The organism is Sodalis sp. RH16, from assembly GCF_047324245.1.
Lineage (GTDB): Bacteria > Pseudomonadota > Gammaproteobacteria > Enterobacterales > Enterobacteriaceae > Acerihabitans > Acerihabitans ligni.
This window is the reverse complement of record NZ_CP178737.1, coordinates 57,672-115,342: the sequence shown is the minus strand read 5'-3', so window position 1 is coordinate 115,342 and position 57,671 is coordinate 57,672. Positions and strand designations below refer to the sequence as shown.

Annotated in this window: 53 protein-coding genes (2 of these 53 cut by a window edge); 25 read left to right on the top strand and 28 right to left on the bottom strand. The window is 56.5% G+C overall.

The features are described from left to right. From ACL2XJ_RS00540 to ACL2XJ_RS00525, 4 genes are all read right to left on the bottom strand, one after another. On the bottom strand, positions 1-748 hold the 5' portion of the coding sequence (locus ACL2XJ_RS00540; protein ID WP_413725330.1) for a metallophosphoesterase. The gene continues 416 nt to the left of window position 1, outside the view; 748 of the gene's 1,164 nt are visible here — the first part of the coding sequence; it begins with the start codon at positions 746-748; the stop codon falls past the left edge of the window. A gap of 128 nt (positions 749-876) precedes the next feature. Beyond that, a complete protein-coding gene (locus ACL2XJ_RS00535; RefSeq protein ID WP_413725329.1) occupies positions 877-1,419 on the bottom strand; it encodes a chorismate mutase in 543 nt (180 codons plus the stop codon). A gap of 110 nt (positions 1,420-1,529) precedes the next feature. Further along, a complete protein-coding gene (locus ACL2XJ_RS00530; protein WP_413725328.1) occupies positions 1,530-3,140 on the bottom strand; it encodes a SulP family inorganic anion transporter in 1,611 nt (536 codons plus the stop codon). A gap of 221 nt (positions 3,141-3,361) precedes the next feature. Continuing rightward, the gene (locus ACL2XJ_RS00525; protein WP_132926386.1) at positions 3,362-3,652 is read right to left on the bottom strand and encodes a CsbD family protein; all 291 of its coding nucleotides are present in this window, start codon (positions 3,650-3,652) and stop codon (positions 3,362-3,364) included. Between the two features lie 128 nt (positions 3,653-3,780). Here ACL2XJ_RS00525 and def point away from each other — a divergent pair, with 128 nt between their 5' ends. After that, a complete protein-coding gene (gene def / locus ACL2XJ_RS00520; protein WP_132926388.1) occupies positions 3,781-4,287 on the top strand; it encodes a peptide deformylase in 507 nt (168 codons plus the stop codon). A 40-nt stretch (positions 4,288-4,327) separates the two neighbouring features. Here def and ACL2XJ_RS00515 read toward each other — a convergent pair whose 3' ends face one another. Beyond that, positions 4,328-4,453, bottom strand: coding sequence for a YmiA family putative membrane protein (locus tag ACL2XJ_RS00515; RefSeq protein WP_413725327.1), 126 nt, complete (start codon positions 4,451-4,453; stop codon positions 4,328-4,330). 740 nt (positions 4,454-5,193) lie between these two features. On the opposite strand from ACL2XJ_RS00515, the gene ACL2XJ_RS00510 reads away from it, so the two are divergent. Further along, positions 5,194-6,216 (top strand): hypothetical protein, encoded by a 1,023-nt coding sequence (locus ACL2XJ_RS00510; protein WP_413725326.1) that lies wholly within the window; start codon positions 5,194-5,196, stop codon positions 6,214-6,216. A 236-nt stretch (positions 6,217-6,452) separates the two neighbouring features. Here the strand turns inward: ACL2XJ_RS00510 and ACL2XJ_RS00505 are convergent, their stop codons facing one another. Both ACL2XJ_RS00505 and ACL2XJ_RS00500 read right to left on the bottom strand, forming a co-directional pair. Beyond that, positions 6,453-7,058, bottom strand: a complete 606-nt coding sequence (locus ACL2XJ_RS00505; RefSeq protein WP_413725325.1) for an NIPSNAP family protein — start codon at positions 7,056-7,058, stop codon at positions 6,453-6,455. 99 nt (positions 7,059-7,157) lie between these two features. Continuing rightward, a complete protein-coding gene (locus tag ACL2XJ_RS00500; protein ID WP_413725324.1) occupies positions 7,158-8,189 on the bottom strand; it encodes a LacI family DNA-binding transcriptional regulator in 1,032 nt (343 codons plus the stop codon). Between the two features lie 362 nt (positions 8,190-8,551). On the opposite strand from ACL2XJ_RS00500, the gene ascF reads away from it, so the two are divergent. The 3 genes from ascF (at position 8,552) to ACL2XJ_RS00485 (ending at position 12,991) form a co-directional block, all read left to right on the top strand. Continuing rightward, entirely contained in the window at positions 8,552-10,018 is a 1,467-nt protein-coding gene (gene ascF / locus ACL2XJ_RS00495; protein WP_413725323.1) for a PTS cellobiose/arbutin/salicin transporter subunit IIBC, read from the top strand. A gap of 45 nt (positions 10,019-10,063) precedes the next feature. Continuing rightward, positions 10,064-11,497 carry a 6-phospho-beta-glucosidase gene (locus ACL2XJ_RS00490; RefSeq protein WP_413725322.1) on the top strand — a complete coding sequence of 478 codons (1,434 nt, stop codon included), beginning with the start codon at positions 10,064-10,066 and terminating at the stop codon, positions 11,495-11,497. Between the two features lie 417 nt (positions 11,498-11,914). Next, the gene (locus tag ACL2XJ_RS00485; protein ID WP_413725321.1) at positions 11,915-12,991 is read left to right on the top strand and encodes a hypothetical protein; all 1,077 of its coding nucleotides are present in this window, start codon (positions 11,915-11,917) and stop codon (positions 12,989-12,991) included. Positions 12,992-13,051: 60 nt separating this feature from the next. Here ACL2XJ_RS00485 and ACL2XJ_RS00480 read toward each other — a convergent pair whose 3' ends face one another. The 3 genes from ACL2XJ_RS00480 to ACL2XJ_RS00470 form a co-directional block, all read right to left on the bottom strand. After that, complete coding sequence (locus ACL2XJ_RS00480; RefSeq protein WP_275956905.1) at positions 13,052-13,177, bottom strand: hypothetical protein; 126 nt, start codon at positions 13,175-13,177, stop codon at positions 13,052-13,054. 129 nt (positions 13,178-13,306) lie between these two features. Next, positions 13,307-15,385 (bottom strand): polyphosphate kinase 1, encoded by a 2,079-nt coding sequence (gene ppk1, locus ACL2XJ_RS00475; protein ID WP_413726834.1) that lies wholly within the window; start codon positions 15,383-15,385, stop codon positions 13,307-13,309. Positions 15,386-15,559: 174 nt separating this feature from the next. Then, positions 15,560-15,745, bottom strand: a complete 186-nt coding sequence (locus tag ACL2XJ_RS00470) for a hypothetical protein (protein ID WP_413725320.1) — start codon at positions 15,743-15,745, stop codon at positions 15,560-15,562. Positions 15,746-15,917: 172 nt separating this feature from the next. Here ACL2XJ_RS00470 and ACL2XJ_RS00465 point away from each other — a divergent pair, with 172 nt between their 5' ends. Both ACL2XJ_RS00465 and ACL2XJ_RS00460 read left to right on the top strand, forming a co-directional pair. Next, complete coding sequence (locus ACL2XJ_RS00465; protein ID WP_413725319.1) at positions 15,918-17,744, top strand: methyl-accepting chemotaxis protein; 1,827 nt, start codon at positions 15,918-15,920, stop codon at positions 17,742-17,744. Positions 17,745-17,947: 203 nt separating this feature from the next. After that, positions 17,948-18,853: an Rpn family recombination-promoting nuclease/putative transposase gene (locus ACL2XJ_RS00460; protein ID WP_413725318.1), complete on the top strand. Its 906-nt coding sequence runs from the start codon at positions 17,948-17,950 to the stop codon at positions 18,851-18,853. Between the two features lie 12 nt (positions 18,854-18,865). On the opposite strand, the gene ACL2XJ_RS00455 is transcribed toward ACL2XJ_RS00460, so the two are convergent. The 6 genes from ACL2XJ_RS00455 to ACL2XJ_RS00430 all read right to left on the bottom strand — a co-directional run bounded on the left by ACL2XJ_RS00455 (position 18,866) and on the right by ACL2XJ_RS00430 (position 25,429). Beyond that, the gene (locus ACL2XJ_RS00455) at positions 18,866-19,828 is read right to left on the bottom strand and encodes an isoaspartyl peptidase/L-asparaginase family protein (RefSeq protein ID WP_413725317.1); all 963 of its coding nucleotides are present in this window, start codon (positions 19,826-19,828) and stop codon (positions 18,866-18,868) included. A 62-nt stretch (positions 19,829-19,890) separates the two neighbouring features. Next, positions 19,891-20,883 (bottom strand): ABC transporter ATP-binding protein, encoded by a 993-nt coding sequence (locus ACL2XJ_RS00450; RefSeq protein ID WP_413725316.1) that lies wholly within the window; start codon positions 20,881-20,883, stop codon positions 19,891-19,893. 1 nt (position 20,884) lies between these two features. Beyond that, positions 20,885-21,907: an ABC transporter ATP-binding protein gene (locus ACL2XJ_RS00445; RefSeq protein WP_413725315.1), complete on the bottom strand. Its 1,023-nt coding sequence runs from the start codon at positions 21,905-21,907 to the stop codon at positions 20,885-20,887. Between the two features lie 21 nt (positions 21,908-21,928). Beyond that, complete coding sequence (locus ACL2XJ_RS00440) at positions 21,929-22,780, bottom strand: ABC transporter permease (RefSeq protein ID WP_413725314.1); 852 nt, start codon at positions 22,778-22,780, stop codon at positions 21,929-21,931. Beyond that, positions 22,777-23,715: an ABC transporter permease gene (locus ACL2XJ_RS00435; protein WP_413725313.1), complete on the bottom strand. Its 939-nt coding sequence runs from the start codon at positions 23,713-23,715 to the stop codon at positions 22,777-22,779. Before ACL2XJ_RS00435 ends, ACL2XJ_RS00440 begins: the two co-directional genes overlap by 4 nt. Positions 23,716-23,833: 118 nt before the next feature. Beyond that, a complete protein-coding gene (locus tag ACL2XJ_RS00430) occupies positions 23,834-25,429 on the bottom strand; it encodes an ABC transporter substrate-binding protein (RefSeq protein WP_413725312.1) in 1,596 nt (531 codons plus the stop codon). A gap of 271 nt (positions 25,430-25,700) precedes the next feature. Between ACL2XJ_RS00430 and ACL2XJ_RS00425 the strand changes: the two genes are divergently transcribed. The 10 genes from ACL2XJ_RS00425 (at position 25,701) to ACL2XJ_RS00380 (ending at position 36,258) form a co-directional block, all read left to right on the top strand. Then, positions 25,701-26,693, top strand: a complete 993-nt coding sequence (locus ACL2XJ_RS00425) for a GntR family transcriptional regulator (RefSeq protein WP_413725311.1) — start codon at positions 25,701-25,703, stop codon at positions 26,691-26,693. After that, a complete protein-coding gene (locus ACL2XJ_RS00420) occupies positions 26,683-27,378 on the top strand; it encodes a creatininase family protein (RefSeq protein WP_413725310.1) in 696 nt (231 codons plus the stop codon). Before ACL2XJ_RS00425 ends, ACL2XJ_RS00420 begins: the two co-directional genes overlap by 11 nt. A 40-nt stretch (positions 27,379-27,418) precedes the next feature. Next, complete coding sequence (locus ACL2XJ_RS00415; RefSeq protein WP_413725309.1) at positions 27,419-28,492, top strand: ketopantoate reductase family protein; 1,074 nt, start codon at positions 27,419-27,421, stop codon at positions 28,490-28,492. After that, on the top strand, positions 28,485-29,249 hold the full coding sequence (locus ACL2XJ_RS00410) for an SDR family NAD(P)-dependent oxidoreductase (protein WP_413725308.1): 765 nt from the start codon (positions 28,485-28,487) through the stop codon (positions 29,247-29,249). The genes ACL2XJ_RS00415 and ACL2XJ_RS00410 overlap by 8 nt, the downstream gene beginning before the upstream one ends. A 22-nt stretch (positions 29,250-29,271) precedes the next feature. Beyond that, a complete protein-coding gene (locus tag ACL2XJ_RS00405; protein ID WP_413725306.1) occupies positions 29,272-29,493 on the top strand; it encodes a hypothetical protein in 222 nt (73 codons plus the stop codon). 612 nt (positions 29,494-30,105) lie between these two features. After that, positions 30,106-31,620 carry a sodium:solute symporter family protein gene (locus ACL2XJ_RS00400; RefSeq protein ID WP_132926446.1) on the top strand — a complete coding sequence of 505 codons (1,515 nt, stop codon included), beginning with the start codon at positions 30,106-30,108 and terminating at the stop codon, positions 31,618-31,620. Between the two features lie 25 nt (positions 31,621-31,645). Further along, complete coding sequence (locus ACL2XJ_RS00395) at positions 31,646-32,422, top strand: 6-phosphogluconolactonase (protein ID WP_413725305.1); 777 nt, start codon at positions 31,646-31,648, stop codon at positions 32,420-32,422. Beyond that, a complete protein-coding gene (locus ACL2XJ_RS00390) occupies positions 32,415-33,572 on the top strand; it encodes an N-acetylglucosamine-6-phosphate deacetylase (RefSeq protein WP_203524697.1) in 1,158 nt (385 codons plus the stop codon). The genes ACL2XJ_RS00395 and ACL2XJ_RS00390 overlap by 8 nt, the downstream gene beginning before the upstream one ends. After that, positions 33,572-34,777: an ROK family protein gene (locus ACL2XJ_RS00385; protein ID WP_413725304.1), complete on the top strand. Its 1,206-nt coding sequence runs from the start codon at positions 33,572-33,574 to the stop codon at positions 34,775-34,777. The genes ACL2XJ_RS00390 and ACL2XJ_RS00385 overlap by 1 nt, the downstream gene beginning before the upstream one ends. 332 nt (positions 34,778-35,109) lie before the next feature. After that, a complete protein-coding gene (locus tag ACL2XJ_RS00380) occupies positions 35,110-36,258 on the top strand; it encodes an epoxide hydrolase family protein (RefSeq protein ID WP_413725303.1) in 1,149 nt (382 codons plus the stop codon). A gap of 2 nt (positions 36,259-36,260) precedes the next feature. On the opposite strand, the gene ACL2XJ_RS00375 is transcribed toward ACL2XJ_RS00380, so the two are convergent. After that, entirely contained in the window at positions 36,261-37,310 is a 1,050-nt protein-coding gene (locus ACL2XJ_RS00375) for a LacI family DNA-binding transcriptional regulator (protein WP_413725302.1), read from the bottom strand. 217 nt (positions 37,311-37,527) lie between these two features. On the opposite strand from ACL2XJ_RS00375, the gene ACL2XJ_RS00370 reads away from it, so the two are divergent. From ACL2XJ_RS00370 to ACL2XJ_RS00355, 4 genes are read left to right on the top strand one after another with little or no spacing between them, the layout of a single operon-like run. Next, entirely contained in the window at positions 37,528-38,427 is a 900-nt protein-coding gene (locus ACL2XJ_RS00370; protein ID WP_413725301.1) for a CoA transferase subunit A, read from the top strand. Next, positions 38,424-39,281, top strand: coding sequence for a hypothetical protein (locus ACL2XJ_RS00365; protein ID WP_413725300.1), 858 nt, complete (start codon positions 38,424-38,426; stop codon positions 39,279-39,281). Before ACL2XJ_RS00370 ends, ACL2XJ_RS00365 begins: the two co-directional genes overlap by 4 nt. Next, the gene (locus ACL2XJ_RS00360; RefSeq protein WP_413725299.1) at positions 39,278-40,186 is read left to right on the top strand and encodes a CoA transferase subunit A; all 909 of its coding nucleotides are present in this window, start codon (positions 39,278-39,280) and stop codon (positions 40,184-40,186) included. The genes ACL2XJ_RS00365 and ACL2XJ_RS00360 overlap by 4 nt, the downstream gene beginning before the upstream one ends. After that, complete coding sequence (locus ACL2XJ_RS00355) at positions 40,176-41,081, top strand: CoA-transferase subunit beta (protein WP_413725298.1); 906 nt, start codon at positions 40,176-40,178, stop codon at positions 41,079-41,081. The genes ACL2XJ_RS00360 and ACL2XJ_RS00355 overlap by 11 nt, the downstream gene beginning before the upstream one ends. A 115-nt stretch (positions 41,082-41,196) precedes the next feature. Here the strand turns inward: ACL2XJ_RS00355 and ACL2XJ_RS00350 are convergent, their stop codons facing one another. From ACL2XJ_RS00350 to ACL2XJ_RS00315, 8 genes are all read right to left on the bottom strand, one after another. Then, on the bottom strand, positions 41,197-42,252 hold the full coding sequence (locus tag ACL2XJ_RS00350; protein ID WP_413725297.1) for a LacI family DNA-binding transcriptional regulator: 1,056 nt from the start codon (positions 42,250-42,252) through the stop codon (positions 41,197-41,199). 138 nt (positions 42,253-42,390) lie between these two features. Further along, the gene (locus ACL2XJ_RS00345) at positions 42,391-43,773 is read right to left on the bottom strand and encodes an MFS transporter (protein ID WP_132926466.1); all 1,383 of its coding nucleotides are present in this window, start codon (positions 43,771-43,773) and stop codon (positions 42,391-42,393) included. 49 nt (positions 43,774-43,822) lie between these two features. Beyond that, positions 43,823-44,746: a MaoC family dehydratase gene (locus ACL2XJ_RS00340; RefSeq protein WP_165934247.1), complete on the bottom strand. Its 924-nt coding sequence runs from the start codon at positions 44,744-44,746 to the stop codon at positions 43,823-43,825. Positions 44,747-44,769: 23 nt separating this feature from the next. Next, a complete protein-coding gene (locus ACL2XJ_RS00335) occupies positions 44,770-45,936 on the bottom strand; it encodes a CaiB/BaiF CoA transferase family protein (protein WP_413725296.1) in 1,167 nt (388 codons plus the stop codon). Positions 45,937-45,938: 2 nt separating this feature from the next. Continuing rightward, the gene (locus ACL2XJ_RS00330; protein ID WP_132926472.1) at positions 45,939-46,568 is read right to left on the bottom strand and encodes a DAK2 domain-containing protein; all 630 of its coding nucleotides are present in this window, start codon (positions 46,566-46,568) and stop codon (positions 45,939-45,941) included. Continuing rightward, positions 46,568-47,569: a dihydroxyacetone kinase subunit DhaK gene (locus ACL2XJ_RS00325; protein ID WP_413725295.1), complete on the bottom strand. Its 1,002-nt coding sequence runs from the start codon at positions 47,567-47,569 to the stop codon at positions 46,568-46,570. The genes ACL2XJ_RS00330 and ACL2XJ_RS00325 overlap by 1 nt, the downstream gene beginning before the upstream one ends. Before the next feature lie 17 nt (positions 47,570-47,586). Next, positions 47,587-49,326: an acetolactate synthase catalytic subunit gene (locus ACL2XJ_RS00320; protein WP_413725294.1), complete on the bottom strand. Its 1,740-nt coding sequence runs from the start codon at positions 49,324-49,326 to the stop codon at positions 47,587-47,589. A 225-nt stretch (positions 49,327-49,551) separates the two neighbouring features. Continuing rightward, entirely contained in the window at positions 49,552-50,466 is a 915-nt protein-coding gene (locus ACL2XJ_RS00315; RefSeq protein WP_413725293.1) for a LysR family transcriptional regulator, read from the bottom strand. 105 nt (positions 50,467-50,571) lie between these two features. On the opposite strand from ACL2XJ_RS00315, the gene ACL2XJ_RS00310 reads away from it, so the two are divergent. Beyond that, positions 50,572-51,354 (top strand): NAD(P)H-dependent oxidoreductase, encoded by a 783-nt coding sequence (locus ACL2XJ_RS00310; RefSeq protein WP_413725292.1) that lies wholly within the window; start codon positions 50,572-50,574, stop codon positions 51,352-51,354. Here ACL2XJ_RS00310 and ACL2XJ_RS00305 read toward each other — a convergent pair. Continuing rightward, positions 51,344-51,568 carry a hypothetical protein gene (locus tag ACL2XJ_RS00305; protein WP_413725291.1) on the bottom strand — a complete coding sequence of 75 codons (225 nt, stop codon included), beginning with the start codon at positions 51,566-51,568 and terminating at the stop codon, positions 51,344-51,346. The two genes, ACL2XJ_RS00310 and ACL2XJ_RS00305, sit on opposite strands and share 11 nt — an antisense overlap. 38 nt (positions 51,569-51,606) lie before the next feature. Here ACL2XJ_RS00305 and ACL2XJ_RS00300 point away from each other — a divergent pair, with 38 nt between their 5' ends. Together ACL2XJ_RS00300 and ACL2XJ_RS00295 are read left to right on the top strand one after the other, a co-directional pair. Continuing rightward, complete coding sequence (locus tag ACL2XJ_RS00300; RefSeq protein WP_413725290.1) at positions 51,607-52,188, top strand: MT-A70 family methyltransferase; 582 nt, start codon at positions 51,607-51,609, stop codon at positions 52,186-52,188. A 487-nt stretch (positions 52,189-52,675) separates the two neighbouring features. After that, the gene (locus ACL2XJ_RS00295; RefSeq protein WP_413725289.1) at positions 52,676-53,989 is read left to right on the top strand and encodes an NRAMP family divalent metal transporter; all 1,314 of its coding nucleotides are present in this window, start codon (positions 52,676-52,678) and stop codon (positions 53,987-53,989) included. Between the two features lie 44 nt (positions 53,990-54,033). Here ACL2XJ_RS00295 and ACL2XJ_RS00290 read toward each other — a convergent pair whose 3' ends face one another. Further along, positions 54,034-54,924 (bottom strand): LysR family transcriptional regulator, encoded by an 891-nt coding sequence (locus ACL2XJ_RS00290; protein ID WP_413725288.1) that lies wholly within the window; start codon positions 54,922-54,924, stop codon positions 54,034-54,036. Between the two features lie 117 nt (positions 54,925-55,041). Here ACL2XJ_RS00290 and ACL2XJ_RS00285 point away from each other — a divergent pair, with 117 nt between their 5' ends. Continuing rightward, positions 55,042-56,025: an NAD-dependent epimerase/dehydratase family protein gene (locus tag ACL2XJ_RS00285; RefSeq protein ID WP_413725287.1), complete on the top strand. Its 984-nt coding sequence runs from the start codon at positions 55,042-55,044 to the stop codon at positions 56,023-56,025. A 425-nt stretch (positions 56,026-56,450) separates the two neighbouring features. Here ACL2XJ_RS00285 and ACL2XJ_RS00280 read toward each other — a convergent pair whose 3' ends face one another. Further along, positions 56,451-57,671: the 3' portion of a gluconate:H+ symporter gene (locus ACL2XJ_RS00280; RefSeq protein WP_132926498.1), read on the bottom strand. The gene runs 114 nt beyond the window's last position; the window shows 1,221 of its 1,335 coding nt (coding positions 115-1,335); its start codon lies off the right edge, out of view — the gene reads right to left on this strand; the stop codon is at positions 56,451-56,453.

The window sequence follows — 57,671 nt, the reverse complement described above, 5'->3', positions numbered from 1 at the left end:
TCAACACCCGGAAACCCAGCCGGCGAAACTCAACGATCCATTCATCCGCGCCGGAATAATATTCATGATTTCCGGTGACGAAAAAGGTGCCGTGCCTGGCCGATAACGCGCCGAGGGGCTGCGCATCAGCCGCCAGCCGGGGCACCGTGCCGTCGACCACATCGCCGGTGACGGCAATCAGATCCGCCTTGAGCCCATTCACCGTGGCGACGATTTTCTCCACATAGCCGCGTTTGATGGTGGGGCCGATATGGATGTCGGTGATTTGCACAATCTTGAAGCCATGCAGCGCCGCCGCCAATCCCGGGATAGGGACATCGATAATCTTCACCGGCGCGTTTCGGCGCGCGTAATAGACGCCCAGCAACGTGAGCAGTACGGCCAACGCCGGCACGCAGAGCGCGCTCACGGAGATGAAATCGTAAGGGGTTGACGCTATGCCCCGCAGGCGGTTCACGACGTAAAGCAGCAGCAGGATATCGCGCAATACGGTCAGCACCAGCAGCGACGAGAACAAGCCTATGGCGAGATAGCCTATCCAAGCCAGCAGGTCCGACAGCGGCTGTTTTTTGATAGTGCGCGCGGCCATGCCCAGCGGGATCAGAAAAACGGACACAACCAGCAGCAGTCCTCCCAGCCATTTGTACGGGGCGCCCACCGGCAGGTCAGAAATGAGCCGCACGCCGATATACACATGCAAAAGAGTAATGATGCTGATAAGGCGAATGAAAAATGCGGAGCGAAGCATAGGTGATTTAACCTTAAAAGATATCCTGGTAAGAGTTTATGTGCCCTGACTGCCCCTGGAATCACGGACACTCCCTTGTTGTGGCCGCGCACCGGTGGGCACATTGCTGGATGGAAAGGCAGTGTTTTCTATGTTCTACGCTTGATCAGGGACAATGCGTTAACCAGGTGAGACTTGTCTGCATCGCTTAAATTAGGCGCATTCAATAAGCCAGAAATTTCCGACTTATCCTGTTCGCTAAAACGACCGACAAGTAATCGCTGGCCGATGGAATTCAGTATCACCTTGTCTTGGTCAGAAATCGCCTTCCTGACATCATCAAGGTTTTTAGGTCGCCAGTTCTGCTCAGGGCTGGATAACCAATCAGCAAGGTAACGGTATTGAATAGCCTTTGCAACATCCATCTGTGCCTGTATAAACGGCACCACAGACTGTGGATCCAGACCTGTGTCCCTCGCTTCTTCCTGTGCCAAAGCGACAACTTTTTGTTCCCTGACTAAATCTTCAACCGGTAAATGGTGTTCTGCCTTGTAACCTGCTACATCTTTCATTATGAGCATGCGCTCATTCAAGGCCGACGATAGAGGTAAAATTGGATTAGCCAAGACCGGGCCGGCAAAAACCGCGCCGGCTAGAAACAAAGATGACAATAACAATACGATACGACGCATCACTTCCTCAACGACGGTTCATAAAAAGAGAGAGTATAATCAGGATATTGCTGAATTGTTACATGACTTGCCGTTTTTGGACAACCCCAGATTAGTCAACACTTTCTGTACTACGGTCTCTTTAACGCCGCTTTAAACGCATCCGACACGCTCCAGAAACAGCAATCGTCGCTCGCCAGCCAATGGGGGCCGGCTACGCGAAACAGGTCGCGAAGATCATCCTTTACCCGCGCCAGCAGAAGCGTGCGCCCGGTTTTCGCCAAACGCACCTGGCATTCAAGCAAGGCATCCATTGCCGTGCTGTCAAAATCCGGACTTTCTTCAAGTGAAAGAATGACCACCCGGATGGCCGAATCCGCCTCGGCCCAATCGGCCACCACCGCCAGCACCCGTTCCGCGTTGGCAAAGAACAGCGGCTCCATGGGCCGCACCATCAAAATCCTCGGGTCTGTCTCGGTTTTCTGGTTTCTGGCCAAATCGACAAAATCATGGGTGCCGGGAATTCTCCCAAGGCGGGCAATCCGTGCGGCGGAGAACCGTTGCAGCAGGGCCAGTAAGGATAAGCCAACCGCAATCATCATGCCGTCGAGCACGCCAAACCCAATCACGGCCAGGGCGGCGGCCGTCGCCACGATTTCGTCGCGCCGAATGTGCCAAAGCCGCAGGACAGGCCCCGGATTGAGCGCGTGAAACAAGGATGCGATAACGACGGATGCCAGCACGGGCGCCGGCACCAGCGCCACCAGAGAGCGGCCCCACAGGCTGAGAATGATCAATACTATCATGGCTGCGAGGCCGGCATAGCGTGTCCGCGCCCCGGCGGATTCCGCCGCGGAAGATGCGGAAAAACCCGCCCCTACCGGCATGCCGTGCAGCAGCCCGGCGACAGCGTTGGCGAAGCCCAGTGCAACCAGCTCGCGGTTGGCGACGACTTTGTCGCCGTGCAGCAGCGCAAGGCCGCGGATTGACCCCCAGGACTCGGCGAAAAGAATCAAAAACAGCGGCACCGAGAGTTCAATAATTCGTGACCAGTCATCAAGGGAAAGCGCGGGCCAGGAGAGTCCGGGCATCGCGATGGCGATGGCCCCCACCAACCCCACATGGTATGCCGGCAGGTCCACCAGCGCCGATAGCAGCACGCCGGCGGCAAGCACCAGCGCCGAGGCCGGGAAGCCACGCCATCGCCGCAAAACCGCCAGACTGAGCAGCGCCGAAACCCCCAGCGCCACCGACGCGATATGGAATTGCGGCAAGGCTTCGGTTAAATGCCAGATCAACGGCAGGATGCCGCTGTCTCCGTTTGGTGGCAGCGTAACGCCGGCGATGGCGGGGATCTGCTTGATGGTAATGGTCAATGCAATCCCAAAAGAAAAGCCGCTCAGCACCGGGCGCGAGATAAAACTCGCCAAGGCGCCGGCACGCAAGGCGCCGGCAACCAGAAAGCATAATCCGGCCCCGAGGATTGCCGCATCGGCCACCAGAGCGCCCTGGGGCACCTGCCGTTGCATTGAAATGATCAGCGCTGCCAGAATGGCCGCCGATGATGAGGTGGGCGCGACCATGGCGAACCGGCTTCGTCCCAGCAGGGCATAGATGCCAAGACCGACAATGGTGGCGACGATCGCGTGGTCCGGCGACATGCCGGCAATAGCCGCATAAGCGATGGCCGAGGGCAGCAAGAGGCCGGCCACTGATATCCCCGCCAATACTTCTTGTTTCATTCTGAGACGGCCAAAAGTGAATTCGTTGTATATGCGTTTTTGATGCAGCACTCGCCAAAAACGATGGGATCCCGCATTGTCGTCTCCCTATCGCCATCGGAGCAGGCGGCAGGCTTGAGCTTTCAACAGTGTGTACCACATTGGGGTGAATGGCGCCATCCGACAATCGATGCGATAAGGAGGTAAAGAGGGGGAAAGGGGCGGGCAAACGCCCCGGGAAGTTATTTCCGGCCCAGTATAAAGCCCAGCAGGAGACCGATGGTACCGATTGCAGCAAGCCCTACGAGCGGATATTCACGGACCTGGTCACGGGCCCCTGTGACCGCATCGTTAAAGACTTCCGAGACCTTTGCCGTAGCCTGCCGTGCCGCACCTTTTGCTTGTTGGTCAGGAGAATCCACCGCTTCGCCGAATTTTTTCTGGGCGGCGCCGGCGAGACCTTCAGCTTTGTTCTTCGCAGAGTTAGCCAAATCATCGAATGCTTCATCATTTGGTTTTGTAATATCTGACATAACTATTCCTCTTTTTATTATTCACAAGAATAAGGATAGTTAATATTTGCCAATTGTACTAATTGACAATAAATCCAGGCCATGGAAGGATAAAAAAACGGGGCGGCCTATTGTAGAAGGAAAAATAAGTGACTGAATATACTTTGATTTATGTGCCGGACCCCGCGCTGCGGGCTAAATCACAGCCTGTCTCTACCTTCGGGGCGGAGCTGCGGGAGCTTGTGGATAATATGGCGCGGGTCATGCGAGAGGAAAAAGGCGTCGGATTGGCGGCGCCGCAGCTGGGCATATCGCAGCGCGTGATTGTGTTGGAAGTGGCGCAGGCTCTGGAACGCGACGGTGAGCTCATTGAGCCGGTCCCCTTGACGGCGCTGATTAATCCGCAGATCACTCCGGTAGGCAATGATAAAGCCGAAGGCTGGGAGGGTTGCCTGAGCATTCCAGGACAACGCGGCTACGTCGAGCGCTGGCGCCACATTACCTATACGGCGCAGGATATCAATGGGCGGGCAGTGCAAGGGCGGGCAAGCGACTTTCATGCACGAATTATTCAGCATGAAGTTGATCATCTGGACGGCATATTATATACCGATCGCACTGACCAGGTTGAGACCTTCGTTCGCCCCGCGTCCTGATCCCTAATAAAAAAATTTCCCACCCGGACGTCGCTATTCCTTACGCGTTATGCTTAGCCAGCAATCGAAAGAGGACAAGCCCGACGGCAAGCCAAAATGCGGCAGAAATCAAGAACACGGCAAGCCAAGCTTTGCGCTTGAGCTCATGGTCGGTTTTGTTGTCCATTCAATTACCCGGTAAGTCAGCAGGTCATACTGATTTATCGGTTGTTTTCCAACTATCCTTTAATGTAAAGACGATTGCGCCGAGTCAGGCAGAAAAAACCGCCCAAGGTAGGAGCTCGGACGGAGTTTGTAGAAATAGCGCCCTCAGAGCCAACCTCAAGCGCTATATAATTAGTATAGATATAATTTCGAATGTAACAAGTTATCCGGCAAATATAAAAATCCGCCGCAGCGGTTCGTCACGTTAACGAGATGATACAAAGGGTCACCGTATCAGGATATTTGCTCCTGACGGTTCTTTTAAGGCTAGATGAAAAGGCTAGATGAAAAAGCTAGCTTAATCGTATAAAAACTAAATATATAATTATTTAATACATTCGCGGCAGGCGAAAAAATCAACCCGGACCGCCGCGTTTCCCTGACCGGCGTGCCAACATGCCATGATCATCAGCAGGGCTAATATGAATAGAGTTATTACCTGAATGCCGAGGTGTTGGCGAGAGCCGCGGCGGATTCACTTTCTCATCAATGACAATGATTAATATTAGTTTTTATCCTCTTTTTTATCGCAATGATGCCCATTAAAGATTTTTTGGTACATTTTCCGTTCTATGACTAATATTAATATGGCTAATGTTATGGATTGATTAAATGCTGTCGTTAGCCATGAGTCGCAGAAATTTACCTTCACGCAACTGCGATCCGACAATAACAAGTCTGGCGATAAATGGAGATTTCAACATGATCGAAAATTCAACCACTGCACCTGGACATTACAACGATACATTGGTTGAGCCGGTAAATGGCGTTCCGCTCAAGCGTATTTCGTGGAGCGCCGTTTTCGCTGGTGTCATTATTTCAATGGTGGTCTATTTACTGTTGGCTATATTGGGTACCGCCGTCGGTGCCAGCACCATTGATCCGTTGAAAGAACAGAATCCCCTTGAGGGCTTAGGAACCGGCGCCGCCATTTGGACCGGCGCCAGTATGCTGATCGCCATAGCCGCGGGTGCTTACTTCAGCGGACGCCTGGCTCAGCGCGAAGGGGCGCTCCACGGGCTGTTAATGTTCGGCGTGAATACCTTGATTTGCGCCTGGTTCCTGATTGTGGTGGTCAATAGCGCCATGAGCGGCGCAATGAGTGTGGTGGGATCGGGGCTGCAAATCGTCGGCAAAGGTATTTCCGCCGCCGCGCCGCCGGTCACTCAAATGGTTAAAGATAAACTGGGAGAAAATAATATTAATCTCGACAGTTTACAGAATGAAATTGAAACCACTTTACGTCAGACGGGTAAACCGGAACTGCAACCGGAGAATCTGCAAAATAAAGCGCAGGGCGAAGCCAGCAATGCTCAAAATCAGGCATCTGATACTGCCAATCATCCCCAGACCGCGGATACCGATGTGGCTAATTTTATTCAAGGCCTGATCCAGCGTAATCAGGATACTTTCCAGGCCGCCGATCGCGATGCGTTGAAAAATATCATCAAGGCGCGCACCGGCAAGAGCGATCAGGAAGCCGACCAGACCGTCGATCAAATTGAAAAAAGCTATCAGCAGGCCCGTGCGCAATATGAACAGCTAAAACAGCAGGCGGAACAAAAGGCGCGGGAAGCCAGTGATAAAGCGGCTGCCGCGACGGCCAAGGCCAGCTGGTTCACCTTCTTCATGCTGCTGGTGGAAGCCGTTCTGGCCGGCGTGATGGGAATGGTGGGCCGTCGTACCCAGCCCCGCCCGGTGGTGGCTCAGCAGCGTCCGCTGTAAGTCTGCGGAGCTACGTCAAAGGGAGAGATGAATATTTCCCCCTCAGACTGCTGACAAAGTACTCGAAATTAATAGGGAGAGATAGGCTGCCAGAAGAGTAAACCGTCCGCGCCCTGGATGGCGCGGATCGAGCCTCCAGGGAGGGATTTACGGCGTGTTTACGATCTGGCAGCCTGTCCCGATCAGGCACTTTGTCGACAAACTCGGGGAGATAAATATATCTCCCCATAATGATTTTAGTTGTGAATGATAGGCAATAGGATGCTGTTTTTGGCGTGATCTATCTGTTCAGGCCCGCCGCGGGGAGGCCATAGTTTCAATGAGTAATACTTCTCACGGAGCCTGGCGCGTTCCTCCAGTGATTCAAATGCCCAAATATGTACGATGCGAGGTAGGCCGTCCAGGGCGTACATATTGATAATGAGGTGCGATGTATACTCCTCAGCGGGCCGCAGCGCTTTTTCCCAGGCGTCAATGGTGGGCTGAAGGCCGCCGGGTTTAAGGTAATAGGTGCGCAGTTCGAAATATTTTCCCATGGCGACCGGTTTGACTTCCGGCAAGAACGGAAATTTTTTAAAGCTTTCTCTCGATTCCGTGATGCCTTGCATGTCCCCGATAAATTCACCTGGTCCGGTCAATGCGCGTTCACGGGCTTCTACATGCCGATTCAGGTCGGGATAGGCCCGTAACAGGACAACCTGAAAAAGATCGCCTATTTCCGTTCTCCATGCCCCCAGTAACTGACTTTCCCTGCTATTGTCGCGGGCGGACTGGATGCATCGGTCCGCCGTTTGTTTCAAGCTAAGTGCCGTCGCGCTGATTCGGCAGAGTTCATAAATCATATGCGCCTCCCGTTTTACGTGGCTCTAGTTACCTGCATTGCGTGTAAGAGTGAACTTTCTTGCGCTGTATTGCACGTTAGTTCCATTACAAAGGTGATCTTATACGGTCATATCACTGTCCGCCCAGGGCCCTTTCGCCACGGAATCACGAATCATCAACTCCGCGATGAAGGTTTGGCGTTTGTTGATCTCCCCGCCATCCAGTATGTCGACAAGTTTATCAACGATGGCCGCGATCATTTCGGATACCGGAATCCGTACGCTTGAAAGCGACGGCCGGCAGTAGGGCGCCATGGGGATATCGTCAAAGCCCAGCAGGGAGACCTGGTGGGGTACGTCGATACCGGCATCGCTCAGCGCTTTTAGCGCACCGATGGCCATATCATCGTTGCTGGCCACCATTGCGCTGAAGGACACCCGTTTGTCGAGCAGGCTGTGCACCGCCGCGGCGCCGCTGGCGGGAGTCCATTTGCCCTGGTAGATGCGATCGTTGTTTAACGGGATCCGGCGCCCCTCGAGGGCCGCTTTATAACCGGCCAGGCGCTGCAGGCCGGTGGGGGAATCCAGCGAGCCGGTAATAAATGCGATCTCCCGGTGGCCCTGCTCAAACAGATAATTCACCGCGCGGAAGCTGGATTCCCGGTGATCGGTATATATGCAGTAGCTGTCATTTTTGAGCAGCTTGCGGTTGATAACCATAATGGGCTGTTTGTGCTGATGAATGATTTCATCAAGGGCATCAATACTGATAAACCGCGGATAGATAATAATGGCATCGCAGCGCAGATCCAATAAGAACTGGATCGCCGCCCGCTCCTCTTCGGCGCTGTGCTTGCCGTCCGCCAGAATAAGCTGGCGGCCGTGATCTTCCGTCATTCGCGCCACCTGGAACAGCAGTTCGCTGAAATAGGTGCCATGGTAAAGCGTGTTGGTCACCACCAGGCCGATGCTTTGCGATTTGCTGGTGGCAAGGTTGCGCGCCAGCAGGTTGGGGCGATAACCGCTCTCTTTGATGGCCTTGAAGACGCGCTCCTTGGTGGCAGGGCTGACATAACCGTTGCCTGACAATACCCGCGAAACCGTCGCTTTGGAGACGCCCGCCTTGTGCGCCACTTCGAGCATTGTCGTCATATCGTCTCTTTTACCACTTCACGTATTGTCGTCATATCGTCTCTTTTGCCAACAAAAAGCTCGCGGCTCAGTTTACGTGATTTATGCCGGCGTTTCAGCAATCCCGTCATGTCGGCCCTTGGCCAGAACTTAGCGCTATTTTTTTATAGTACTGTTTTTAAAAGTAAAAATACAATCCACTGTGTAGACGGTCAATTTAGTGACAATGTTCACAAATTTAACATTTTGTAAATTTTAGCTATTGCCAAATCTATCTAAATTAATCATTCTTTTATGAAACCGGTTTCTTATGTCAATCACTTCTTCTTGAATTTTTCATTGAGAAATCTCCGTATTTCCCGCTACTGCGAGATAAAAATTAAATGGCGAAGAACTACGCGGCAACCGCAAAATCCATTGTCGAAGCCATCGGCGGTTTCAGCAATATCGAGGCTTTAACCCACTGTATGACGCGCCTGCGTTTTGTGGTTAAACATACAAATCAGGTGGATACCGCGGCCCTGAAGGCCATTGATGGCGTGATGGGCGTGGTGCATAACGAAAGGCAGTGCCAGGTGATTATCGGCAATAACGTCGCGCTGGCCTACGCCGAAGTGCTCAAGCTCGGCCAGCCCGGGGGAACCGGGCCGGCGGCCGGACCGGAGAAAAAAAGCCGAATAACCCTCAGAGGCATCGGCGCCGGCATTCTTGACGCCCTGATCGGCACCATGTCGCCGTTGATTCCCGCGATTATCGGCGGCTCGATGGTGAAACTGCTGGCGATGATCCTGGATATGGCCGGGGTATTCGACAAGGGTTCGTATACGCTGGCCATTCTTAACGTCATGGGGGACGGCGCGTTTTTCTTCCTGCCCATCATGGTGGCCGCGTCCGCGGCGGTGAAATTTAAAACCAACCTGTCGCTGGCGATAGCCATTGCCGGCGTACTGGTTCATCCGGCGTTTATCGATCTGATGGCCAAGGCGGCGCAAGGGCAGCCGGTGGAATTCGCCTATATCCCGGTAACCGCGGTGAAATACACCTATACGGTGATCCCGGCCCTGTGCATGACCTGGATACTGTCTTATATCGAAAAAGGCATTGACCGAATTACGCCGGCGGTGACCAAGAATTTCCTCAAACCGATGCTGATTGTGCTGGTGGCCACCCCCATCGCCATTGTCATCATCGGACCGCTGGGTATTTGGATCGGCAGCGGTATCTCCGCGGTGGTGTATACCGTCCACAGCTATCTGGGCTGGCTGTCGGTGGCCATTATGGGGGGGCTGTGGCCGCTGCTGGTAATGACCGGCATGCACCGCGTTTTTACCCCGACCATCATCCAGACCATTGCGGAAACCGGCCGGGAAGGGATGGTGATGCCGTCGGAGATCGGCTCCAACCTCTCCTTGGGCGGTTCTTCCCTGGCGGTGGCCTTTCGCACCAAAAACCGGGAGCTGCGCCAGACCGCGCTGGCGGCGGCCGCGTCGGCGATTATCGCCGGCATTTCCGAACCGGCGCTGTACGGGGTGGCGGTGCGTCTGAAGCGGCCGCTGATCGCCTGTCTCATCAGCGGATTTATCTGCGGCGCGGTGGCCGGCATCGGCGGGCTGGCAAGCCATTCCATGGCGGCGCCGGGCCTGTTCACCAGCGTACAGTTTTTTGATCCGGCCCACCCCATGAGCATGGTCTGGGTGGTGGGTGTGATGATTCTGGCGGTGGTTGTCTCGTTTATCACCACGCTGATTCTGGGCTTTGACGATCTTCCGCAGAGCGAGCCGCCGGCGGTTTCCGACAATGCGCCACGGGCGGAGCCCGAAGTGAGCGCGCTGAAAGGCCAGACCTCCTGAACCGGCTTTTGCAAACCATGACAATTTAGAAAAAAGAGGTATTACATGTCCGACAGCAGGTTTCCGGCGGGTTTTTTATGGGGCGGCGCGCTTGCGGCGAACCAGTGCGAAGGCGCGTATCGCGAAGGAGGAAAAGGCCTGGCGACGGTGGATATGCTTCCCCACGGCCCCCACCGCATGCCGGTGAAGCTGGGTCTGGAAAAGCGTTATACATTGCGCGGGGATGAATTTTACCCAAGCCACGACGCCATCGATTTTTATCATCGTTACCGGGAAGACATTGCCCTGATGGCGGAGATGGGGTTCACCGTCTTTCGCACTTCTATCGCCTGGAGCCGCATTTACCCTAAAGGGGACGAGACGGCCCCAAATCAGGCGGGCATCGACTTCTATCGCGATTTGTTCCTGGAGTGCCGCAAATACGGCATCGAGCCGCTGGTGACCTTGAGTCACTTTGATGTGCCGATGCATCTGGTCATTGAATATGGATCCTGGCGCGACCGGCGCATGGTGACGTTTTTTACCCGTTATGCCCGCACCTGTTTTGAGGCGTTCAACGGGCTGGTGAAGTATTGGCTGACCTTTAATGAAATCAATATTCTGCTGCACAGTCCTTTCTCCGGGGCCGGGTTGGTGTTTGAAGCGGGTGAGAACCCCGAGCAGATAAAATACCAGGCGGCCCATCATGAGCTGGTGGCCAGCGCCCTGGCGACCAAAATCGCCCACGAAGTCAATCCTGGAAATCAGGTGGGGTGCATGCTGGCGGGGGGCAATTTCTATCCCTATACCTGTAAACCGGAAGACGTCTGGGCAGCGCTGGAAAAAGATCGTGAAAACCTGTTCTTTATTGACGTGCAGGCGCGGGGCGCCTATCCGGCTTATGCTGCGCGCGTGTTCCGGGAAAAAGGCGTCAGCATCGTTATGGAGGAAGGGGATGCGGCGATTTTACGCCGGCACAGCGTGGATTTTGTCTCTTTCAGCTATTACGCGTCCCGCTGCGCCGCCGCGGACATGGATGAACACAACACCAGCGCCGCCAACGTTGTAAAATCATTGAAAAATCCGCATATTGCCGCCAGCGAATGGGGGTGGGGAATTGATCCCCTGGGACTGCGTATCACCATGAACATGATGTACGACCGTTATCAGAAGCCGCTGTTCCTGGTTGAAAACGGCCTGGGCGCGCGGGATGAAATCAATGAAAACGGGGAAATCATCGACGACTACCGTATCGGCTATCTGCGTGAGCATATCGGCGCCCTGGCTGATGCCATCGAAGACGGCGTCCCGGTGATGGGTTATATCATGTGGGGATGCATTGACCTGGTATCCGCGTCTACCGGCGAGATGAGCAAGCGCTATGGCTTGGTGTATGTGGACCGGGACGATAACGGCAAAGGCACCCTGTCCCGCAGCCGGAAAAAATCCTTTTACTGGTATAAAAAAGTCATCGCGTCCAATGGCGGCGACCTGGCCTAATGCCGATCCGTGTTTACCCGGCGCATGGGTGCGCCGGTCCACGTTATGAAACTCTTAACTGAATGATGCATTAACTGTCCATGTGAAATGCTTTTTATTGACCTGCCTAATTTTTTTAATGCTTTGCTAATAACACTTGCAAGTTTATAAATCAGCCGACTTATCAAAATTATCGGGATAACTGGGAAAGTATATTTTAGAACTATACCCTATATTGTCTGGTTAATTATTATAGGCTTGTCTGTAAAGCGACGCGCTGGAATAAACTATTTGCCTATAACCAAGGTAGGCCTTATAGTGTTTCAAAATGCTTAAGACCCGATAAGAATGTTAGCTTAAAGGTTTGATGTTTATGCTATTGATATATTGATAGCAAGCATGACTTATTGTTTTAATCCATCTCAGAAAGGACTCACCATGAATGAAATCAATACGCCAAGGACTTGGAGTTGTTTTCCCTGTTGCTCATTATCAAACACAAGGGAACCCAATACTTCCCAAGATTGGGGTATTCACGTTCAGGGGGCAGCGAATACCGCCTTCCCCCCCGCCGCTTCCGCTGAAGGTCCTGTAACAACTCAGCCATGCGAACGTTTCTTGACGGCGGTTGGGACGATACCGAACCGGACCGTGGCCAGTACGACTGCCCAGCCGGCGGATCGCTTCCAGCCTTCGGCGGCCAGGGCGTTCGGATCATGTGAAGACATTATCGGTAGCCGAAGGGTGGGCAACGTCAATATTCTGGCTACCGGGGGTATTCAGCCAGACAGCTTTATAAAAGATTTTACCCAGCGCTGCCAGGACAGTATGTTTGACTTGGCGGGCAGCCATGCCAGCGCCGTCAAGCAGCGCTTTGAACAAAATTACGGCCGGGATATTTTGCATGATTTCAAAGATTATGCGGTAGTGAATTTCATTATAACTGAATATATCAAACGGCATGCTGATGTATCTCCAGAGGGAGTTCGTGGATTTGAGAAGATTAAAAAAACGTTTGGCATCCTATTAAAAACGGATCCTTTAAATAGAAAATCAATTTTTTCTAACTCCAGAAATACCGAAAATCGGGACAAATTGGAGAAAATATCTCTGTCCATAAAGCAATGCATTGAGCTTTTATTTAATAAAAATGATTTCGGCCCTGGTGATTTTATGCTGCAAGAGCTGGTTCTCGATTTTATTTTATTATTTCACTTTTCAAAAGAAAATGTGGATGTCAAACAGATTTTAAATCGCAAAGAAATGCTGAGGTTTTTGATATCACCGTATAGAGCCTCGTTAGCAAAGGGTCGGGACTCGCGTATAAACGGTTACTCTAGAGGTGATAATAGGGGATATATCAGCGTCATAGCATCAGATCTTGACTATATCCGTAATAGTGTGGCAGAGCTGGTCTTGACAACAACATCTTTTAGAGAAAAGTTAGCCAAAACATCCTTTCAGGATATTTTGGCTTTGGGCCAGTCTGTGAATGAGCAGTCGTCCGCGCCTTGATTGACCTGACTTCCCCCCTTTCACTGTTGCAATGCGGCCGGTAAGGGCGTCGGTTCAAAATTATTTAAGTACAGACACCATGGCATCGCCACGGCCGCCGTGGCCGCCGTGACCATGCCACCAAGGACAGCCATTTAGGGACACGGTGATTGCAATAATACCGATACACATCAGAAAACGTCGCATAGTTAACTCCTTTTAAAGGTAGTTCAAGTATTATCCATAAAGAGAATTAATCAATGCGGCCAGCCTGTTTATTAAAGAATTGCAATGTGCCCGCCGGCGAACGAATCGCTCGGACGCCCGGCATGTTCTTCATTCAACAGCGCATTTATCGAGGACAGCGGCCTGTGTGTCATCAGACTGCTCGGGGTTTTGCAGGTAATGATAGACCGCATACTGCCCGCGCACTTTGCGCCGCCGTCCGCGCTGGACATAGTGGTTACTCATCCCCTGATCGAGGATGCGCGCTTTTACCGTGTCGCTGAACAGCAGGTCAAGAATATCGTTTACCTGATTGCGCAATTCATCGCTGAGCAGTTCCACGCCCACTTCGATACGGTTATCAATATTGCGGGTCATCCAGTCGGCGGAAGAAAGAAACAGCCGGGGGACACCTTTATTATGGAACTGATAGACCCGGTCGTGTTCAAGGAACCGATCGAGGATGCTGATAACCTGGATATTCTCGCTGACGCCCGGCACACCCGGGGCTAGCGTGCACATGCCGCGTACCAGCAGGCGAACGGGCACGCCGGCGGCGGAGGCGGCATACAGCCGCTCTATCAATCCCGTATCCACCAGGTTATTGACCTTGAGCCTGATCCCCGACGGCAGACCGGCGGCGGCGGCGGCTATTTCGGCATCGATTAACCGGTACAGCCGGATGCGGGCATTCAGCGGGGACACAATAAGCCAGTTGAATTTTACCCGACGGTAGGGATTCTCGATAAAACTGAACACCTGCCGCACTTCGTTGGTGATGCGTTCATCTTTGGTCAACAGAGCGTAATCCGTGTACAGCCGGGCGGTGCTTTCGTTGAAATTGCCGGTGCCCAGATGGGCATAGCGCACCAGCTTACCGTCTTCGAGGCGGCTGATGAGAAACAGCTTGGAATGTATTTTGAGCCCCGGCACCGAAAAAACGACCTGCACGCCGGCGCTTTTCAGCCGGCGCGACCATTCCAGATTGGCTGCTTCATCAAAGCGGGCCTGGAGCTCCACCACTACCGTCACCTTTTTACCGTTGCTGGCGGCATGAATCATGGCGTCCATTACCCGGGAATGCCGCGCGACCCGATAAATATTGATCCTGATGGTGACCACGCTGGGATCGAAGGAGGCATGACGCAGGATTTCAAGCGTATGTTCAAAGGTATGGTAGGGGTAATAGAGCAGGATATCCCGTACGCTGATGGCGTCGAACATATTGCGGTAACCGGTGAAATGCGGGTGTTGCAGCGCGGGTAGGGGCTCGTTCACCAGCCGTCGCTTGCCCATATCGGGAAAGCGGATGAAGTCGCGGAAATTATGATAGCGTCCCCCGGCGATCACCGAGTCGTGATCTTCAATGCCCAGTTTGTCATACAGCATGGTCAGCATATCCGCCGGCATATCACGCTGATACGTCAGGCGCACCGGCTCCGCTTTCAGCCGCTGTCTGAGTCCGGAAGACATCATTTCGGGCAGGCTGGTATCGGTCTCCATGGTCAGGTCGAATTCCGCATCGCGGGTCATTTTCATCGAATAGGCCTGGATGGTATCGTAATCGAAGAACACGCCGAAAATGTCATCCAGGCAAAGACGCATCACGTTATCCAGCAGGATCAGCGGCCTGCGGCGCCGCGATCCGGCGTCGGCGGGCAGGGAAATAAAACGCGATGTCTTGTCGGAAGGAATCTCCAGCATGGCATAGCGCGCCGACGCGCCCTGGATCATTTCCACCACCAGATAGGTGTATTCATCACGCAGGAAGGTGACCAGGCTGGTATCGGGTTCAATCAATATCGGAAAAAGCAGCGTTCGCAGCGACTGGCGAAAATAATTTTTCAGCCATTGACGCTGCGCTTCGGAAATCTGGTTTTCATTCAGCAGAAATATCTGGTTGCGCGCCAGTTCACGGAGCAGGTCATTATATAAAGCGTCGAATTTATCGTTGCTTTGCCTGATGCGCTGTTGTACCTCGTTCAGTAGCCATATGTCGGTATCCGTTTCCAGGGCCTCGCTGATGAGTCGCCGCCGCCGCAAATCGGCAAAGCGGACCTTATAAAACTCATCGCGGTTGCTGGAGTAGATGCCCAGGAAGCGGATACGCTCCACCAGAGGGTTGCGGGGATCTTCCGCTTCCTGCAATACCCGTTCGTTGAAGGCGAGCCAACTCAATTCCTTGTCCATATGAATGTTATGGGGCACGGCAACTCCTTGTATAACAGACAATGATGAGAGTTATTATGGGAGTCGTTGATGACAATTATTCGTGTCTGGCCTCAGATTCATAAAAATATTTTAATCTCGTCATGTGCCGACCGGATACCCGGTCAGCGCACCCAAGCCGGGCGCAAAGCCGGTTCAGGCTGGGGCAATCAGCGCATTGAGTCGTTCAATGGCGCAGCGGACCGCCAGCCGGCGGCCCAGACGGTCGTACCACTGCACAACATGGGGATGGTTATCCTGGGCGATTCCGGCGGTTTTCCGCCGTGCCGGCGCGCTGTCTTGGAAATATCCGCTGGGTTTATTAAAAATAATCCCCTGCATTAACTCGAAAATAGCTAAAACGCCATTATTAGGCAATTGCCATAATAATCATAGGCGCATGTACAGTCGGCACAAAATATCCTAAAGAACGGGACGAAATGGCCGATAGCATGGTTGAACATTTTATTATGTATTAGTCGTCTGGATAGGTTAATTTATATGGAAAGCTATTATGATTAATTTAAAAAGTAAAATAAACAGCTTTAAAGTATCCCATAAGCTCTACTTGGGATTTGGCATTATTTTATTATTGGTGGTTATTTCCTCAGGATTGAGTGTCCAACGGTTTAAGTCCATACGCGATATTTATGAAAAAACCAATTTAATCTATAATATCAATATCGATGTCTTCCAGGTTAAAGTCAATCGCGTTAAATATCTGTATTCCCTTGATGACGGCGTACGCAAGGTGATGGCCGGGTTTATCGATCACGCCACCTTGCTGACGCAAGAAGCACAGGCGTTGCCCTGGGATAAAACCTCCCGCGATAATCTTGATGGTATTGCCCTGTATCTCGGCGATTTTAATAAATCGTTAGAGAATATGAGCGCTTACGCCAAGAAAATGGTTGAGATTAAATCGCAATTGCATGACCTGTATAGTGAGAATGCCCTCGACGCCTTCAAAACCGCCTTGCTTACCCAGACACTGGGTGCGGATTTGGAGAATAAACTCAATGGATTTGCCTTATCTTTTAGTGAAATCAAAGAAAACGCCTACAATCTGCAGTTGAAAGGCAACGATGATGCCCTGGCCCTGTTGCAAAAAAATTATGCGGATGATGAGAAAAAATACCAGGACTTGGCCGCCAGCCTGACTCCGGAACAAAAATTGCAGCTCGATACTTTGTGGGGTTATTTTGGCCGATATAAGAATCTCAGCGAGACCTATTATACAAACTACAAGAATTTAAACGCGGCCGAAAACAACGTCAAGGCCGCCGGGGATAAGAGCAGTGCCGCGGTTAAAGTCATTATCAATGCCGTGCAGAAAAAAAATGATGCATTGGCCTATAGGTCGGCAGGCATTACCATTATTATAGGCTTTATCGCAGTGATTTTCGGCGTTTTGGTTTCCTGGTATATCACCCGGCAAATTACCCGGCCGGTGCTGAACAACCTGGCGGTTGCCGAGCGTATCGCGGATGGCGATCTCAGCGGGTCGATAACCTCCGATCGTAATGATGAACTGGGGCAGCTTACCGCGTCCATGGCGCGCATGAATGCCAAGCTGCGTACGATTATTTCCGATGTGCGCGACTGCGTCGGCACCGTGGCGTCGTCGGCGGCTAAAATCGCCATGGGCAACACAGATCTTTCCTCACGCACCGAGCAGCAAACCACCGCCGTGGTGGAAACAGCCGCCAGCATGGAGCAGCTCACCTCGACGGTGAAAAACAATGCGGAAAACGCCAAACATGCCAGCCTGATCGCCGGCGAAGCCACTCAAAATGCCCATCAGGGCGGTGAAGTGATGAAAAATGTCGTCACGACCATGGACGCCATTTCATCCAGTTCAAAGAAAATTTCCGATATTACCGCCGTCATCAACAGCATTGCTTTCCAGACCAATATTCTGGCGCTTAACGCGGCGGTGGAAGCGGCGCGCGCCGGTGAACAGGGCCGCGGATTCGCGGTGGTAGCCAGCGAAGTGCGCAGTTTGTCGCAGCGCAGCTCACAGGCGGCGAAAGAAATCGCCATGCTTATCGGCGAGTCCGTTTCGCGCATTGACGCGGGTTCCGCATTGGTGGCGCAGGCCGGCGATACCATGCAACAAATAGTCGCCTCGGTCATGCGGGTGAATGATATTATGGGGGAAATTTCTTCCGCCTCGGAAGAGCAGAGCCAGGGAATAGAACAAATCGCCCGCGCCATCGGCGAACTGGACACCACAACCCAGCAGAATGCCGCCCTGGTGACCGAATCCTCAATTGCCGCAGGCACGCTCGAGGATCAATCGGCGGTACTGGAAAAACTGGTGGCCAGCTTTATTTTATAGCGGCTGCCTGTATGAACTTAGATTAACATTGGTCGGGCGAAACGATACACGCCTGGCTGATTTGGAAAATCCCGCGGATAAATCCCTGTCCGGACCTGAAGCCCTTCATTAAAATGCGAAATATCTCGAAAATTTATATTGCGCTTTAGCTTCTCGAAATGGTGTTTATATTCTGTAGATATTCACACCGCTACAGTGCGCCGATGAAAACTTTCCCCACACCCCATGATTCGTTATTCAGGAAATTTTTTGGCGATGTCGATGTTGTCACCGATTTCCTGCAAATACATCTGCCGACGGCGCTGCAAGACATGTGCGATTTTAGCACGCTGACTATGACCTCCGGCTCTTTTGTCGAAGATGACCTGTGTACCCAGTACTCCGATATGATTTACAGTATGCAAACGTCGGAGGGTGCCGCTTATCTTTATTGTCTCATTGAGCACCAGTCCAGCGCGGACGAGATGATGGCGTTTCGTCTGCTACGTTACAGTATTGCTGCCATGCATCGTCACCTTGAGCAGGGGAATAAAAAATTGCCGCTGGTCATACCCCTGCTGTTTTATCACGGAACCCAGAGTCCCTACCCCTACAGCACTCGTTGGCTGGATTGCTTTCACAACCCAGCCATAGCGCAAACGCTATATTGTCAGCCATTTCCCTTGGTGGATGTGACGGTTATTTCGGATGATGAAATCAAAACCCACCGAAAAGCGGCATTGCTGGAGTATGTGCAAAAACATATTAGGGAAAGGAACATTAACACTCGGCTAATGGATATTGTCTTTTTGCTGAAGCGGGCACAGCCCAGCAAAGAACAGATGAAATCGCTGCTACGCTATCTGGCGCAGGAGGGAAATGCCCTTGACTATAAAGTCTTTTTCAGTATTCTGGCAAAAAATACGCCACGTTACAGGAAGGAACTGATGACTATTGCGGATCAATTGGAACAGAAGGGATTACAGAAGGGATTACAAAAGGGACGCAGCGAGCAAGCGAGAGTAATCGCCCGTAATTTGCTGTTCATGGGCCTTGAACGTGCCGCAATTGCGCGTGCCACCGGATTGAGCCATGCTGAACTCGATGGGCTAATGGATTCTACGGTCTAGGTTAAAAACCTATCATAAATCCACCGGATAGAGTTCGGCATGGCTGGCGACATATGCTCGTCCGTCAGGCAATACCCAGCCCCTGAACATGCCCAGCGTGTTGAATGGGGCGGTGATATTGCCTTTTGCATCAATGGCCACGGCGCCGGCGCCAACGCCCTGCTGTTTAAACTCTCCAAGGATAAGGTGCGCAGTCGCCTCCTCGATGTTTTCTCCGGCGTAGACTATCCGGCTGGCGATATCGTGGGCCAGCACGTGGCGGATGAAATACTCCCCCTGGCCGGTGCCCGATATCGCACAGATGCCGTCCCGGGCGTAGGTGCCCGCGCCGATCAACGGGCTGTCGCCGATGCGCCCGGCGGGCTTGTTATTGTATCCCCCCGTGGAGGTGGCGGCGGCAAGATGTCCCTGGCCGTCAAGGGCCACCGCGCCAACGGTGCCGTGCTTTTCCGCTTCTTTCGCTGCTTTATAGGTGCCTGCCGTCTGATGGCGGCGCATGGCCGCGAGGGCTTCGACGCGGCGGGGAGTGGTAAAATAATCGGCATCAACGCAGGCCAGACCGTGGGCCAGGGCGTAATTGTCCGCGCCGGCGCCGCCCAATAACACGCTGTCGCCGGCATCGAGCAGATGGCGGGCCGCTAAAATGGGATTGCGGATATGCCTGGCCCCGCATATCGCCCCGGCGGCCAGCGTGGCGCCATACATAATGGCCGCGTCCAGTTCATGCTCCCCGTCGGCATTCAGGGCCGCGCCGTAGCCGGCGTTGAACCAGGGCGAGTCTTCCATCACCAGCACCGCGGCCTGTACGGCATCCAGCGCGGATCCCCGGGCGTGCAGCACGCGCCAGCCGGCCGCCAGCGCCTGTCTGAGCGCCTCGCGGGCGGCATGCCACTCGTCCGCTGTCATCTCGTGTTCCGCCATCACGCCGCAGCCGCCGTGGAGCGCCAATGCTATCGGGGAGACAGTCTCAATCATGCTGTTTACCTTATTATTGCTTCAATTGCATTATGCCCGGAAATGGGCGAATTCATCATGCTTTACGCCCAGTGGCAGGCGACCTTCAGTCCCGATGATTTCACCGCCAATATCGGGCGTTCGACCCGGCAGAGATCGGTGGCCTTGGGACAACGGGTATGGAACCGGCAGCCCGACGGCGGAGCCAGCGGGCTGGGCAGCTCGCCTGTGAGGCTGACGTTTTTTCCCCGGTCGGCGGGATCAAGGGTAGGGGCGGCGCGCAGCAGCGCCTGGGTGTAGGGATGAAGAGGCGTCTCATATAAAGTCTCGGTATCGCCTACCTCCACCACTTCTCCAAGGTACATTACCGCCACCCGGTGTGAAATATGGCGTACCAGCCGCAAATCGTGGGCGACAAACAGCACCGTCAACGACAGCTTTTGCTGTAAATCCAGCAGTAGGTTCACCACCTGCGCCTGGACGGAAACATCCAGCGCCGAGACCAGTTCATCCGCCACCAGCACTTCCGGTTCCACCGCCAGAGCCCGGCTGATGCCGATGCGCTGGCGCTGTCCGCCGGAAAACTCATGGGGATATTTGTCGATGGCATCCGCGGGCAGGCGCACCAGCGTCATCAATTCGCGGATCCGGGCCGGGATCCCTTTCTTCGGCAGGACATGGTGCACCGAAAGGGCTTCCTTAAGCATTTGGCCAACGGTCATTCTCGGATTCAGCGAGCCGTAGGGATCCTGGAAAATCATCTGCACCTGACGGTTGAAGCTGCGCCGCTGATGACCTCGCAGTTCGGCGATATCCTGTCCCTTGAAACGCACGCGCCCGTCGGTGGCCGTTTCCAGCCCCACCAGGGTGCGTGCCAGGGTGGACTTTCCACAGCCGGATTCGCCGACAATGCCCAGCGTCTCGCCGCGTGTAATCTCCAGTCGCACGCCGTTAAGCGCCTGGATGAATTTTTTCGGCTCACCCTTTATATATTGCGAGAGGGATTGCTTAACCGGGAAATGCACCATGGCGTCTTCCACGCTGATAATGGGGATCTCGCGAGAGGGATTGCTCATTTCATGCTCTCTCCAACTGCTCAGCCAGGTATGTCTGAATACGCTGATGGTGATGGCAGGCCACCTGCCTGTTTTCCGACAGCCGGTCCAGGGTCGGCACCTGCAGCCGGCATAAATCAGTGCTGTAGGGGCAGCGGGGGTTAAAGCTGCACCCCAGGGGCAGATCCAGCAGCGAAGGGGGAGTGCCTTCGATTGAACGCAGCGCGGTGCGCGCATCGCCGGACTGGGGAACCGACGCGATAAGTCCCTGGGTATATGGATGGCGGGGACGTTGCAGTAAGTCCGCCACCGGTGCGGTTTCCACGATGCGCCCGGCATACATCACGGCAACGCGATCGCAGAGCTGCGCCACTACGCCGAGATCGTGGGTGACGAAAATAATTCCCATGCTGAGCTGATCACGCAAAGTGAGCATCAGCTTGAGGATTTGTTCCTGAATGGTCACATCCAGCGCGGTGGTGGGTTCGTCCGCCAGCAACAGCCTGGGACTTCCCGCCAGGGCGATGGCTATCATCACGCGCTGGCGCATCCCGCCGGAGAACTGGTGCGGATAATCGTCAAGGCGGCTTTCCGGCGCGGGAATGCCCACCTGGTTCAGTAACTCGATGGCGCGCTGCCGCCTGGCCTTCCGGTTCAGTTTGGTATGGGCGTGCAGGCTTTCTTCAATCTGCCGCCACACGGTGAGCACCGGGTTGAGGGCTATCATCGGCTCCTGGAAAATCATGGCGATTTCCCCACCGCGCACCGCGCGCAGGGCGGCGGCATCCAGTTCGGCCAGTTCGCGCCCTTGCCATTTTACCGACCCCGTCACCCGTGCCGAGGCGGGCATCAGCTTTAACAGGGATCGTAGCGTCACGCTTTTACCCGAGCCGGATTCTCCCACCAGTCCCAGAATTTCCCCCTGCCGCAGCGTCAGGCTGACGTCTTGTATGGCGGGCAATTCGCCGCGGGCGGTATGAATGCGGGTATTGAGGTTGGTGACCTCTAACAGCGCGGGTTCGCGTCCGCTTAATGGCGTATTCATCAATGTCACTCCGCGGTTGGGTTAACGGCTGCCGGGACGTAAAAGTTCCGCCAGGGTATCGCCGAGCAGGCTGAAGCCCAGGCCGGTAATCACAATGGCAACGCCGGGGAATATCGTGATCCACCAGGCGGTATCCATGAAGTTTTTGCCCGAGGCGATCAACACTCCCCATTCCGCCGTGGGCGGCTGCGCCCCCAGCCCGAGATAGCCCAGGCTGGAGCCGAGCAATATCGCCAGCGCCATGTCGGTCATCCAGTACACAAGCGTAGTGGTGACCACGTTAGGCAATAAATGGCGGAAGATGATGCGCAGGTGGCTGTATCCCATAACCCTGCCGGCGGCGATATAATCCAGCCGTTTTTGCACGCTGACCTCGCCGGCAATCAGGCGGGCGTAAAATACCCAGTAGATGATGCCCACCGCGATATACATACTGTTCAGCCCCGGGCCCAGAATGGCCACGATGGCAATCACCAGCACCAGCAGCGGGAAGGTAATCACCGCGTCCACCACGCGCTGGAACAGGGTTTCCACGATACCGCCGTAAAAGCCCACCAGAAGTCCCATTAGGGTACCGAATATCATGGGAAACAGCGTGGTGAACAGGGCTATCTCCAGATCGATGCGCCAGGCATAAATCACCCGGCTAAACACATCACGGCCGAAATTATCGGTACCGAACAAATGCTGGGCGGAAGGGCCTTTGAGGATGGCCCGATAGTCGAACTGCAGCGGATCAAACGGCGCTATCCAACCGGGGAAAAACGAGGCCGCCAAACCGAAGGCCAAAATCAACAGGCTGAGCAGGGAAGGCCAGGGCAGGTGGTTACGCCATGTACGGGTCAAAGAGCGTCGCAGCGGCAGGGTTGTCATCTTGCCCTCCTGGGGTCGAGCATCACCTGAACGATATCGGTGGCTAAAAAGATCAGCGAAACCAGCACCGCCAGGACAATAACCAGTCCCTGAACCATGGGGTAGTCACGGCTGAAGATGCTGTCCACCATCAGCCGGCAGATACCCGGTACGGCAAAAACGGTTTCGGTAATCACCGCGCTGCCGATAATGGTGCCGATGTTAAGGGCAAACAGGGAAAGCATGGGAATAAGCGAGTTGCGCAAAACATGGCGTAGCAGGACAACGCGGTTGCTCAGCCCCTTGGCCCGGGCAAAGGTGACATATTCTGCATCCAGTACGGCGATGATGGATGCCCGCAGGCTGTTCATCAGTACTGCGGTGAGACTCAGGGCCAGGGTCATGGACGGCAGAAAAAGGTGCCACACTTTGTCAATGAACGTATCGCCATAGCCGCCCACCGGAAACAAATGCAGGTGGGCTGAAAAGAGGGTCAACAAGACCAGGCCGATATAGAAAGGCGGCATGGAAAGCGTGACCTGGAAGGAGCCGCGGATGGCCATGTCACCCGCGCTGTTGCGCCTCAGGGCGGAGTAAAAAGCCAGCGGGATGGCCATGAGCAGGGCAAAAAATCCCGCCATGGCGGTGAGCAGCAGCGTCACCGGCAGACGATCGACAAGCACGGTGGTGACCGGCGCATGCAAGGCGAACGAGTTACCCAGATTCCCCGTTGCCACCTGGCGGACAAACAGGAAAAACTGCACCGGCAAAGGCTTGTCGAGGCCCAGTTCGCTATTGATGCGCGCCACATCGGCATTGGTGCTGCGATCCCCTATCATGGCGCTGGCCGGGTCCCCCGGCAGCAGGCGGACGATGGTAAACGTCACCACCAGAATAACCAGCAGCGTCGGGATAATCAGCAGAATGCGTTTGAGAATGTAGGTCAGTTCAGGCACCCGGCCCTCCAGTGACTAGGTACAAAGCAGGCGGCCTTGCCGCCTTGCTGGGCATACCAGTAATCTTTCGCGTTGCAGCCGCGTTGGCTGCGCTATCTGCGATGGACGATGCCAAAAGTTATTTCTTGCTCAGCCAGGTGGCGGTGAAGATATTGTTCCCCAGGGGGATCTGCACAAAATCATGCACGCTCTTTTTCAGCGCCACCGGATAGGAGCTTTCATACAGCGGAACCGTCGGACCGGTGCTGTTGTAGATGTCCTGGATCTGCTTGTAATCCGCCGCCCGTTTAACCGGGTCCATCTCCTTTTGCGAGGCTTCAAACAGCTGGTCTACCTGGTCGTTTTTCCAGCCGGAATGCAGCGCATCGATATTCTTTGAATAGGCGAAGTAGGAGGCGATTTCATTGGGATCGGCAATATCGTCGGTCCAGGGGGACAGGCGCATGTTGAAATCCCCTTTACGGTAACGCTCGGTACGGGTGGCGTTATCCACCTGGCTGATGGTGACGGTAACGCCAATCTGCGACCACATTTGCTGCAGGGCGGTGGCGATGCTGATGTCGTCTTCGTTGCCGGCCAGGATCATCAGGCTGGTGCTAAAGCCTGACGGATAGCCCGCTTCCTTCATCAGGGTCTTGGCTTTCGCCACGTCCACCGGATACAAGGGGGCCGTGCCGGAATTCAAGGGGGTGGAGGTGGACATAAAGGAGGTCATCGGCTTGCCGATGCCGTAGGTTACCAGCTGGATCACGCCCTCTTTGTCGGTGGCGTAGTTCAGCGCCTGGCGTACCTTGGGCTGCGCCAGCGGGTTGGGTTTGCCGTCGATTTGCGGCCGCACGTTCATACTGGCGTATTCCACGCGGGTGGAAGGATACAGCACCATGTTCAGCGACGGCTGGCCCTTTAATTCATTGACCCGGGAGTAGGGAATGAATTCGGCGCCGTCCAGTTCGCCGGACTGCAGCTTCAGGATACGGGTCGCATCGTCAGGCACGATTTCAAAGGTGATGTTGTCGAGATAAGGCAGCGCTTTGCCATCCTCGCCCTTGCGCCAATAATAGGGATTGCGCGTAAGCGTCATGGTGGAGTTATGCTGCCAGGCTTTCAGCACAAAGGGTCCGGAACCCACCGGATGCTCGGCGAAGGCGGTGGCTTTTTCGCGATCGGTGCTGCCCGGCGCGGCCTCGAAGGCTTTCTCCGACATGATGGACGTGTTGAAGACCGTCAGGGCGGTGAGAATGGCCGGGTCGGGATGGGACAGGTTGATGACCACGGTCTGCGGATCCTTGATGGTGACGCTATCGATTGCGCTGACCATAAACTGCCAAATTCCGTTACCGGGTTTACTGGCGCGTTCCAGTGACCACTTCACGTCTTGGGCGGTAATCGGCGAGCCGTCTGAAAAACGGGTGCCGGGGCGCAGCGTCAGGGTCACGCTCTTGCCGTCGCCGGCCACTTGCCAGGCGGTGGCCAGGCCAGGCTCGACGCCTTTGCCGTCGCGGGTAGGCTCAAGCAACGTATCGTACAGATTCGAAAGAATCCAGATGTCGTTATTGCTGTCGTTAAACACCGGCTCTAGAAACGTGCTGTCGGCATAGCGCCCGTAAACCAGCGTCCCGCCGCGTTGCACGGCGTCGGCGGCCTGGGCGGCCGAGAGGCCCAGAGCGCTTGCCGTCAGTAATGCTATCAGGGTTATTTTAGATAATGCCGTCATTGCCACGCCCCTTTGATCGTCGAAAAATGTGATCGTTACGCAGCATCAGGCTGCGGAATGATGGTGCTGTTGCCGATCTGTTCTAGTGTACTGGTACAATATTTGAGTCATCTGTCACACAATGTCAATAATCTGTCTTAAAAAAGCGAGATATTATTTTCCTATAGTGAGCTAAAACAGTTCTTTAACTCTCCTATAGGCAAATCCGGCTTGCATTTCAGTAAAAATCAATATTACTGTATTAGTGCGCTATTACACCTGAAGGCTCATTATGGATTTTCATTTGGATCGCAGTTCACCGCTTCCCCTCGGGGTACAGCTGCGCGGGCTGATTGAATATGCAATCACTTTCGGCGCGCTGAAAGCGGGCGAGAAACTGCCTTCCGTCCGGGTTATGGCGGAAATGGCCGGAGTGGCGCCCATGACGGTCGCACAGGTTTACAGTGAATTGAAAGAGGCGGAGCTGGTATTCAGTAAGCCCGGCTCCGGCACATTTATCGCCGACGCCAAACAGTCGCTTCCCTCGGGTATGCCGGACAGCGGCCTGCTGTATCAGCGGATAGACGACCTGCTTGAGTGCGGTATCGGTATGGGTCATACCGTCCAGGAACTGGGGCAATTGGTCATCGGCCGGTTCAACGACCGGCAGCGGAATTTCAGTCAAAAACGCGTTTTTCTGGTGGGGAATTTCATTGCGTCCGCCCGTGACTATGCTGCGAGCGTTGCCGAAACGCTGGGAAACAGCGCATTAGTCGAAGCCACGACGGTCACCGACCTCAAGAGCGACGAACTCCTGCGGCGGCGGGCGGCGGCGGCGGATTTGCTGCTGACGTTTGCCCATCGCCGTCGCGAAGTCAGCCAGCTGTTGCCGGGTGCGCGGGTGATGAATATCAATCTTATCCCCTCGGAGAATACGCGCCGCGCCCTGGCTTCCCTGGATCCGCTGACCCGCGTGCTGGTGGTGTCGATTTTTCCCGAGTTCACCGCCTTGATGAGCGAGGGGGTTAAGCGGTTTGCGCCCCATGTTGACCATATTACCGTGATCCAGCGTGACGATCCTTCCCTTGCGGCACAGTTGCCGCAGGCGGATACGGTGGTCTACGCCACCGGCGCCGAGGAGCTCGCCGCCGGGCTCAAGCCGGGCCAGCAGGCCTTTGAATATCGCCACGTTCCCGATACGGGGGATATACAGCGGGTGGTCCTGCCGCTCTTGCAACGTGATTTCGGCAATGCACTTGATAGTAAGGAATTCAATGAAAATTAGTGACATGAATTGGCAGCAGGTGGAAAGCTACCTGTCCACAGACGATCGCGCCATCGTACCGTTAGGCAGCACTGAACAGCATGCCTTTCTTAGCCTGTCGGTGGATTCCATCCTGGCGGAAAAGATCTCGACGGATGCCGCCGAAGCCTACGGTATACCCGTTTTTCCCGTTCTGCCCTTTGGCATGACGCCGGCGTTCAGCGATTATCCGGGCACCATCAGCCTGAGCATGCGTACCTATACCGCTCTGCTCTACGACATTCTCAACAGCCTCAAACGCCAGGGGTTCCGGCGCATCCTGCTGGTAAACGGCCACGGGGGCAATTCTCCGGCGCAGAACATCATCAGCGAATGGATGGTGCATAATCCGGAGGTGACGGTACAACTGCATAACTGGTGGAACGCTCCTTTGGCATGGGCCAAAGTCACCGCCATCGATCCCGTGGCGTCTCATGCCTCATGGATGGAAAATTTCCCCTGGACGCGGCTGGCCGGCGTGGCGCAGCCGGATAGCCAAAAGCCCATGGTGAACCTGGCTCAATTGCGCAAGATGAATCCGACCCAGGCCCGCAGTTATCTGGGGGACGGCAACTACGGTGGTTATTACCAGCGGCCGGACCATGAGATGCTGGCTATCTGGCAAACCGCCATTGATGAGCTGCGCCAGATTATCGAATCACTATAAACAAGCTCAAACAGCCCTTTTATGCCAGGAGGTCTCCAGCATGTCGGCACCGCTCTCTACCCTTTCAATAAATGAACATCAACAGGCGCCCTGGGTGATTTGGGGCGCCGGCGCCATCGGTGGCGCAATAGGCGCCGCCTTTGCCGATGCCGGCGAAAAGGTGATTTTTGTCGACAGCGTGGCTGAGCATGTGGCGGCGATTAATCGCGACGGGCTTCGCATTACAGGACCGTTGGGGGATCGATGCGTTCGCGCCCCGGCCTATCTGCCCGAAGAGATGTCGCGGCAATTTCCCGGCAAGCTGGGCGCCGTTTTGCTGGCGGTAAAATCCCATCATACCCGCGGCGCCATGGAAACCATCGCGCCGTTATTAACGTCCCAGGGTTATGTCGTTTCTTTGCAAAACGGTCTTAATGAGACGGTGATAGCCGAATTTATCGGCAAACAGCGCACCGTCGGCGCTTTTCTCAATTTTGGCGCGGATTTTCTTGAGCCCGGGGTAATTCACCTTGGCGGCCGCGGGGCGGTGGTGATCGGGGAACTGGATGGCGTGACGTTGCCGCGCACGGAAACGTTATTCCGGCTGCTGCAAAAATTCGAACCCAATGCCGTCCTCACCGCGAATATCTGGGGCTATCTCTGGTCGAAAATAATCTACGGCGCGCTGCTGTTTGCCACCGCGCTTACCGACGACAGTATTGCCGATGTGCTGGCCATGGAGGAATACCGGCCGGTACTCACCGCGCTCGCCAGGGAAATTGGCGCCGTGGCCGCCGCCAAAGGCATAGTCCTGCTGCCCTTCGACGGTTTTGACCCGTTGGCTTTTATGCCTGATGCAACCCCTGAAACAACCGCCCGATCCTTTAACGACATGGTGGCCCATAACCGCCGCTCGGCAAAATCCCATTCCGGCATCTGGCGCGACCTGGCGGTACGGAAACGGCAAACGGAAGTCGATGCGCAAATCGCGCCGGTTATCCCCATCGGCGCCGGGTGCGGCATTGAGATGCCGTTAACCGCCCGGCTGGTGGAACTGATTCATCGCATAGAAAAAGGTGAATTGCCGCAAACGCAGGCCACGCTTGCACTGCTGGGAGAAAAACGCGATGCCTGATACCTTTGATTTTTCCGCTCGCCGCGTGGTGGTCACCGGCGCGGCGCAAGGTTTCGGCCGCGCCATATGCCAGGCATTCACCAGCCGGGGCGCGACGGTTTTCGCCTGTGACATCCAGTCCGGCGGGGTTGAAGAGACCGCCCGGCTGTGCGGCCCCTCCTGCCATGCCTTTACCCTGAATGTAGCTGATAGCCAAAGCGTTACGGCGCTGTTTGACGAACTGATTGAAAAACACGGCCCCGTGGATACCCTGGTGAATAATGCCGGCGGCGTGGCGGGACAAACCGGCCTGCCCATTGAGCAGGTTACGCTGGCGCAATGGCAGGCGATAGTGGACGTTAACCTTACCGGCGCCTTTCTGATGTCACAGGCCGCCGCGCCCGCCATGAAGCAGCAAAAATTCGGCCGTATCGTCAATATCTCCAGCCGTGCCGGGCTGGATGTCAGCCTTACCGGCATCCAGGCCTATGCCGGCGCCAAAGCGGGGCAGATTGGCCTGACGCGTCAGTTGGCCCATGAGCTGGGTCCGTGGAATATCACCGTTAATAATGTTGCCCCGGGTTTTATCCGCAGTAATCCCTCCACTGAGAAACAGTGGCAGGCCATGGGTAAAGAGGGCCAGGCGCAGCTCATTGATCGCATTGCCCTAAAGCGGCTCGGCGCACCGGAGGACATTGCGCATGCGGTGCTGTTTTTCGCCTCTCCTTGGGCAAACTGGGTGACCGGTCAGGTGTTGAGCGTGGATGGGGGGAGATAAGGCCCTGTGCGCAGCATAGGCTGTGTTAGTCAAAAACAACCATATCCGGCTGCTGGATATTGCCTTGCTGATGGGTCTGGCGCAGCTCGGTAAAGCGCAGGCGGAGTGTCTGATACGCTATTTGACGCAGGAGGCCGATCTCCTTGACTGGGAGGCTTTGTTACGTATTCTTATCGAAAATACACCACGTTACAGGGAAGATATGATGACTGTCGCAGAACATCTAAAACAGATGGGACGCTAGATTGGTCTGCAAGAAGGACTGAAAGAGGGACTACAAGAAGGTCTGCAAAAAGGATTGCGAGAAGGGCTGAACCGAGGAATAAATGAGGAACGCAGCCAGCAAGCGAGAGAGATCGCCCGTAATTTGCTGGCTATGGGCCTGGACCGCGATGCGATTGAACGCGCTACCGGAATGGATAATCATGAGCTCGATAGCCTTGTGAATTCACTGGCGTAAAATAAACCCTGGCTGCGGTTTTCACTACCAGAGAGAAAATACGCTGCGCTTCGATAAGCGATAAATGACGTTCACCGGGATGGATGAGACGGTACGGCGATCCCTGTAAACATTGCCGATTGCTGATGATACCTTGCCAAACCGGGTCATAAAAAAGCCCTATGGCCCGTCCGCTGTGTTGCCGATTAACTGTGATATAACTCTCGTACATGGCAATGGCGCTGTGTTAGCTTTAATTAATCCTCATATAGGACTAAACAATTGCTCTATGTATGGTCATACAGTTAAGTCAGAACCAATTGGTCCTAACTTAGGATGTATGTGAATACCAGGCGCAGACAAATTGCCCGTCCCCCATGGGGCGGCGAGAATCGCGATTAACTACCGGAGCGTAAAATGAACGGGATAGACTATGTGGTCATGGCGCTGTATGCCCTGATGATTGTGATCATTACCCTGTGGGCGATGCGTAAGGTGGGCAGCACCAAGGATTTTTTTGCCGCCGGCGGTAAAATGCCATGGTGGCTGTCGGGCATTTCACATCATATGTCGGGCTACAGCGCCGCGGTGTTCGTGGCCTATGCCGGCGTTGCCTACAGTTACGGCATCACGATCTATTTCTGGTGGGCGCTGCCCATCTCCATCGCGGTATTTCTCGGCTCGTTTATCTTTGCGCCGCGCTGGGCGCGGCTGCGTATCCATATGCATATTGAATCGCCGATGGAGTATCTCGCCACTCGCTATAACGTCCCGACCCAGCAATTACTGGCCTGGAGCGGCGTATTGCTGAAGACCTTCGATGTCGGGGCCAAGTGGGCGGCCATCGCCATTATCATCAACGTTTTCACCGGCCTGGATACCGTTTACGGCATCGCTATCTCCGGTATATTGTGCCTGTTTTACACCGTGATGGGCGGTCTATGGGCGGATGCCTGTAACGACTTCGGCCAGTTTGTGGTGCAATTTATCGCGGCCATTGTGATGGTGGCCGCGGTTGCCGCCCATCTGGGGGGCCTGCATGGATTGCTCACCGTGTGGGACCGGCTGCCTCCAGCCCACACGCAGATCATTCGCGAGCCCTATACGCTGGGCTTTATGCTGGCCTATTTCGTGATTTACACCCTCAGCTATAACGGCGGCACCTGGAACCTGGCGCAGCGCTTTATCGCTTCGCCGCGCGGCAGGGATGCCCATAAAGCCGCGCTGCTGTCGGCGGTGTTGTACCTGGTGTGGCCGCTGGTGCTGTTTTATCCCATGTGGGCCGCGCCGGTGCTGTTCCCCGGCATCGCCGATCCGTCCCAGTCTTATTCGGTCATGGCGATGCACTTATTGCCCAACGGCCTGATTGGCCTGGTGCTGGTGGCCATGTTTGCCCATACCCTGTCCATGACTTCCTCCGACTCCAATGCCATTACCGCCGTGGTCACGCGGGATATCCTGCCGGTGCTGTTTCCGCGGCGCTTTGGCAACGGCCAGTCCTCGCTGGTGGTGGCCCGGGTGACGGTGGTGGCCTTTATCGTCACCACGCTGCTGATTGCGGTTAACGCCGGCCGGTTCGGCGGCGTGCTGACCCTGTTGATTATCTGGTTCGGCGGGCTGGTGGGACCTATCTCCATTCCTATGCTGCTGGGCCTGCTGCCCTGGTTCAGAAAATGCGGCCCCCTTGCCGCCATCGGATCCTGGGCCGTGGGGATCGTAGCGTTCTTCGTGGTGAAATTTGCGATTCCGGGCATGAGCACGACGGAAGTCGTTGCCATTCCCGTACTCTCGTCGTTAATCGTCTATGCGCTGGCCGGCCTGTGCCGGCGAAGCCCGGTCAGCCCGCAGGTGGATACTCTGCTGGCCGCGCTGAATCAGGATCAGGCGGCGTTATCCGCCGGCCGTCCTGCCGTTGCCCTGCGCAAGTCATAAACAGATTCAGCTAAAGGAGTTTTATATGTCATTGCCAGTGTTGACCGGCCGGTATGAACAGCTTGCTGTCGAGGTATTTGCCGACCGCATAGCCTTGGGTAACTCGGCCGGCGCGGCTGCGGCCGACGCTTTGCGCCAATGCCTGGCCAGGCAGGAGAACGTGCGGATTATTTTCGCCGCCGCGCCGTCGCAGAATGAATTCCTGGCGGCCCTGGGGACAGCCGAGGGCATTGACTGGTCGCGGGTGACGGCGTTTCATATGGATGAATATATCGGCCTGCCGCCGGATTCGGAGCAGCGTTTTAGCCACTACCTCAATAGCCATTTGTTCGAGGTTGTCCATCCGGGCACCGTACACCTGATCCCGGCCTGGGAGGATGCGGACCGGATCTGCCGCCATTACGCCGATCTGATCCGGCAGGCGCCCATTGATATGGTCTGCCTGGGCATCGGGGAGAACGGACACCTGGCCTTTAACGATCCGCCGGTGGCGGACTTCCGGGATCCTGCCGTGATGAAAACGGTAGAGCTGGATCCGGTGTGCCGCCAGCAGCAGGTGAACGACGGCTGCTTCGCCACCCTGGACGCGGTGCCCACCCATGCGGTGACCCTGACCGTTCCCACCTTGATGGCCGCCGGGCGGCTGTTTTGCATGGTGCCGGGAGCACAAAAGCGGGCGGCGATGACGGCCATGCTGCGAGAGCCGGTTTCCACCGGCTGTCCGGCCACCATCCTGCGTACCCATGCCCACTGCCGGCTGTTTGCCGACCGGGATGCCTTTGGAGAAAATCCCCATGGATAAGGTTTGCCTGCGGGGCAGGGATTATCGGGATTTGGCCGCGGTGGAGATCCATGCGGAGCACGGCGTGATCTGCCAAATCAGGCCGCTGCCTCAGGATGACGCGCTGCCGATTATTGCGCCGGGGTTGGTGGATTTGCAGATAAACGGCTTCGCGGGGGTGGATTTCAATCATTACCCTATCAATGAGGAATCGGTGTTGGCGGTGACCCGGCGTCTATGGCAGGAGGGCGTAACAACATTTTTGCCCACGGTTATCACCAATAACGATGATGACACCGAGCAGATGGTCCGGGGGATAGCCAACGCCCGCCGCCGGTTTGCCGCGGTCGGTTACGGCGTGGCCGGCATACATCTGGAGGGCCCGTTTATCTCCGCCGAAGACGGGCCGCGCGGCGCCCATGACCGGACTTTGGTCAAGGCGCCGGATTGGTCCTTGTTTCAGCGCTGGCAGAAGGCGGCGAGGGGAGATATCCGACTGCTGACCCTGGCGCCGGAGTGGCCCGGCAGCGCGGCGTTTATCCGGAACTGCGTGCAGGAGGGCGTGACGGTTTCCCTCGGCCATACCGGCGCTGATGCCGCCCAAATTGCCGTGGCGGTGGAGGCGGGCGCATCGATGTCAACCCATCTTGGCAATGGGGCGCACCTGTTGCTGCCCAGACATCCCAATTACATTTGGGAACAGTTGGCGCAGGATAAATTATGGTGCGCCATGATTGGCGACGGCGAGCATTTGCCAATGTCGGTGCTGAAAGTATTTATGCGTGTGAAGCGACAGCGGGCCTTTTTGGTGAGCGATACCACCAGCCTGGCCGGGATGCCTCCCGGACGCTATCAATTGCACATTGGCGGCGATGTGGTCCTGAGCGAGCAGGGCCGTCTGTCGCTGGCCGATAATCCCGGCTTGCTGGCGGGGTCGGCGCGTTCGCTGCTGTACGGTGTCAATGCCCTGATAACAGCGGGTATGGCCAGCCGGCATGAGGCGTGGGATATGGCATCGGTACGTCCCGCGGCCATGCTTGATTTACCGGCGAAGGGGGGCTTGGCGGTGGGCTCCCCGCTGGATGCGGCGCTGCTTGGCGAAAACGGTACAGGGGAGTTGAAGGTGTTATCCACCTATGCGCAGGGCGAGTGCGTTTGGCGGGAGCAATAGTGTTTACCCTGACCGGGTTATGCCATAATGCCGGCTTATTTCCCGCCGATTGCCAGGGTAAACCAACAATGAAAGAGCCAGGAAAGGGCCCCGCGCTGCTGCGTCAATATAATGAAATGCATGTGCTGTCTTATTTACGCCAACAGCGGATCAGTTCACGTCTTGATATTGCCCGCGCGCTTTCATTAAGTAAAAATACCATTTCCCTTATCATCGACGATTTTATCGCCGCGGGTTTGGTTGCTGAAATCGGCGTTGCCCAGTCCAGCTCCAGCGGTCGCCCCAAAATTCATATCGCCCTTAGGCCGGAAAAAATGAAATCCGCCGGAATTATGGTGGAGCGTCAGCATCTGCACTGGGCGGTATATGATTATTTTTCCGAGCTGTTGGAGCAAAAGACATCGGTTATTGATACCGCCGACGCCGACAGCGTGGTAGGGGAAATTGCCCGCCTCTGCGCTTGGATGCACCGTCGTTATCCTGAGCTTATCGGTATCGGCGTCGGCTTTCCCGGTATTATCGATCCGCAGAACGGCTATATGCATGTCTCATCCCATCTGGGCTGGCAGCAGGTGGACATCTTGGCGGCGCTACGCCGCAGCGTGCCTTTGCCGGTGGGGGTAATGAATATCGTCAAGGCGGCGGCGCTGGTCTCGCGCCAGCATGGAACCACCGCTCCCGCCGATGAACCCGCTTTTTACCTGCGGATTGCCGAAGGTATCGGCGGCACGTTGATTACCCGGCACGGCGTTTATTACGGCGGCAGTTGGACCGCCGGTGAAGTGGGCCATCTTAACGTGGCATCCGACGGCCCTGTTTGTACCTGCGGGCAGCGGGGTTGCCTGGAATCGCTCATTGGATTATCCGCCATCAACGCGCAGCTTGGCCAGCTACAGCCGGGCTTGCGGTGGGCCGATCGAACGCAGGCTCCGGCGCTGGTGGATAAAGCGATCGCCCGGGCAGGAGAGTTGCTGGGCAATGCCCTTAGCCAGATCATTCATCTGGTGAACCCCAAGACCTTGCTTATCGATTGCGTCTACAACGTGTCGCCGCTCTTTACCGAACGGGTATTAACCGTGGCGCGGCATCGTACCCTCCCTTTTGCCTATGGCCATACCCATATCCGCTTCCTGCCTGATAGCTACGACCCGGCACAGGGATTGGCCCTGGCGATGATACTGCGTCATGAACACATTGAACTCTAGCCATTGTCCGCGGCTGCCGGCAAAGGATGCCCGAATGGTATCGCAGCGCTATGGTCCAGATTAAATGGTTCCTTAACCTCTACCTTTAATTGACAAAAAAATGGGCCAGGGTAGGCCCAAAAATGAAGACATGCAGACTTATTTTTATGTGACGAAGATTAGATAATCGCTGCAAGCAATGCAAATTGAAAACATGTGCTTGGAATCGTCTTCGCAAAAATTTACTTTCCCCTTAACTTTATGAGTTACGTTAATTTTCCGTTTGGTTCCTTCATGAACGTTCCACGTCCCCCTATACTGGGCTAATCCAATAAGCGTCGAGTTCTCTCACTATGGCCATACAACCTTTTACGTTACGGATTGCGCAATCCGAGTTAAGCGATTTGAAATTACGCCTGGCAGCCACCCGCTGGCTTGAGTCCATAGACGACGACAGCTGGCGTGAGGGAACCTCGTTGAATTTTATGCGGCATCTTGTTGACTACTGGCGGGACAGCTTTGACTGGCGGGCGCAGGAAGCCCGGCTTAATGCTTTTCCCCATTTTATCGCCGGGGTTGACGGTCAGCGGATCCATTTTATCCATCAGCGCGGCAAAGGGCCTTCTCCCATGCCGCTGATCCTGACTCACGGCTGGCCCGGTTCCTTTGTGGAGATGCTTGATATTATCCCCTACCTGACGGATCCGGCCCGTTTCGGCGGCAGTGAATCCGATGCTTTCGATGTTATAGTGCCTTCATTGCCCGGTTATGGTTTCTCGTCCGCGCCGACGGTACCCGGCGTGGGCGCCGGCCAAACCGCGCACCTATGGGCCGCCTTGATGGGGAAGCTGGGTTACGGCAGGTTCGCCCTGCAGGGCGGCGATTTGGGGGCGGGAGTATCAAGCTGGCTGGCAAGGCTTTATCCGGCCAGAGTGATTGGCCTGCATCTGAATTTTATTCCGGGCTCGTATCGACCTTATATAGATGACAAGCAGCCGCTAACCGAGGAAGAACAGGATTTTGCAGGCCAAAGCGCCGCATGGGCCAATGAGCAAGGGGCTTACGGGCATGTGCAGGGTACGCGTCCGCAAAGCCTGGCGTTTGCCCTTAACGATTCGCCGGTGGGGCTTGCCGCATGGATCGCGGAAAAATTCCGGGCTTGGAGCGACTGTGACGGAGATCTGGAAAAGGCCATATCGCTGGATGTTCTGTTAACCAATATTTCCCTTTACTGGTTTACCCGCACCATCGGCTCCTCCTTCCGTATGTATGTCGAGGGGCGCCGAAATCCTCTGCTGTTATCTGCCGGTGAACGCATCAGTCCGCCGCTGGCGGTGGCGCATTTTCCCAAAGAGCTCCCAATGCCGCCGCAAAGCTGGGTGCGCAGGGGCTACAATCTGCAGCGCTGGAGCAGCATGTCTCACGGCGGCCATTTTGCCGCGTTGGAATGCCCGCAAGAGCTGGCGGCTGACATACGGCGTTTTTTTAATACATTGCGCTGACGCTATCCCGCCGGCGCCGTGGTATCCCGGATATTCAGCGTGGTCGGCAGGATAATGGTGCGCACCGGGGCATCGGGACGGGCCATGCGCGCCAGCAATGCGTTGCCCGCCGAACGGCCGAGTTCTCTTTTGGGCTGATCAACGGTGGTCAGCCCCTGCGCCGGCAGGGGATAGCGGCCGCTGAGGCGCATCTTGAAGGCGTCGTCAAAACCGGTCACCGACATATCTTCCGGAACCTGCAGACCGTGCTCATGTAAAAAGGAGATAACTTCCAGCGCGACAAAATCGTTAGCCGCCAGTATGGCTGTGGGGCGCGGGGTACAGGCTAATAATGCTTCGGCGGCGCGGCGCCCGCTCTCAGCCTGGTAGTTCCCTTCAACCAGATACCCCGGCGGAATACTACAGCCGAGCCGCGCCATTTCCGCGGTAAAGCTGTCTCGACGCTCACGGGCGGTGGAGGATTGCGCCGGGCCGGTGATATAGGCGATGCGGCGGTGTCCCAGGCCATAAAGATGTTCCAGCAGTTGCCTGACCGCCATGGCGTTATCCGGACCGACATAATCACCGGCGTGTCGCGCCGGCCGGCGATTGACGAGCACATAGGGCGGTCCGTTCTCCAACAGCGCTTGCGACTCATCGCTGACCGTCTGCGACACCAGAATGATACCGTCCACCTGGCGATCGAGCAGCGACCGGATAATCGCCAACTGCTTGCGGGCATCTTCATCAGTATTGCAAAGAAAAATCGTGTAATCCCCGGCGGAAACCACTTCATCAATGCCCTTGACAATTTCCGGAAATATCGGATTGGTGATATCGGCAATCAGCACGCCTATGGAGGATGTTCTTTGGGTCCTCAGGGCCCGCGCGATGGTAGAGGCCCGGTAACCCATCCTGGCGGCGGTCAGGAGGATCAGGGCCTTGCGTTCCGGATTGACATATCCTTTACCCGACAGCGCGCGGGCGACCGTGGCGCGGGAGAGGCCGCATTCAAGGGCGATATCCGTCATGGTGGGACGCTTTATCGTCGTATTGTCCCGTGGTTGGCTCATTGCGTTGTTTCCCGGCCTGTTTCATCTCAGTTTATAGGAAGAGTTATACCCGATGGAACAGGCAAAAGAAATGAGATCGATCTCACAAACGCTTTCCGCATTGCTTGGTAGGTTTATGAAGAAGCAATTTTGTGTTCATAAAGTGAGATCGATCTCATATACCATTTCTCCCCGGCCGTCCGGGAGGCGGCATCAGGGAATAACCACCGGAGGATACATGGGCCGTACCAGTAAACTCACATCCCTTAACGTCGCGGCAAAAATGGTGAGCGACGGGCAGCGCATTGCCCTGGGGGGATTTGCCGTTTATCAGCGTCCCATGGCCTTTGCGGGCGAACTGGTTCGCCAGGGCCGGCGCAAGCTGACGCTGGTGGGGGTCGTTAATTCCATTGAAGCGGATCTGCTTATTGGCGCGGGGGCGGTTTCCCGCATTGAGACCTCCTATGTCGGGCTGGAAAAATACGGCCAGGCGCGGAATTTTCGTCGCGCTGTGGAAAACGGCGTTCTTGAAGCGGTTGATTACCCGGAACTGCTGGCCTGGGACAGGTTTCGCGCCTCGCAGGAGGGATTGCCGTTTTGGCCCTGCGCCTTTTTGGGCGGCAGCGGCGTGGTGAAATACAACCCGGACATTATCCCCTTCACCTGTCCGGTCACGTCAGCGATGCTGTGGGCGGTGCCGCCGGCCGCGCCGGACGTGGTGATCGTTCATGCGCCCATGGGAGACGAATACGGCAATGTGGCCTTCAATCACCCCAGGATGCTGCCGCAAAGTGTGGATATAACCTTAACCCGCGCCTGCGATACCGTTATCGTTACCGTGGAGAAAATTGTTACTGCCCGGGAAATAAAACAGCGGCCGCATTTGGTCGAAATTCCCGCCTTTCGCACCACCCACATCGTCGAGGCGCCATTTGGCGCCTATCCCACCGCCATGACCGGTCTCTATGATTGCGACGATGCCGCCTTCGCTGACTATGCAAAAGCGTCGGCATCCGCCGGCCATTTTGCCGCCTGGCTGGCGCAAACGGTAAAAGCGCCGGCAGGTCCGGCGGCCTGGCCTGAGCGTTTCGGCATGGTACGCCCGCCCTCGCCGGGCAACAGGGAGACGCCGGCATGAACGGGTTCTATTGCACCGTGGAAGAGATGCTCGCCGTGGCCCTGTCCAAGCGTTTTCGTAACGGCGAAACGGGGTTCACCGGCCTGGCCACCGGCGGGGCGGCGGCGCTCTATATCACCGGCATTCCCTTGGCGGCGATGGAGTTCGCCCGGCTAACCCACGCCCCCGATTTAACCATTCTGCTTGCGGGCTGGTGCATTAATCCGGATTTCTCAGCGCTGCGGGAACTGCCCGCGGCGGAATTCGACGGCAAACTCCAGAACCTGCCCTGCGAAGCGCAAATGCAGGGCTACCCTGGGCAGTACGCCGTCCGGCGTGGGGATGTGGATTTCGGTTTCGGCTCCGGCGTGCAGGTGGACCGCCGGGGAAACATCAACAGCACCTGTATCGGCGATTATCGCCGGCCCAAGGTGCGGCTGGTGGGCTCGATTCTGCTGCCGGAACATATGGCCTGCTTCGGCCGCGAGTACCTGATGATGCCGCACCACGAGGCGCGCAGCTTCGTGGAGCAGGTGGATTACGTTTCGGGTGTGGGATATCCCGGCGGCGAGGGGGGACGGCGGCGCCTGGGGCTGACCCGCGGCGGCCCGGAATGGATCGTGACGCCGAAGTGTATTTTTGAATTTGAGCCCGGGTCCGGCACGGCGCGTTTGCTCAGCATTCATCCCGGCGTCGATCCCGAAGATGTCATCCGCTCCACCGGCTTTGCCGTTTCAACGGACGGTGTGCCGGTTACGGCGTTGCCCGACCCGCAGGAACTTGACCTGCTGCGCCGCAAGGTAGACCCCAACAGCGTGCTTATCCCCCATGGCGGAGATGCTCCGCCGGCCCCTGCAACAAGAGGAACTCTATGAAAGCCAAACGCCTTGCCCTTCCGGATGCGATTGCCCGTATCCCCTCGGGCTCCACCATCGCCCTGGGCGGCTCGTTGCTGCGCCGGCAGCCCATGGGCATCGTGCATGAAATCATTCGTCAGCGCATCACCGATCTGACCTTGCTTACCTGGGCCACGACGCTTGCCACCGATATGTTGGCCGCCGCCGGCTCGATCCGGCGCTGGGAGGGGATTTACGCCGGTTTCTTCCGGCACGGCCTGGCGCCGAATTTTCGCCGCGGGGTGGAATCGGGCCGGATTGAGACGCACGATTACTCCGAATCCGCTTTCGTCGCCCGTTTCCGCGCCGCGGGAATGGGGCTGAGCTTTCTACCATCCAAGGCGTTGCTGGGTACCGGCATGCCGGGTAAAAGCCCGGACGAGGTGAAACCCATTACCTGTCCTTTTACCGGCGATACCTATCTGGCGCTGAAGGCGGCGGAAGCGGATTTTACCCTGCTGCACGGCTATACCGCCGATGAATATGGCAACGTTCAATGGCCGGTGGTGCGCGACAGTGATGATATCGACCAGATGATGGCGTCCGCCTCCAGGCGGCTTATCGTGACGGTGGAAAAAATTATTCCCCATGAACAGGTACGCCGGCGCCCGGCGCTGACCTACATTCCCCATACCCTGGTGGAAGCGGTGGTGGAAATGCCTTATGGCGCGCATCCCACCGCCACCGACGGTTTTTATAACGAAGATGAAGCCGCGCTGAAAGCCTATCTGGCCGCGGCGAAACAGCCGGGAGGAACGGCGGCCTATATTCGCGAATATATTCTAAATACCGGGGACCGAGACGGCTACCTGGCCAAATTCGGCACCCTGTCAGCCCTTCATGCCTTTGATGTCGAACGGGAGAGCCAGGCTCATGTCCTCTGAACGCGCTACAAACAATGTGACACAGAACGTTGCCTCGGATAATGCCGCGAACGTTGCCATCAATAATGCTGCGAGAGCCGCCACCGACTATACCATCGAAGAGCTGATGATCGCCGCCATCGCCCGGGAGCTTAAGGACGATGAACTGGGTTTTGTCGGCCTTGGAACCGCGGCCCGCGCTTTTACCCTTGCGGTGGGCATTCCCATTGCGGCGGCCCGCCTTGCCCAGCTCGGCCATGCGCCGGGTTTCTCCATTTACTGGGGCAACCTGCTGACCCCGGCGCTGGATGTTATTCCCGATGCCCTGCTGCAGGATGCCTATACCCATTGGCCCGCGGCGGCCTCACCGGCGGATGTGGGCTACAAGATCGATATGGTCACCCGCGGCCGCTTTGATGTGTCGTTTGAATCCGCCCCACAGGTGGATCAATACGGCAATCTCAACATCACCGAGCTTGGCGGCGCAAGCCCGCCGAAAACCCGGCTGGTGGGCTGCCTGGCGCAAACGGAGCACCTTGCCTTTATCAAACGGCCGATTATCGTCACCGATCTGAGCCGGCGCGCCTTTGTGCCGGCGGTGGATTTTATTACCAGCGTGGGTTATTACCGAGGGGAAGACAGCAGGCGCGCTCTTGGCCTGCCTGGACCGGGCCCCAGCCTGTGCGTTACCGACAAAGCCATATTCGATTTCCATCCGCTATCGAAAAAAATGCGGCTACGCTCGGTCCATCCGGGCATCACCCTTGACGACGTGCTGGCCGCCATGGGGTTTGAGCCGGTGGTAGACGGACCGATGAAGGAAACCGCGCTTCCCACCGCCGAAGAGGTGCGCCTGATCCGCGAGGTTATCGATCCCCACGGCATGCTGTTCCAGGCGAAACGGCTATCGGCATGATACGGATCGCGCCGCTTCATGCGCCATCACCATGTGGCGGCATCCTCCGCTATCCCGGCGGAAATAAGCATGGAGAAGCGCCGTTCCGGCTATGCTGAGCAGGCAGCCGGCCGGTTCAGTCCGCCTTGGCCGGACCGGTGGAGCCGCGAACGATGAGTTTCATCGGGAAGATTTTTTTCTTCGGTTTAGGCGTGCTTTTCTGGCGGATCATTTTCATCAGCAGGGAGGTGGCCGCCGCGCCCATCTCCCGGCGCTGCAGGGCGATGGTGGTGAGATTAATGGGTGAGAACGACGCCATTTCTATATCATCAAGACCTATCAGCGAGAAATCCGCCGGTATTTTTAAACCGGCTTCATGGGCGGCGTTCATGACCCCTATGGCGCTCATGTCATTGGCGGCCAGTATGGCGGTGGGGCACCGGTCCAGGGCAAAAAAACGCTTACCGGCGTCATAGCCGCCCTTCACATGGTAATCGCCCTGAATAACCCACTGGGGATTGATTTCCAGCCGGTGCGCTTTAAGCCCCTCGATATAGGCGTCATAACGTTCATCCGCGGTGGAGGAATCGCGCGGCCCGCGAATCAGCCCGATGCGCTTATGCCCAAGCCCCGCCAGATGCTTGATGGCGGCGCCGATGCCTTCATCGTTATTGGCGCCGACATAGGTATCCTCATGCTGCAGCGAACGGCGCTGCAGCATGACAAAAGGCGTGCCGTCCTCCAGCAACGCCCGGACGGCCGGCTGCTGGCAATGCTGCGATAGCAGCACCAGCCCGTCCACCCGGCGATCCAGCAACACCCGCATCTGCGTCAGCTGCTTTTCCAGTTGACCGTCGGTATTGCACACCAGCAGGACGCACTGCTCTTGATCGGCAATATCTTCTATACCCCGTAAAAAATCCGGAGAGGAGGGGTTCGCCACATCGGCCAGCAGCACACCCAGCGTAAACGTGCGTTTCATCCGCAGCGAACGGGCCACCACCGAGACCCGGTAACCCAGCTTTTCCGCCGCTTCCCGCACCTTCAGCCGGGTGGTTTCCCGGACATAGTCTTTGCCGCTCAGCGCGTTTGATACCGTTGACAGCGCCACGCCCGCTTCGCGGGCCACATCATGGATGGAGACTTTGCCGTTATGTGGCGTTAACTTGTTTTGCGTCGCCTTTTTTGCCATTAAGATCAAACCTTGCAAACCGGATCGCTATGTTGGAAGTAGAGCCGCAAAACGATTATCGCACAGCCATGAGCCTCCAAAAAAACGTTTTTATTCGCGGCGGGTAAATTCTCCCGCCGCTGGATAAAAAGAGTCCGGCTAGCGGGCTTTCCACAGGTAAGCGCTAGAGCCCTTTTTTTGCGGCTTGACCGGCATCATGTCGCTGTTGAGATCGCGGCCGCGCGTTTCCCCCGTACCCAGGGCGCACAGGGCGGTAATCAGGCCGGAAACGACGATCATAACGGCGATGGGCCAGAAATCGCCGCCGGCCCAGGCCACCAGGGCGGTTGCCACGGCGGGGGTGAATCCGCCGAAAATGCCGGCCAGCTGCGAGCCCACCGAAACGCCGGTATAGCGGACCTCCGTGGAAAAGAGTTCAGACAGATAACAGGGCTCGATGCTGTACATAGAGCCGATGATAAAACTGTAGCCTCCAATCAGCGCGACATAAACGGCAATGATATTGCCGGTATCGATGAGCCAATAAAAGGGATAAGCCAGCACGCAGGAACCCAGGGAGCCGATTAAAAACACGGTACGGCGGCCGATTTTATCGGATAATATTCCCCACAGCGGGAATGAAATAACCCCCGAGGCGGCGCCGAGCACTACGCCCAGTAATACCGTATCGCCGCGCATGTGAAAGCGGGTAGTGCAGTATTGCAGAACGTAGCTGATGATCAAATAACCCACCACGCTTTCACTTACCCGTAGCCCGGCGGATAAAAAGATCTGTTTCGGGAATTTTTTGAATACCGCGACGATGGGCAGCCTGTTTTTTGCCCGCTCGGCGGCCATTTTTTGAAAAATAGGCGGTTCCTTGATTTTCAGCCGGATGAAAATACCGATAAGCATCAGGATAACGCTGGCAAGAAAAGGGATCCGCCAGCCCCAGCTTAAAAACGCCGGCGCCGGCAGCGCGGAGGCCAGAGCGAACGCGCCGGTGGAAATCAATACGCCGATGGCATTGCCCAACTGGACAAAGGTGCCGTAAAAGCCTCGTTTATTCACCGGCGCGTATTCGATCATCATGGTGGTGGCGCCGCCCCATTCACCGCCCACCGCCAGGCCCTGGATCAGACGCGTGATCACCAGCAGTATGGGGGCGGCAATGCCGATCATGGCGTAGGTGGGCAACAGGCCGATAACGATGGTGGCGAACCCCATAATGGTAATGGAGGCTATCAGCATCGCTTTCCTGCCGATGGTATCGCCGAAATGGCCGAAAATGACCGCGCCGATGGGACGGGTGAGAAACGCTACGCCCAGGGTGACGAAAGAGACGAAGGTCGCCACCGTCGGCGGCATATTGCTGAAAAACAGATGTGGGAAAACCAGTGACGCCGCCGCGCCGTAAATGAAATAATCATAAAACTCGATAAGCGTTCCTATTAAGCTGGCGAAGGCCACGCGTGATAATTCTTTTCGTATGACTTTATCCTGATCGGTATTTTGTATGGCTTCGGTTGTCGCGTTATTCATATCACCTCCGGAGGGAGCGCTTTAAAGTAGGGTATGCGTAAGCTTGTTCTCAGGGTTTATGTGCGCTGGCCCAGCCTACGGCGGTAATGTCGCCGTCCTGGTTCTCAGCCCAGACATGAAATTTCACCAGGCTTCCCTCGACTTCCCGCACCACGGCTTTGCAGGTAATTCGGTCGGCGCGATAGACGGGTTTGACATAAGCCATTTTTATCCAGCCGGAGGTATGCCAGGCCGGTCCGATAAAGCGGGCCAGCATTTCGGCAATCCAGCAGGTTTCCATCATTCCCTGGGCCAGGGTGTCGCGAAAACCGGCCTTCAATGCCACCTCAATATCGGTATGGATGTTGTACCACTGGCTGTTGCCGCCGGAAAAAACCGACATTTGTCCCTGTTCGGGACGTTTTATCAGCGGTTTTACCGGCGTGCCCGGCCGCGGCGTCCCTTCGGCGATTTCAACGGGGGCGGCATGCTCAGGCCAGTCCGGCACGACATGATCCGCCGAAGGGGCGCTCCCTGAACCGCCGGTGCCCAGTTGGATATCCCGGGGAATACGCATGATCTCGGTGCTTATCTGACGGACGTAGGGTTTGCCGTCCCCGGCGTCGCGCGCTTCGGCCTCGAAGACGGTATAGCCCTTGCCGCGTTTCATGTATTTATCGGTGTATTTTCCGCTGTAGCTCAGCTTTGCATTCAGCGGAATCGGGTTAAGAAACCAGATCTCCTCTTTTTGATGCAGGCCCACCGTCCGGCTGGGGTCATAGACCGAGCAGAACAGCGCCACCAGATCGCGGCCCACCATGGGCGCCGGGACATAGGGCCCGGCGTCGCGATACTGCGGGCTGTAATCGTCCAGTGCGAAGCAGGCCCGGCGGCGATAGGCTTCATCGGCAATGACGCTCACCGGGCCGATGCGTTCATTCAGCACCACATTGTCATAGGTCGGCTCCCGAAGTTCAGGATGTATACGGGCCATGATGTTTCCCTCGTCGCATAATGTTATGGCCGGCCGGCCGGCGCGATGCCGCACCATTCCGCCAGAATCTCATCGGTGTGCTGTCCCACCAGCGGCGGCGGACGGCGAATGGTGCCCGGCGTGTCCGACAGGCTCACGGTGACACCGTGGGTGGTATAGGTCCCGGCGGCGGGATGCTCGATATCCACCAGTTGATTTCGTGCTTTCAACTGCGGGTTTTCCAGCACCTCATCAATGGTGGCCACCTTCGCGCAGGGCACGCCGGCCCGATCCATTGCGTCAACCACGTCTTGCGCCGTCCGGGCTTTCACCCAGGCGGCCACCTCTTTATCAATGGCACGATTGTTTTCCAGCCGGGCGTGATAGGTGTTGAAGCGGGCATCCGCCAGCAGATCGGTACGTTCCATCGCGGCCGCCAGCCGGGGAAACAGGGTATCGGTACCCGCCGACATATACACCCAGTCGCCGTCCCGCGTCTGATAGCTGTTCACCGGCGCTGAGTACCTATCGATATTGCCGATGCGCGTCATGGTGCTGCCGAGCTGCGCCTGTTCCGGAATAGCCGATATGAGCATGCTGACGGCGCTTTCCAGCAGGGTGGCTTCCACCAGTTGGCCGCGTCCGGTGCTGTGGCGGGCATTCAGGGCGGCCAGCGTGCCGATGGCGGCGTACAGGGCGGAGGCATAATCCACCATAAAGGTGCCCGCCATGGTGGGTGGGCCGTCCGGCTGGCCGGAGATGCTCATCAGGCCGCTCATGGCCTGGGCAATGGCATCGAAGCAGGGACGCTGGGACAGGGGACCGGATTGGCCGAAGCCGGAAACGCGCACCATGATCAGGCGCGGATTGAGCTTTTTAACATCGTCCCAGCCGCAACCCATTTTTTCCATGGTGCCGGGGCGGAAATTTTCAATCAGCACATCGGCCTTGGCGATAAGCCGGCGCAGCAGCGCCTGGTCCTCGGCATCGCGAAAATCCAGGGCCAGGCTGCGTTTATTGCGATTGAACGACAGGAAATAGAGGCTCTCGCCATTGAGCTGCGGCTTGTTTTGCCGCGTGTCTTCCCCTTTGCCTTTACGTTCAATCTTCACCACGTCCGCACCCAAATCGGCCAATTGCATGGCGCACAGCGGACCGGCAATAAAACGCGACAGATCGAGGACCTTGAGTCCTTCCAAAGATCCGGGCATGGCTACACCTCCTGTTGGTTTATTGCAAGACCGGCCGCGGCGTCAACCAGGTAAGAAAACGCCACCATCCCGGGATCGTCCAATCCCACCGATCGTTCGGCGAACATACGGGCGCGGCCGATTTTGTTGGGTTTACGGCGAAATTCCGCCAGCGTGTCCTTCACCGCCCGACGGGCAACCGGGAAGAAATCTTGCCCAGGCGGGGTTTCGGATAGGGCGCGCCGCACGGCGTCCAGGGGATCCAGCACGGTTTTGTCGCCCAGGGAGGCGCCGCCGCGGGCCATCAGTGCCGCCAGGATATCGTCCAGCAAGGGCGGAATGTCGCCGTTTTCCAGCGTGGTTTTGCCGGCGCTTTTTTTCGCGGCGGTGAAGAACGCCACCCCCAGCAAAGTACCGAAACTGGAGCCCGACGCCCGGACGCAGGCCATGGATGCGGCGTTGAAAACCGATGGAATATCCGGGGCGGACGCATCGAGCCCCTCATCCATCAGCCGGGCGCATTTTTCCAGGGTGGCGCCTAAATCGCCGTCCCCCAAACGGCCGTCCAGTTCATTGAGCTCAGGGGACACCTGACGGATCTTTGCCGTACAGCGGCTCAACAGCGCGACAAGTTCTCGTGGGGTCATTGCCATCAAAGATTACTCCAGTAAGGACAATCGGCGGGCGCAAGCAGCAAGGCCTCCAATTCTTCATCAAGGGTGATGAGCGACAAAGAGGCGCCTGACATTTCCATAGAGGTGGCATAACGGCCCACCAAGGGAAACGCCACCTCTATCCCTTTTTCCCGCAGCTGGCCGGCGACGCGGCGATAAAGAATAAACAGCTCCTCCAGCGGCGTGGCGCCCAGGGAGTTCACCATTACCGATACCCGATCTCCCGTGGCGATGCCGGCATCGTCCAGCAAGGTTTGCAACATCATATCCGCCATGTCGTCCGCCGCGATTATCGGGCCGCGGCGGATGCCGGGCTCGCCGTGAATGCCCATGCCGTATTCCATTTCGTTTTCCGCCAGGGTAAAGGTGGGTTTTCCCGCTTCCGGCACGGTGCAGGGCGAAAGCGCCACGCCGATGGTTACCGTATTGTCCACGGCGCGCCGGGCGACGGCGGCTACCGATTCAAGCGTAGCATCCGCTTGACCGGCCTTTGCGCCGGCAATCTTGTAAGCGTAGACAAGGCCCGCCACCCCGCGGCGTTTATCCCGCTCCTCACGGGAGGCGCTGCCCACATCGTCGGCGGCCAGCACCGTCGCCGTGGCGATACCCTCCGCCTCCAGCATTTCGCTTGCCATGGCAAAGTTCATTTTGTCGCCACCGTAATTACCGAACAGCAGGAGTACGCCGTGGCCGCCGTCCGCCGAGCGTATGGCGTCCATGCAGTCCATGACCGCGGGGCCGGCAAACACGTTGCCCACCGCGCAGGCATCCAGCAGGCCTTCGCCCACATAGCCGGCAAAGGTGGGTAAATGGCCGCTGCCCCCGCCGGAAACGATCCCGACTTTTCCTTTGCCGCCGCCGAGGCGCACGATGACCCGGCCGTTTTCGCCGGTCCGGCCATAACTGCGGGGATAGGCCAGGCACATTCCCTCTAGGGCCTCATCCGCATAATCGGCGGGGGAATTCAGTATTTTTTTCATCTCGTCCGTCTCCCTTGTCAGTAATCGAGGTTGTCCTGGCCTTCGAATGCCGTCACCGGGGGATAGGCGCGCTGTTCGGTGATGACATCAATGACGGTGGTGTTGCCTCTACCGAAGGCCTCTTTCAGGGCGGGCAGCAGATCCGGCGGATTTTCAACCCGAACCCCTTCGCAACCGCAGGCCCTGGCGATAGCCGCATGGTCCACGGGACTGAAATCGCAGGCGTCGGAATAATCGCCAAACAAGGCTTTCTCGGCGTGTTTTTCGTAACCGAGTATTTGATTATTGAGCACCACCAGGACCACATGGACGCCCATGCGGTGCGCGGTTTCAAGCTCCGACCAGACGTGCGCGAAGCCTCCGTCCCCCACCAGGGCGAACACCGGCGCATCCGGCCGGGCGACTTTCGCGCCGATGGCATAAGGAAATCCCCACCCCAGGCCGGCAAGGCCGCGAGGGGTGATGAAGCGGGCGCCGGCAGCGCGCGCCTTAAGGAAATTCGCCACCCAGATTGATGAATAGCTGGCGTCGGAAACCACCACCGTTTCCGGAGTAAGGAGGCTGTCCACCTCCCGCATCACCCGTTCGGGCCGGATGGGACGGGCGTCTAAATCAAGGGTGTTGTTGACCTCAGCCAGCCAGCTTTCATGGCCGGCGGCAATCTTCGCCGCCACGGAGGCCCGCGCGCTTCGCCGCGTACCGAGATCGCGGCGTGCCAGCGCCGCCGACAGCGCCGCCAGGGTGAGCCTGGCATCCCCCACCAGGCGCAGAGCGTCATAGTTTCGTCCCACTTCGGCGCTGTCGATATCCAAATGAATATAGCGGGCGTCGCGGGGATAGAGGTTCCAGCTGTCGGTGCCGTTCTGGTTGGTGCGGTTGCCCACCAGCAAGATCACGTCTGCCTGGGCGACCATTTCGCGCAAATGGCGGGTACGGCCGCGCGTCCCCATAAAATATCCCACCACGCCCAACGACAGTTCATGGCCTTCATCCACCGCGCCCTTGCCCATGGCCGTGGTGGCCACCGGCAGGCTGGCTGTCTCTTGCAGCGCCGCCAGTTCCCCCGCGGCGTCGGAAATATGCACGCCGCCGCCGGCAATAATGAGCGGGGCACGTGCCGAAGCCAGCAGGCTGGCGGCCTCTTCAACGGCCGCCGGATCCGCTACCGTGCGATCCAGCGGATAATGTCCGAGGGAAGAGGCGTGAGCGCGCTGGATGTCCTGCGCGGCGTCGTTGAACAGGTCAATGGGCACGACGATGACCGCCGGGCCGGGACGGCCGGACGCCGCGGCGGTAAAGGCCATATCGATATAGTCATCCAGCCGCTCTATTTCCGTGACCCGGCGCGTCCATTTGGCGACCCCCTTGAACAGATCCAGGTGATCGAGCTCCTGGAAGGCGTTTTTATCGGCCATTTTGCGGTGAACGTCCTGGACCACGGCAACCACCGGCACCGAGGCTTTGTAGCACTCAGCCAAACCCGCCACCAGCAGCGTGGCGGCCGGCCCGTTTTGCGCGGTGACCACGGCCACCTTATGGGACAATCGGGCATAGGCATCCGCCATATAGGCGCCGGCGTTTTCAGCGCGATAGCCTATCTGGCGGATACCGTAATGGGGGATGGCGAGAAATAACGCGGCTGGAATGCTTTGTCCGAAGATGACGTCGACACCATGGCGCCGCAGCGCGGCGGCAAAAATATGCGCTCCCGTCCTGCGCTGTGCATCGCTGAGAGGTTGCGGCCGTTCAAGGTTCATGAATAACTCCTGATCATCGCTCATTTCGTAGCCGTCACCTCGTGTTAGGTTGATGTTAACAAGGTGGCAACTTATCCGTAACGTAGTTTGAGCATTGCATAAAAACGTTTTTAATAAAAACGTTTTTATTGTTTTTGCCGCGTGGGATCACAGAATTTGTCACAGAGGAAAAGCAGCGCGCCGGCGGCACGGGACGACGTGACCCGGCGCCGCTGCGCGCTTAAATCATTGCCCCGCCATCGGGGAATCACAGGAAGCCGCGATATAGTCCCGCAGCCATTGATGGGCGGGATCGCGATGAACCCGTTCATGCCAGAGCATGGACATTTCGAAGCCCGGCACGGCAACGGGCGGTTCGACGACTTGCAGCGCCGGCAGGCCGTCCACCAGCCGCAAGGGCATTATTGCCACCAGGTCGGTGGCGGCCAGCACCGATCTGAGCAACAGGAAATGGGGAACGGAAAGCACCACCCGGCGCGTCAGGCCCAATTGGGCGAGGGCGGTATCCGTTACGCCGTAAAACCCGCCGCCGTCCGGCGACACCATCACATGATCGAGCTCGCAGAACTGCGCCAGGGTCGGCGGTTTTTTCAAGCGGGGATGACCGGCCCGGCCGGCCAGGACATAGCGCTCGGTAAACAGCGCCCGGCGATGCAGGCCGGAAGGCGCCCCTTCGCTGGTATGAAGGGCCAGATCGATTTCACCTTGTTCCGCCTGTCTGGCAAGGCCGGACGGAACGGATTCAATAAAGGCCAGCCGGGCGCCGGGCGCGGCGCTGCGCAATCCCGCCAGCGCCGGCAGCAGAATAGTGGATTCGCCATAATCGGACGCGGCGACGCGCCAGGTATGTTGCGACGCGGCGGGATCAAAGGGGCTGGCGGGGGATACCGCGGATTCAAGAGCCTCCAGCGCCTGCCGCAAAGGCTCGCGCAGAGCATCGGCCCTGGCGGTGGGCCGCATCCCCCGTGGTCCGGGCAATAACAGCGGATCGCCGAAAATTTCTCTGAGTTTGGCCAGATGTACGCTTACCGACGGTTGGGAAAAATTCAGGCGCTCCGCCGCACGGGTGACGTTGTGTTCCGCCAGCAGTACGTCCAGCGTGATCAGCAGATTAAGGTCAAGGCGGCGCAGGCTATTCATATTGTTAATACCTGTAATATTGGAAATTCATTTCCACTATACCTGACAAGCTCCTATGCTGCCCTTATTCCAACTACGCCTTATTTCAACTAAAGAGGTTCAGTCATGAATGTCCTGATTGTCTATGCCCATCCGGAACCCCGGTCCTTAAATGGTTCCCTGAAGGATTTTTCGGTCAGGCATCTTGAGGATGCCGGCCTTCATGTACAGGTATCTGACCTGTACGCCATGAAATGGAAGGCCTCCCTCGACGCGCAAGACAGTACGGCGTGGCCGGCCGATGCGCGCTTTGACGCCTCCCTGGCGTCCAAAGAGGCTTATGAAACGGGTACCCAGCGCCATGATATCGCCCTTGAGCAGGAAAAACTCAGGTGGGCGGATGCGGTTATCCTGCAGTTCCCCCTGTGGTGGTTCTCCATGCCGGCCATTCTCAAGGGTTGGGTGGAGCGCGTTTATGCCTATGGCTTCGCTTACGGGGTGGGTGAACACTCCGACAACCATTGGGGCGATCGCTACGGCGAAGGTGCGATGGCGGGAAAGCGGGCGATGCTGCTGGTCACCACAGGCGGGTGGGAGTCCCATTACGGCCCCCGCGGCATTAACGGCCCCATTGAGGATATTTTATTCCCTATTCAGCATGGGATATTGTATTACCCCGGTTTCGATGTCGTGCCGCCATTCGTTATCTACCGTACCGGCCGCACCGATGAAAAACGATATGGCCATATCCGCGACGCCTTGGGGCAACGCCTTGATACGCTGTGGACCGCTGCGCCTATCCCCTTCCGTCCGCAGAATACGGGTGCCTACGATATTCCGGCACTGACGCTGCGCCCCGATCTCGCGCCGGGAGAGGAGGGGCTGCGCGTGCATATCGCTAAGGAATAGCTGCTGCCGGGCAAGCCTCTTTAGCAATGATTAATTTTTCTGCAGTGAAGGCATTGGCCCGGTTGTTTATTTGACATATATTGACCGCCTTCCTAAGGTTTGAAGGCCATTGGCGGAAAAGAAAAATTTTTCGATCGTTACCATCGCTCATGTTTTTCTCTTCCCCTCCCTGGCTTATGCAATTTCCTTCATCGAATGTCAGGATTGAGCTCATGAGCGGTTTTTTCTTATTTTATAAAGCTGGGGTGCGGCGTGAAATTTAAGCTTATTTACGCCGACCCGCCCTGGCAATATCGCGATAAATCCAAGGACGGCGAGCGGGGCGTTCAATTCAAGTATCCCGTCATGACCGTTACCGATATCTGCCGGTTGCCGGTCTGGGATTTAGCCGATCCCGCATCCTGTCTGTTGGCGATGTGGCACGTACCCTCTATGCCCCTTGAGGCATTGAAGGTTGTGGAGGCCTGGGGGTTCCGCTTTATGACGATGAAAGGCTTCACCTGGCATAAAACAAACCCGTGCAAAGGGAATTCCGCAATCGGCATGGGCCATTTGACGCGCGCTAATTCCGAAGACTGCATGTTTGCCGTGCGGGGCAGATTGCCCGTGCGGGCAAGCGCCGGCATCTGCCAGCACCAGACGGCGCCGCGCGGCGAACACAGCGCCAAGCCCGATTTGTTTCGTCGCTTACTGGTGGAACTGGTGGGCGACGTCCCGCGTATTGAACTCTTTGCCCGAAACCGGGTACCGGGCTGGGAGAGTTGGGGCAATGCCTGTGACAAATCCGTCGAGCTTTCCGCCGCTATGGTCAGGAGTATAGGCCAGCAAAATTGAACATTGCGCTTAATAATTGTCCTGGTGATCTAAAATATCCTTTATTCCTTAAACAGTGATTTTGAGATAAACGTCATATTTTTTTTATGTCAGTCCCTAAAAAAAATTATTGGTCATTGCTCTTGGGAAAATTCGTTTTAAATCATTGGGTCCCTCGTAGGACAATCTCTATGCCACCCTTCGTCCTCCTTGCGAAGGGGACTGTTTCATTTGTCGCCGAATCGGTTAATGGCCATTGCCTTTTATAGGATTGCTATTGATTTTAAAAATTAAAAAAAATCATCAGAGCTGTATAAGCTTTTTTTTTATACGATTCTCCAGAGCACATTGATATCAAAATGAGCCGGGCTGTCAGTGGCATATTCATTAGCCGTGAACTAAAGTCAAAATGGATTTTTTGCTATTAGCGGCAAAGCCTTCCAGGCAGAAGTTTAAAAAGAGAGCAATAGTAAACGGGCGGACATACCTAGGTCTGCTCTGGAGTCATATGTCAAATACCACGGGCTTGGAAGGGGTGGAAGTTAAACCCGAAGATAATAAAAACGAACCGTCGAAATCTTGGTTGAAAAAACTCGGGCCGGGTTTGATTACCGGCGCCGCCGATGACGACCCCAGCGGCATCGCGACGTATTCCCAGGCCGGCGCGCAATTTGGCTACAGCATGCTATGGACGCTGATGCTCACTTATCCCCTAATGGTGGGTATCCAGATTATCAGCGCCAAAATAGGCCGTGTCAGCGGTCATGGACTCGCCACCAATATTCGCAGACACTATCCCAAATGGCTGCTCTATACCATCGTGGGTTTGCTGCTGATTGCCAATACCATCAATATCGGCGCTGATATCGCCGCTATGGCGGGGGCGCTGAATTTATTGGTAAAAGGTCCCGTCCGCTGGTATGTGGTGGGGTTTGGCTTAATATCATTACTTCTGCAGATCTTTATTCCTTATAAACGCTATGTGCGAATATTGAAATGGCTAACCCTGGCATTGCTTGCTTACGTGGCAACCATTTTTATTATTCATATACCCTGGACACAGGTCTTGATAAATACGTTTTGGCCGCATTTATCCTGGAAGCCGGCCTATGTTACGACAGTAGTCGCCATTTTCGGTACCACCATCAGCCCCTATCTATTCTTCTGGCAGGCCTCGCAAGAGGTGGAAGAGCAGCATGCCGATGACGAGGCGGAGGCGATTAAACATGCCCCCGAGCAGGCGACAACCAATTTCCGCCGGATTAAAATCGATACCTTCATCGGCATGGCGGTTTCCAATGTCGTGGCCTTCGCCATTATTTTAACCACCGCGGTGACGCTGCATATGCACGGGGTGACTGAAATCCATACCTCGGCGCAGGCGGCGACCGCGTTACGCCCCGTCGCCGGTGATTTTGCCTTCTGGCTGTTCAGCGCCGGCATCATTGGCACCGGCATGCTAGCGATTCCGGTTTTGGCCGGCTCGGGCGCGTATGCCGCCGCCGGGGCCTTTAAATTGCCAAACAGCCTGGAATTGAAATTCAAGTATGCCAAAGAGTTCTACACCATTATCGCCGTGTCGACCCTGATTGGCATCGGAATCTGTTTCATGCCCATTGATCCCATCAAGGCGCTGTATTGGAGCGCGGTAATCAATGGCGTTATTTCCGTGCCTATCATGGTGGTAATGATGCTGATGGCGGCGCGTCAGGATATCATGGGTAAATTTGTCATCTCCACCCGGCTTAGCGTATTGGGCTGGATATGCACGGCGGTCATGGCCATAGCGGTGGTGGCCATGTTTGCCACGCTGGGCAAATAAACCGGCACCCGGATCCATGGCGGCGGTGCCCCCGGTCTTGTTTTCTACGCCGCCGTATGCTGCTGAAGACATAGCGCCAGCGCATCAAAAACAGCTTTACAGCGCGGGCTGTTGCGCAAGTTTTCATGCATGGTAACCCAGGTTTCCAGCCTGAACTGGCACTGGGCGGGCAGCACGCGCACCAGCTCCGGGGACCGTCCGGCCAGCGCCGACTGATACCAGCCGATACCGCAGCCGGCGCGGATTAGCGCCAGCTGCGCCACATCGCTGTCGGTGCGATAGGTAAACCCTTCGCGTGTCCACTCCGGCAGCGATTTGCCGGCGGCCCGCAAAAAGGGCGTTTGCGTGTCAAACCCTATCAGCGCATGCCCCATCAAATCCGCCGGCGCCGACGGTATGCCCCGCCGCCGCAGGTAGCCGGCATGGGCGTACAATCCCAGTTCCACCTCCCCCACTCGCCGGGCGATAAGCGACTCCTGCTTTGGCGGCGTCATGCGCACCGCGATATCGGCTTCACGCTGCAGCAGGTCCTGCACCTGGTTGGTGGGCACCAGTTCAATCCTGAGCTGCGGATGCGATTGCCCCAGCCGCGCCAGCATCGGCGGCAGCACTTCTACTCCGATGACTTCGCTGGCGGAGACGCGCACCGTACCCGTCACCTCCCGGCCCCGGCTGGTGGCCGCGCGCGCCAGGGCCGCCGCGGTATCCCGCATGTCCTGCGCATATCTGCGCAGGGACAGCGCGGCTTCCGTGGGCATCAGTCCCGTCTGCGATCGAATGAACAGCGGCTGGCGGAACGATGCTTCCAGGGCCGTGATATGGCGACCCGCCGTAGGCTGGGTAATGCCGAGGGCGCGCGCCGCGCCGGAAAGCGACCCCTCGGTCAGCACGGCGAGAAAGGTACGGTAAAGCTCCCATCCGATAGCGTCAGACATACCTCTTCGCTCCTGTCACCATACATAAATGTATAGCCGATACGCTATCATCAACAATTTCATTTTACTACCGGCGGCGGCAGACTCTTTCCATTGGCCAATAGACTGAGATGAAAAATGACGAGAACGGACAATTCGAGAAAACAGGTCCTGGTGCTGGGCGCCACCGGCGGTATCGGCGGAGAAACGGCCCGCAGGCTTCGCGACAACGGTTGGCGGGTTGTGGCGCTGCATCGCCGGCCGCCGGATACCGGGGCAGGGCACGACGGCATCACCTGGCTGCGCGGCGATGCCATGAATAGCGATGACGTACGGCGGGCGGCCCAAGGGTGCGGCGTCATTGTGCACGGCGTTAATCCCCCCGGCTATCGCCGATGGGGGGAACTGGTCCTGCCGATGATCGATAATACCATTGCCGCCGCCATCGCTGGGCGCGCCACCATCGTGCTGCCGGGCACGGTTTACAACTATGGCCCGGATGCCTTTCCGCTACTGGATGAAGATGCCCCGCAGCACCCGCTGACCCGCAAGGGCGGCATCCGCGTCGAACTGGAACGGCGCTTGTATGCGGCCACCGGGCAGGGCGCCCGGGCGATAGTGGTACGGGCAGGGGACTTCTTCGGGCCGCGGGCCGCCAATAACTGGTTCTCGCAGGGCTTGATCGCACCGGGACGGGCCGTGAAGCGTATCAACCAACCCGGCGACCGCGGTGTCGGCCATCAATGGTGCTTTCTGCCGGACATGGCGAACACCATAGCGGCGCTGCTGGACCGCGGGAACTCCCTCGCGCCCTTTGCCACGTTTCATATGGGCGGCCATTGGGATGCCGACGGCACGCAAATGGCATCGGCCATAAGCCGCGTTGTGGCGCGCCACGGAGGACAACCGGCGCTGCGTACCTTCCCCTGGTGGCTGGTGCGGCTGGCTTCCCCCCTGGCGCCCACCCTGCGGGAATTGCTGGAGATGCGCTATTTATGGCGCCGCCCGGTCAGGTTGGACAACCGACGTCTGACGGCGCTGCTGGGCAGCGAGCCCCATACCCCGCTTGATCAGGCGGTGGAGGAGACCCTGGCCGGATTGGGGTGCATTCCATCAGGATAATGGCGCTCGCAGCAGGAGTGCCGGCCATGGCCACCAAGCATCTTGATGCGCTGGAGACGCCCCTAGGGGCAGGGTTATTCCAGCGGAGTACGCGTAAGCCAAGTCTGACCGAGGCGTGGCAGCAGTAACTACAGATGGTAAACCGGCTGTTGCCGGCGCTGGGTGACGTTGAAAATCTGCTGGCTTCGCAGCGGGCCGATGCCAGGGGTATTGAGACTCAACCCGCAATGCGTCCCCGGCCAAGACCCGCGCCAAGATCAATTTTCTTGTGGACGCCTTCCAGCAAAGCCCTCCCAGGGACGGGTAAGCTATTACCGCACCATGCTAGGGCGGGACACGTCCCGCCATCGTATGTGGCTATGATAACCGACGTCATAAACCGGGAGACTTTGTCGTGGCCGAAGGTCTGCTAGGTCCGCTGGTGTTCAGTGGACAAACAGGCTCAGCAGCATCACCACCGCCAGCCCCACCAGAGAATTTACCAGCTCCAATAATCCCCAGGTTTTAAAGGTGTCTTTCATGGAAATCTTGAATGACTGCTGAAATAAAAGAAACCCGCCGTCATACATCAATGTCATGGTATTGCTGCCCACCGCGCACACCAGTACCATCAAGACCGGATTGACGTGGAAAGCATCAATCATGGGCGCCACAATGCCCGCGGCGGTGATGGCGGCTACGGCGCCTTGCCCGGTCAGGATACGGATTATGACGGTAATGAGCCATGCCAGAATCAGCGGCGAAACCGGAATATTCCCCACCATGCTGACAATGGCGTTGCCGACGCCGGTGTTGATAATCACCTCTTTCATGATGCCGCCGGCGGCAATAACCAATAACACGTTTGATACGCCGGAGATGGCGACGCTTAAGGTGTCCGTAATCTGCTGGCCGCTTTTTCCCCTTAAAACGCCCAGTGCGAAAATGCCTACCAGCACGGCAATCAGCATGCTGATTTCGGCGCTGCCGAGAAAGGCCGCCACCTTGAACAGCTCGCTGTCTTTATCCACTATCAGCCGGATGATTGACGAGAAAATCATCAAGATGGCAGGCAGCAACGGCACCAATAAACTGATGCCGAACCCCGGCAGCTCGTTGGCGGGTTTGAACTCGGGGGGCGCCATAATGTCACCCAGCGGCATTTTATCGATGCCCGGAATGAATTTTGTCAATATGATGCCGGAACAGATTATGGAGGGAATGATAACTATCAGGCCAAAGATATAGACCAGCGAGATATTGGCATGAAACGCGGTGGTTAACGCCATCGGTCCCGGCTGCGGCGGAAAAATACTGTGCCCCATGGTTGCGCCGGCCACCAAAGGCACAATTAATCTCATATAGGGAATATTGGCTTTTTTCGCTATGCTTATCACCAGCGGCGCGGTAATCAAAAACGCCACCTCATAAAACATGGCCATGCCGAAAATAGTACCGATGATCAACAATGCATATTGCAGATAGCGCACGCCCAGCAGGTTGATAATAGTATCGGAAATCTGCTGCGATGCACCGGATTCCGTCATTAATTTACCGATCACGGCGCCAAAAATAACAATCAGGGTTAGCGTGCCTAAAATACTGCTTAGCCCCATTTGTATCGTGGCGACTATTTTATCGATGGGCATTCCTTCGGCAAATGCAAG

Coding starts and splice junctions, on each gene's coding strand:
- ACL2XJ_RS00515 (WP_413725327.1), bottom strand. CDS start 4,453: ATGGACAACAAAACCGACCATGAGCTCAAGCGCAAAGCTTGGCTTGCC.
- ACL2XJ_RS00285 (WP_413725287.1), top strand. CDS start 55,042: ATGACGAGAACGGACAATTCGAGAAAACAGGTCCTGGTGCTGGGCGCC.
- ACL2XJ_RS00535 (WP_413725329.1), bottom strand. CDS start 1,419: ATGCGTCGTATCGTATTGTTATTGTCATCTTTGTTTCTAGCCGGCGCG.
- ACL2XJ_RS00320 (WP_413725294.1), bottom strand. CDS start 49,326: ATGAACCTTGAACGGCCGCAACCTCTCAGCGATGCACAGCGCAGGACG.
- ACL2XJ_RS00295 (WP_413725289.1), top strand. CDS start 52,676: ATGTCAAATACCACGGGCTTGGAAGGGGTGGAAGTTAAACCCGAAGAT.
- ACL2XJ_RS00510 (WP_413725326.1), top strand. CDS start 5,194: ATGATCGAAAATTCAACCACTGCACCTGGACATTACAACGATACATTG.
- ACL2XJ_RS00480 (WP_275956905.1), bottom strand. CDS start 13,177: ATGCGACGTTTTCTGATGTGTATCGGTATTATTGCAATCACCGTGTCC.
- ACL2XJ_RS00450 (WP_413725316.1), bottom strand. CDS start 20,883: ATGAGCAATCCCTCTCGCGAGATCCCCATTATCAGCGTGGAAGACGCC.
- ACL2XJ_RS00350 (WP_413725297.1), bottom strand. CDS start 42,252: ATGGCAAAAAAGGCGACGCAAAACAAGTTAACGCCACATAACGGCAAA.
- ascF (WP_413725323.1), top strand. CDS start 8,552: ATGGCGAAGAACTACGCGGCAACCGCAAAATCCATTGTCGAAGCCATC.
- ACL2XJ_RS00455 (WP_413725317.1), bottom strand. CDS start 19,828: ATGATTGAGACTGTCTCCCCGATAGCATTGGCGCTCCACGGCGGCTGC.
- ACL2XJ_RS00490 (WP_413725322.1), top strand. CDS start 10,064: ATGTCCGACAGCAGGTTTCCGGCGGGTTTTTTATGGGGCGGCGCGCTT.
- ACL2XJ_RS00345 (WP_132926466.1), bottom strand. CDS start 43,773: ATGAATAACGCGACAACCGAAGCCATACAAAATACCGATCAGGATAAA.
- ACL2XJ_RS00505 (WP_413725325.1), bottom strand. CDS start 7,058: ATGATTTATGAACTCTGCCGAATCAGCGCGACGGCACTTAGCTTGAAA.
- ACL2XJ_RS00420 (WP_413725310.1), top strand. CDS start 26,683: ATGAAAATTAGTGACATGAATTGGCAGCAGGTGGAAAGCTACCTGTCC.
- ACL2XJ_RS00410 (WP_413725308.1), top strand. CDS start 28,485: ATGCCTGATACCTTTGATTTTTCCGCTCGCCGCGTGGTGGTCACCGGC.
- ACL2XJ_RS00470 (WP_413725320.1), bottom strand. CDS start 15,745: ATGCAGGGGATTATTTTTAATAAACCCAGCGGATATTTCCAAGACAGC.
- ACL2XJ_RS00310 (WP_413725292.1), top strand. CDS start 50,572: ATGAATGTCCTGATTGTCTATGCCCATCCGGAACCCCGGTCCTTAAAT.
- ACL2XJ_RS00525 (WP_132926386.1), bottom strand. CDS start 3,652: ATGTCAGATATTACAAAACCAAATGATGAAGCATTCGATGATTTGGCT.
- ACL2XJ_RS00330 (WP_132926472.1), bottom strand. CDS start 46,568: ATGGCAATGACCCCACGAGAACTTGTCGCGCTGTTGAGCCGCTGTACG.
- ACL2XJ_RS00375 (WP_413725302.1), bottom strand. CDS start 37,310: ATGAGCCAACCACGGGACAATACGACGATAAAGCGTCCCACCATGACG.
- ACL2XJ_RS00315 (WP_413725293.1), bottom strand. CDS start 50,466: ATGAATAGCCTGCGCCGCCTTGACCTTAATCTGCTGATCACGCTGGAC.
- ACL2XJ_RS00305 (WP_413725291.1), bottom strand. CDS start 51,568: ATGAGCTCAATCCTGACATTCGATGAAGGAAATTGCATAAGCCAGGGA.
- ppk1 (WP_413726834.1), bottom strand. CDS start 15,385: ATGGACAAGGAATTGAGTTGGCTCGCCTTCAACGAACGGGTATTGCAG.
- ACL2XJ_RS00380 (WP_413725303.1), top strand. CDS start 35,110: ATGGCCATACAACCTTTTACGTTACGGATTGCGCAATCCGAGTTAAGC.
- ACL2XJ_RS00340 (WP_165934247.1), bottom strand. CDS start 44,746: ATGGCCCGTATACATCCTGAACTTCGGGAGCCGACCTATGACAATGTG.
- ACL2XJ_RS00370 (WP_413725301.1), top strand. CDS start 37,528: ATGGGCCGTACCAGTAAACTCACATCCCTTAACGTCGCGGCAAAAATG.
- ACL2XJ_RS00425 (WP_413725311.1), top strand. CDS start 25,701: ATGGATTTTCATTTGGATCGCAGTTCACCGCTTCCCCTCGGGGTACAG.
- ACL2XJ_RS00530 (WP_413725328.1), bottom strand. CDS start 3,140: ATGAAACAAGAAGTATTGGCGGGGATATCAGTGGCCGGCCTCTTGCTG.
- ACL2XJ_RS00395 (WP_413725305.1), top strand. CDS start 31,646: ATGTCATTGCCAGTGTTGACCGGCCGGTATGAACAGCTTGCTGTCGAG.
- ACL2XJ_RS00500 (WP_413725324.1), bottom strand. CDS start 8,189: ATGACGACAATGCTCGAAGTGGCGCACAAGGCGGGCGTCTCCAAAGCG.
- ACL2XJ_RS00325 (WP_413725295.1), bottom strand. CDS start 47,569: ATGAAAAAAATACTGAATTCCCCCGCCGATTATGCGGATGAGGCCCTA.
- ACL2XJ_RS00415 (WP_413725309.1), top strand. CDS start 27,419: ATGTCGGCACCGCTCTCTACCCTTTCAATAAATGAACATCAACAGGCG.
- ACL2XJ_RS00360 (WP_413725299.1), top strand. CDS start 39,278: ATGAAAGCCAAACGCCTTGCCCTTCCGGATGCGATTGCCCGTATCCCC.
- ACL2XJ_RS00465 (WP_413725319.1), top strand. CDS start 15,918: ATGATTAATTTAAAAAGTAAAATAAACAGCTTTAAAGTATCCCATAAG.
- ACL2XJ_RS00400 (WP_132926446.1), top strand. CDS start 30,106: ATGAACGGGATAGACTATGTGGTCATGGCGCTGTATGCCCTGATGATT.
- ACL2XJ_RS00355 (WP_413725298.1), top strand. CDS start 40,176: ATGTCCTCTGAACGCGCTACAAACAATGTGACACAGAACGTTGCCTCG.
- ACL2XJ_RS00335 (WP_413725296.1), bottom strand. CDS start 45,936: ATGCCCGGATCTTTGGAAGGACTCAAGGTCCTCGATCTGTCGCGTTTT.
- ACL2XJ_RS00445 (WP_413725315.1), bottom strand. CDS start 21,907: ATGAATACGCCATTAAGCGGACGCGAACCCGCGCTGTTAGAGGTCACC.
- ACL2XJ_RS00390 (WP_203524697.1), top strand. CDS start 32,415: ATGGATAAGGTTTGCCTGCGGGGCAGGGATTATCGGGATTTGGCCGCG.
- ACL2XJ_RS00365 (WP_413725300.1), top strand. CDS start 38,424: ATGAACGGGTTCTATTGCACCGTGGAAGAGATGCTCGCCGTGGCCCTG.
- ACL2XJ_RS00290 (WP_413725288.1), bottom strand. CDS start 54,924: ATGTCTGACGCTATCGGATGGGAGCTTTACCGTACCTTTCTCGCCGTG.
- ACL2XJ_RS00460 (WP_413725318.1), top strand. CDS start 17,948: ATGAAAACTTTCCCCACACCCCATGATTCGTTATTCAGGAAATTTTTT.
- ACL2XJ_RS00430 (WP_413725312.1), bottom strand. CDS start 25,429: ATGACGGCATTATCTAAAATAACCCTGATAGCATTACTGACGGCAAGC.
- ACL2XJ_RS00440 (WP_413725314.1), bottom strand. CDS start 22,780: ATGACAACCCTGCCGCTGCGACGCTCTTTGACCCGTACATGGCGTAAC.
- ACL2XJ_RS00485 (WP_413725321.1), top strand. CDS start 11,915: ATGAATGAAATCAATACGCCAAGGACTTGGAGTTGTTTTCCCTGTTGC.